This is a genomic window from Mesorhizobium sp. B2-7-2, assembly GCF_006440775.1.
Lineage (GTDB): Bacteria > Pseudomonadota > Alphaproteobacteria > Rhizobiales > Rhizobiaceae > Mesorhizobium.
Map to the genome: position 1 here is coordinate 53,982 of NZ_VFTZ01000016.1, position 57,671 is coordinate 111,652.

Consider the following 57,671-nt stretch of genomic DNA (forward strand, 5'->3'; position numbering starts at 1 on the left):
GCTCGGCATTCTGGCGATCGTCCTGGTCGCCGTTTGGGTCTGGGCTGACCAAAACGGCCGGCGCCCGAGCGGTGGCGCCCAGCAGCCCTCGCCGCACGCTATCGACCAGAATGGCTGAGAGGACAGCCAGCCTCAGCGCGTCGCCGTGTTGCCGGGCTCATGCCGCCTCGCCTTGTCAGGCACCAGCCGGCCCGAGTTGGCGCGCAGGCCTCTGAAGAACTCCTCCACATAGGGCAGCAGCTCGAACAGCACGATCACGATCATCACGGCGGCAATGTATATCACCGGCAGTTGCTGTTCTTTCCAGGTTAAATCGAAGCGAGCCCTTTCCGTTCCGGCGCCGAACAGCGCCAGGAATTGGCCCCAATGCAGCGCCACCACGATGACCAGCCCCATCAGCGGAATCATTTCCAGAAAGCTGTGCACGTGCTGCTCGACGGGGCTCACCGTGCGAGCCGTGGTCGCATAGCGCACGTCCCATATCGCCGTCGCTTCGTGAACGAAGAAGGTGACGATCATCACGGCGATGACCAGGGCGTTCACCTCCAGGAACATTGCCGCAAGCAGCGGGATTCCAACCTCGGCGAACATCAGCAAGTGAATGAGCGATTCCTTCGCACCGGTCGTCGATTCGATATGGGTGGCGCGATGGCAGAGCCAGTCGGCAAAGCCCGCAACCAGCCAGACCGGCAGGATGAAGTACATCAGGATGAGGACCATGGGATCGGCCAGCACGCCGCAACTCCCTATCTGCCGCCGTTCGCGTCGCGCCTGAACTTTGCAGCCTCGCGATCGAGCACGCTCGGCTCGTTGGCGTATTTCAGGATCAGCGCCAGCGCCGACCCGCTTGGAATTCTCGTTCTTTCCGCAAGGTCGCGGACACAGTCGGCATTCTGGCGCTCACTGTCTTCCCTGGAAGCTTCGCCGTGCGGCGTCATGGGTCGTGGTACCCGGCCGACTCCCGCTGGTGTCGAACCGCCGGCCGGCGGAATGGTTCCATACCTGTCGGATCCGGCGCAGCGAACCGCCGGAACGGTTCACCCGTCGCCGCGTTCTACCAGTTGGCTTCCCTGCGACCTCATGAATACACGCGCCGGTATCGACGCGGCATGCCCCGTGACTGAGGTCTCACCAACGTCAGAATATGAATTAAGGAGCTTCGTGTGCGAAACCTCAGGGGACTTCACCTCTTGATCGCGGAGGACGAGTGGCTGCTGGCCAGCGATCTGGCGACCTTCTTCGCTGGGATGGGCGCTATCATCCTCGGGCCGGCGGCGACAGTGGAGCAGGCCGGGCGACATGCAAAGGCGGCGGACGCAGCGATTCTGGATGTGAACCTGCATGGCCGCCTCGTCTTCCCGGTCGCGGACGAATTGATGCGGCGCAACGTGCCCTTCGTCTTTTTCAGCGGTTATGACGAGATCGCCATCCCCGAGCGTTTGCGTTTCGCGAGCAGCCTGAGCAAGTCCTCGAACGGCGCGGTCGTGGTCGATGCGCTGTTCCCGCCGGAACCCTTTGCGGAGCCAGTGACCGTCGCGCAGCCGGCGCCCGCGGTGGAGGACGTCGTTGCGCTGCTCCCCAAGCTCCGGCTCACCGCGCGTCTGCTGCTGGACGATGCCGGCGCTTCCGACCGCCTTGTCGAGCACACTTTGGAGCAGGCGCTTGAAGATATCGACAAAAGGCCCGAGGGGTCATCGATCGCCGAATGGCTGAACGCCATCATGCGCAAGATAGCGCGGCTGCGCGGAGCTTGCCTGCTGCACTAATCGCAGGCAGCCGAGCCGCCGGCGACCTGCGCTCGCCTGGCGACCAGCATTCTCAATGCGTCAGGCGACTTCTGAGCCAGGCAATGATCCGGTTGCCTTTTACGATCCGACGGACCCGCGCGGCAGCCCAGCTGGCCTGCATCGTCGCGCCGGCATGGCAGCTGCACACGACATCATGCAATTGCCAATCGGACAATTCGAAAAAGCGCTTCGCCTCGCCGTAGGTGTCGGACTGCAAACCGGCCGCGCGCAGCAACGGATCATCGAAAGCAACCGCGAGCGGCGATCCGTCCGCCCGCACCTGTTCGCGAACCTCGGGATCGACATATTCAGTGCCCGTCAGCGCGGAGAGACACCGAAGCGGATTGCGGTCCAGCAGTTCCGCCCACCGCTCGATCCGCTGCGTTCTCGTGGCAAGGGGGATCAATCCAAGCCGGTCGACGACTGCCACCGATTGAAGTTCATATGAGGTCTGATGCTTCATTGCTGTCTCCTGTGGTTTTGGCGGCGACATCTGTACAGCGGCGCGGCAGACCTGCCGGGCCTGAAGCCCGCGCTTGCGAGGGACAGGCGCAGACCGATCAGCTGTTGCCCACCGATCTTCGACAAACGCCTGGCGTGGCGTCTGAAGCGAACCCGAACTGCCAGTCATCCCCTATGTTCCCGCCATCCTTCGCGACGAGCCTGGCCGGCAGCAAACGGAACTTCGTGCAGGTTGCAGGGTTAAACATCTGACCTGTCGCTGAACCGCGATGATGCCGTCACCCAACGGAACACTTCTTACAGCCCATTACAGCCCAGTTTGGAGGCTCGTAGCGGAATGGCCCGTTCCAAAGGTCTATCCAACCGCCATAACATCATCGTCATCGGCGCGTCGGCCGGCGGAATCGAGCCGTTGAAGCAGATCGTCGCCAACCTTCCGGCCGATCTGCCGGCGACCATCTTCGTCGTGTTGCATATCGGCCAGGTCAGCTGCCTGCCGGAGATCCTGGACCGCGCGGGCACGCTCGAAACGCAGTCGGCAACGAACGGCGAAGAGTTCAGGACCGGCTGCATCTATGTCGCGCCGCCCGGCTTCCATCTTCTCCTTCACGATGATCACATGATGCTGCGACGCGGCCCGCGCGAGAATCTTGCCCGGCCGGCCATCGACCCCTTGTTCCGCTCGGCGGCGCTGAGCTACGGCGCGAGTGTCATCGGGGTTCTGCTGTCGGGCGCGCTTTCCGACGGCACCGCCGGGTTGAGGGCCGTCAAGTCCGTCGGCGGGCTGGCAGTCGTCCAGCACCCCAAGGACGCGCTGGTGCCGGCGATGATTGAAAGCGCGCTGCGCTATGTCGAGGTCGACCACTGCCTGCCCGCTGCCGAGCTCGGCCCTTTGCTGGCAAAACTTGCGGTCGAGCCGGCCGGAGAATCCTTTCCTCCCCCGCCGGCAGTTAGATTGGAAGCGGCTATTGCCGCGCAGGAGCATTCGACGATGCAGGAAGCGGATCGACTTGGCGAATTGTCGGTGTTTACATGCCCGGAATGTCACGGGCCGTTGTGGGAGATCGAAGACGGTGACATGCTGCGCTATCGGTGCCATACCGGGCATGCCTTCACCGCCGACGCGGTGATGGAGGTGCAGGCGCAGGAGGCCGACGAGATCCTGTGGAGCCTGCTTCGCTCGCATCAGCAGCGGGCAGCGTTTGCCAAGCGGATGGCAGAGCGGGAGCGGGTGAAGCTCCGCTCCGGACTCGCCGCCGAAATGGGCAGGCGGGCGAAGGAATATGAGGCGGATGCCGCTGTGATCGAACGCATCCTCGAAAGCAGGCGGGTTCAGGCAAGGGATAATGGCGAAGTCAGCGCGGAAGGCAAGTACTCACAAGGCAAGGGTTAGTTCGCGCGACGACGAAAAACAGCCGGCGTCCTTCCCCATTGTCGGCATCGGCGCATCGGCGGGTGGCATCGCGGCATTGCGGAGCTTTTTTCCCGAGGTGCCCGCCGACAGCGGCTTCGCCTATGTCGTCATCCAGCATCTCGACGCCGAGCATGAAAGCGCGCTTGCCAGCATCATCCAGCGCTCAACCGCGATCGAAACGCAAACAGTCGCCGAGAGCGTCGAGGTCAAACCCGACAACATCTATGTGATCCCGCCAGGTGTTTCGGTGAGGATTGAAAAGCGGCACTTTCACTTGGTCAAAATCGCGGCCGCGCGCGACAGACGGGCGCCGATCGACGATTTCTTCATCTCGCTTGCGCAGGAGCAGGCCGAGAACGCCGCCGGGATCATTCTTTCCGGAACCGGCAGCGACGGCACTGTCGGCTTGAGGGCCATCAAGGAGCGCGGCGGACTGACGCTTGCGCAAGAGAGCGCCGAATATGACGGCATGATGCGCAGCGCCGTCCAGAGCGGCCTGGTCGACATGGTGCTGCCCGCGGATGAGATGGCCGGCAAGCTGGTCAGCTATTTCACCCACGCGAGCCGCACCGAGACCGAGCGGGACCGGCGCAAGCGCGAAGTGACCGAACAGCTTTCCCGCATCGCCGCCCTGCTTCGCTCGCGCACAGGCCATGATTTCAGCGGCTATAAGGACAACACCATTTTGCGGCGCATCCAGCGCCGCATGCTGGTGCTGCAGATCGACGATCCCACCGTCTTCTACGAGCGACTACGCGAGGACCCGCAGCAGGTCGATCTTTTGTTCCAGGACCTGCTGATCGGCGTCACCAGCTTCTTCCGCGACCCGCAGGCTTTCGACGCTCTCGAGCGTGTGGTCATTCCCCGGCTGTTCGAGAACCGCAAGCCCAGCGAGACGATCAGGGTATGGGTGCCGGGCTGCGCCACCGGCGAGGAAGCCTATTCGATCGCCATGCTCTTGAAGGAGAACGCGCCGCGCGGCGCCGCCTCGCCCAACTTGCAGATCTTCGCCACCGACATCGACGAGCGCGCGCTGGAAGTAGCGCGCGCCGGCCGCTACTCGGCGACGATCGCGCCGGACATAACGCCGAAGCGGCTGAAGGAGTTCTTCTCGCGCGAGGACGGCACGTACCGCATTTCCGCCGACCTGCGGGAGACCTGCCTGTTTTCGGCGCACAATCTCTTGCGCGATCCGCCCTTTTCCAAGCTCGACCTGATCGCGTGCCGCAACCTTTTGATCTATATGGGCCCGGAACTGCAGGAAAAGATCGTCCCGATCTTTCACTACGCATTGCGCAACAACGGCTATCTCCTTCTCGGTTCCTCGGAGAACGTCACGCGCCATCCGCAGCTGTTCTCGACGGTTGACAAGACAAGCCGCATCTTCCAGAGGCGCAACGGGGCCACCGCACATCGGTTGCCGGAATTCCCGCTCGTTACCGCGGCGAGATCGACGGATCCAAGTGCGCGCCGGCGGGCAACGGCCGGAACCCTGCAGGAAATCGCAGAGCGTTTGCTCGTCGAGCGCTATTCGCCGGCCTATGTGATCGTGAATGCCGCCGGCGAGATGATGCACAGCTCAGGCGGCACGGGCAAATATCTGGAGCTCGCTGCCGGCGCCCCCACCCACAACGTCTTTTCCATGGCGCGTCGCGGGTTGCGCATGGATCTAAGGGCCGCTCTCCACAAGGCCGTAAGCACCGGACAGGTGGCGGTCCAGAACAATATCAGCATCGGTACCAATGGCGGGCGTCAGACGATCAGCCTGGCTGTGCAGCCGCTGCCGGGCGATGGTTCTTCCGACCCGCTCTTTATGCTGGTCTTCCGGGATGTCGGCGGGATCAAGCCGGAAGCCGAGGACGAGGCCGTCCACACAACCGACGATGTCGAAAGCGCCAATGTCAGTCAGCTCGAAAGGGAGCTGAGGGAAACCAAGGAGCGCCTGCAGATTACGACGGAGGAGCTCGAATCCTCCAATGAAGAGCTGAAATCCTCGAACGAGGAGCTTTCCTCGATCAACGAGGAGCTGCAGTCGTCCAACGAGGAACTGGAAACCTCGAAAGAGGAACTCCAGTCGATCAACGAGGAGTTGCACACCGTCAATGCCGAGCTCAGTCTGCGCGTCGACGAGCTCACCCGCGCCAACAACGACATGGCGAACCTGCTCGAAAGCACGCAGATCGCCACCATCTTCCTCGACCGCGACCTCTGCATCAAGAACTTCACACCGACCGCGCGCGACCTGTTCCGGCTGGTGGAAAGCGATGTCGGACGACCGCTGGCGCATGTCCGTCCGCGCTTCACGGCCGACGGCTTGCAGGCCGACATGGAACACGTGCTGCAAAGGCTTGGCACGATCGAGCGGCAGGTCGAGGGCATGGACAACGGCCAGAGCTATATCATGAGGGTGCTGCCCTACCGGACAGTCGACAATATCATAGCGGGCATTGTCGTCACCTTCGTCGACGTCACCCAGATCACGCAGGCCGAGAAAAGGATCGGCGCACTCTCGCATGACCTGCGCAACCGCGTCGAAAGCCTGGGAGCCCTGCTCGACCTCGTGCCGATCGGCATCTTCATCGCAGAGGATGGCGCCGGCGTCGAGATCCGCGCCAACCGGCGCGCGGCGGAGCTATTGGGTCGGCCCGCTACCGGCACCAAGCCGATATCCGTGCCCGCAATCCTGCCGCTGACGCTCAATGGAACCAAGGTGGGCACCGATGACCAGCCACTGCTCAAGACAATGCGCACCGGCAGGGCAATTCCCGGCTATGAAGCGAGTATCCAGCATGAAGACGGTACCGCTATCGACGTCATGATGTCGGCCAACCCGCTGTTCGACGAAAAGGGCAAGGTCCGCGGCGCCATCGCGGCGCTGGTCGACATATCCAGCCACAAGGAGGCCGAGCGCAGCCAGGAAAGGCTGCTGCACGAATTGCAGCACCGCGTGAAGAATATCCTGGCCACGGTCACCGCGCTGACGTCCCGCATGGTTCGTACATCCAGTTCGATGAGCGATTTTTCCACGTCCTTCCAGCAGCGGCTGCAGGCAATGGGTCGAACGCACGACGTGCTGTCTTCCTACAACTGGACAGATGCCGATCTCGAGCAGTTGCTGCGGGCAGTCTTGTCGCCTTACAGCAGCAAGGAGCGCCAGAATATCATCATCCTCGGAAGGCCTTTGCAGCTAGGCGCGAGCGCGGCCGCGACACTCGGCATGGTGTTCTTCGAGCTTGCCAGCAATGCCGCGAAATACGGAGCCCTATCGACAGAGGACGGTCGCGTCGAAGTAGCCTGGAACACCGACAAACCGGGCATTCTGTCAATCCGCTGGAGGGAAATCGACGGACCTGTCGTCGAAGAACCGCCAAGGCGGAATTTCGGAACGAGCTTCATCCAGCAAAGTTTGGAGTACGAGCTGGGAGGGAAGGTCGATCTGAGGTTCGAACGCTCCGGACTTGAATGCGACATAGAAATTCCGCTGGCGTCGGGCACAGGTCGCTGACATTTGCCGCTGAGCGATGAGGAGTGGACACAACATGCTCTTGTCCGGCCTGAATGTCCTCGTGGTCGAGGACGTATTTATGCTTGCGGAGGACCTCACCGACCAGTTGACCCAAGCAGGATGCACAGTGATCGGCCCGGCACCGACGGTCAGACAGGCGCTTGCACAAATCGAGGGCGTTGCTCTAGACGGAGCCGTGCTGGATGTGAACCTTCGAGGCGAGCAAAGCTTTCCCCTGGCCGAACATCTCACGCTCGGCGGTGTCCCTTTCATTTTCCTCACCGGCTACGACAGCGTGACCGTCTTTCCCGACCGGTTTCGCGATAAGCCCAAGCTGTCGAAGCCGGTCGATTACAACCTGTTGATCGAAGCGGTGTCGCGGTTCCGCAAGAGCGATGCGCCGGACTGAGAAAGCCTCATCTACGACATGGTGCGATCGCCTACCAACCGGCTCGCAAGTTCGACCAGATGCCGGATCGGCGCAGGCTTCGGCAGAAAAGGCGCGCCATGGAAGACAGGCGACTGGAAGGCCGGATCGTAGCCCGAATGGACGACGAAAGGCACACCCGCTTCCTTGAGGCGAGCGGCGGCGGCCCCCCGTTGGCCGTCGAGCAATTGGATGTCGATGATGGCCAGATCGGGCTGGTTGTCGTCCAGCCAGGTCGCGGCTGCCCGTTCCGAGGCCACGCAGGCCACCTCGAAGCCGAGCGCTTTTAAGCCATCCGCCACATCGCAAGCGATCAGATATTCGTCTTCAATGATCAGTGCCAGGGGCGCTTGCATGACGATCTCCTCTGGCACGCTTACGTCCTCCTGGCAAACGGCTTGTTGTACTCCGCCGGCCAGGGAAGCGCACGACATTTCGCCCGCAAACGGCTGCGCGACTGCCGATTGGATTCGGGCCGGCTTGGTCCAAGCCTGCGTCCTCGCCCCGGCTGAGTTGGATCACGTCGAGGTTTGACAAGGCCGCGCGGGCCTCGAACAGGCGAAGAAATTCCGGCCTCAGCCCATCGCCCCGTGCGGCGGCAATCGCGTGCAGGGGCATAAAGGTCTTTATCGTCCGATCCTTCACAGACTTGCCTCCATCACAATGCGGCGACGGACTTTTCCTGCCTTGCCTCATCGAAAGCGACCGACAAGATTACGTCGCCGTCGCCGTCGCCGCCGCGAACCCGAACCGCCCAGCGCTCCCGCCGAGCTTCGTCTCCGTATCGAGGATACAAAGCTCCCCTGCTCCCGAAAGTTCCGCCCGAGTTCAACAATCGACTTGGATAGCCGCGCCTGGCATCCCGCAACGCTCGCGATGAACTCGAAGGCAGCGCCCTGATCGATATCCGTCTTAGTGGCGCGGTTGGAACAGCGGGGCCGGAAGCAGGTTTGGAAACAAAAGAGGCGCCGAATGTCACCCAACCAACGCACGCCCGCCGAAGCCCGCGGCGAAATCCAGGCCGGCAGGACGCAGGACAAGACCCCTGGGTTCGACCCTGCGGCGGCACCGCAGGAAACGGATGCCAAGGCCGGCAATGTCCCGACTTCCGCCAAGCCGGTCGAGCCGCACAAACCGAGCTTCACCAACCAGGCAAGCTTTGCCAACGCGATGCGGCCGCCAGAGAACGCGCCCGGCCTGCAGCCGCGCAGGAACGGCCCGGTGTTGGTGATCGTGGCGCTGGTCATCCTGGCCGCGGTTGTGTTTCTGCTCGCCGCGATCTTCCGCCAGGTATGAAAGGAACATCGTCCCCCGTCCCAGGTTTGATAGCGCAAGGAGGTAATTGCGATGCCGCGCTTGAGAAGTTTGTTTCGTCATCTATGGCGCTGGAAAGCACAGCCGACCACGGACCCGTCTCCGGTGGACGCCATCGTGCGGCTGCTCCGCGACGCCGAAAAGCAAGGCAGATCCCGGCGTTCGGGATAATGGCTGAAAGCGTCCCTCGGCTAGCGTCTCCGGCAGTCGCCGGAGTCAGTCCTCGTCATAGATATGCTCGTGGATGATGCCGAGGATCTGCAGCTTCACCGTTTCGCGGGCCTCCGGCCGCACGAAGGGCATTAGAAGGTCGACCGTCTCCTCCACCCGCCGTGGCAGGTCGGCGCTCGGGTCGCTCAAATAACTGCCATGGGCGTACAGGTTTTCGGTCAGCTTCTTGTTCAGGTCGGAAAAGAGTCCCATAGCCATTGCTCCTTGCTGATCCAACAGCCGGAGCGCCTACGCGGTTCCCTCTGCCGACGCCATTCGCGAAAACCCTGCGCCGGGGATGGCTACAGCCTGACCCCTGCCGCGCGCCGCAGGGCCGCCTCCCCCACGGCGCCATGACGCCAGGTTTTCGGCCTCTCAACCTTTCTGGCTGCGCTCGACGAATTTGTTGAAGCGGCTCGTTCCACCGCTGCCGGCTTCATCCTGATGCAGGAAGGCGAGATCGTTCTCGTCGAAGATGCGGAAGAATTCGTCCCATTCGATCGGCTCGAGCGTGTCTTCGGGCTCGCCGAAATCGATGCGCAGAATGCCGCCCTTGCCTTTCGTGCGAACGACAGCCGGCTGGCCATTCCGTTCTTCTACCCACTTGCGGATTTCGTCGTGGTTGGTGGTCGTCTTGGCCTCGGACATGGACTTTTCCTTTCTGCAGCGGGGGCCGATGAGCGGTCCTAACGGCAGCCAACAGGCAATGTTCCAGATGGTGGAACGGCTCCCTGTCGAAGCTGCGGCACCGCCTGCGACGGGAACTTTGTTGAAGCAGGGAACAAACCTTTTGCCGCGCAGTTCGGGGCGCCGAAGCAAAGTCCGCAAGGGAGTCATCGTGAAACGTGTATTGGTTACGGGAGGTTGCGGCTTCATTGGCCGCCACGTCGCTCAGGAACTCACCGACCATGGCTATCAGGTGCGCCTGCTCGATGCGCTTGTCGATCAGGTGCACGGCGCCGAAGCCATCAACCTCCCTGCGGGGGCCGAACTGATCAAGGGCGACGTGCGCGACCCCGACGCTGTCGCCGAAGCCGTTTCCGACGTCGGTGCCGTCATCCATCTGGCGGCCGAGGTAGGCGTCGGCCAGTCCATGTACGAGATCGCCCGCTATGTCGGCGCGAACGATCTCGGCACCGCGGTGCTGCTAGAGGCGTTGATCAAGCGTCCGGTCGAGCGGATCGTCGTGGCGTCCTCCATGAGCATCTATGGCGAAGGCCTCTATCAGACTCCGGACGGCGAGCGGATCGACAATGCGCGCCGAAAGCCTGCCGATATAAGGGAGGGCCGCTGGGATTTGGTATCGGCGACCGGCCAAACACTGTCGCCTCTTCCGACAGACGAGGAGAAGCGGCCCGATCTCGCCTCGATCTACGCGCTGACCAAATATGCGCAGGAACGCGCGGTGCTGATCTTCGGCCAGGCCTACGGCGTCGATGCCGTTGCACTGCGCCTGTTCAACGTGTTCGGCGTCGGGCAGGCGCTTTCCAATCCCTATACCGGGGTCCTCGCCAATTTCGCTTCACGCCTCGCCAATGGCAAACAGCCGACAATCTTCGAGGACGGCGAGCAGAAGCGCGATTTCGTCCATGTGCGCGATGTCGCCACCGCGTTCCGCCTGGCGCTGGAGCAACGCCAGGCAGCCGGCCACGCCATCAACATCGGCAGCGGCCGCGCCTATTCGATCAGCGAGGTGGCCCGGCTGCTTGCCAAGGCCATGGGCGTTCCGAAGCGCCCCGCCGAAATTCTCGGCAAGGCGCGCTCCGGCGATATACGCAACTGCTTCGCCGACATTGCCAAGGCGCGCGAATTGCTCGGCTTTGAGCCGAAGCATCGACTGGAAGATTCGCTCGGCGAATTCGCGGCATGGGTCCGCAACAGCGTCGTTATCGACCGCGGCGCCGACATGCGGCGCGAGCTGGAAGAGCGGGGATTGGTCTCATGACCCAGGGCCACCGCCATTCGCGCAAGGCACCGATAGCCGTCATTGGCGGCAGCGGCTTCATCGGCTCCAACCTGGCCGACAGCCTGCTATCCGATGGCGAGGCCGTGCTGGTCGTCGACAATCTCGGTCGCCCAGGCGTCGAGCAGAATCTCGACTGGCTGGCGCAAAAGCATGGCGACCGGCTGAGCGCCAAAATCGTCGACATACGCGATGCCGGCGCACTGGCAGCGGCGCTGGCGCCGGCAAAGGCGATCTTTCACCTCGCCGCCCAGACCGCCGTGACGACCAGCCTGACCGATCCCGCGCAGGATTTCGACATCAACCTCAAAGGCACGTTCAACGTGCTGGAGACCGCTCGCAGCACCGGCGCCCCGGTAGTCTTCGCCAGCACCAACAAGGTCTATGGCAGCCTGCCCCAGATCGCGGTGCGGCAAGCCGACGATCGCTACGAGCCGCTCGACGAGAAGGTGCGCGCGAGCGGGGTCGATGAGAAGGTAGGCCTTGATTTCTGCACGCCCTATGGCTGCTCGAAGGGCGCGGCCGATCAGTATGTGCTCGACTACTCCAAATCCTACGGACTGCCGACAGCGGTGCTGCGCATGAGCTGCATCTACGGGCCGCGCCAGTTCGGTACCGAAGACCAGGGCTGGGTCGCGCATTTTCTTCTCAGCGTCTTGTCCGGCCGGCCGATTACCGTTTACGGCGACGGCAGGCAGGTGCGCGACATCCTGCATGTGTCCGACGCCGTAGCCGCCTATCGCGGCGTGTTGGCCAAGATTGACGACCTCAAGGGCCAGGCGTTCAACCTGGGCGGCGGCCCGAGCAATGCGGTCAGCCTGCGCGTGCTGCTGGCGGAGATCGCCGACATGACGGGCAGCGACGTCGCGCTTCGCCACGACCGCGAGCGCGTTGGCGACCAACCCTTCTTCGTCGCCGACACGCGCAAGCTGCAAGCAGCGATCGGCTGGCAGGCGCGTGTCCCATGGCGCGAAGGCGTCTGCGATCTCGCCAGCTGGCTGCTGCGGCACCGGCTCCAACCGCACCCCGAAGCCACGAGGTACGTCGCATGAAGGTAGCCCTGGTCAATCCTCATTGGACATACGAGCACAGCATCTATTTCGGCTGCCGCCAGCCGCATCTGCCGCTGGAGCTCGGCTACTCGAAGGCGATGCTGGAAGCCGAAGGGCACGACGTGCTGATGCTGGACGGCTTGCTGCAAGGGCTGGACAACGCCGCCCTTGCGGAAAGCGTTGCGGCTTTCGCACCGGACATGACCGTCGTGACAACCGCGCCGACCTATCTGTTCTGGCGCTGCGCGCCGCCCGAGCTGCGCGTGCCGGCGGAATTCCTCAATCATCTCGCCGGGCGCGGCGGACGCACGGTGGCGGTCGGACCGCATGGCTCGGCGACGCCGGCGCCGAGCCTGCGCAAGCTCGGCGTCGATGTCGTCGTGCGCGGTGAATGCGAGGAGGTCGTGACGGAGCTTGCACGGCAAAGCGACTGGAGCAAGGTTGCGCATACGGCCCGGCTCCAGGACGACTTTCCAGTGTGCAATGGCGGGGTGCATGCCAGTCCGTTCGTCGATCATCCTGCGCTCGCCTGGCCGTCCGACTGGATCGCCGCGCATGGCCACCACCACCACAGGTTCGATGCCCACCAGAAGGGCGCCGGCGCCGAGGTGGAAGCGTCGCGCGGCTGCCCCTACAATTGCAGCTTCTGCGCCAAGATCGATTTCCGCGATGCGTACCGGCGCAGGAAGCACGATGCCGTCATGGCCGAGATCGACGGTTTGATCGCCCAAGGGGTCGGCTACATCTATTTCATCGATGAAATCTTCCTGCCGCAGAAGGCGTTGCTGGAAGCGCTGGTCGACCGCGATATCCAGTTCGGTGTCCAGACCCGCATCGACCTGTGGAAGCCGGACCTGCTCAAGCTGCTCGGCGAGGCCGGCTGCGTCTCGATCGAAGCCGGCCTTGAAAGCCTGACCGTCGAGGGCCGTGCGATGCTCGCCAAGCGATGCCGGCTCGGCACGGAGGACCTGGCCGCGCTTTTGGTCGATGCCCGTCGCCATGTGCCTTTCGTTCAGGCCAATCTGATCGGCGTGGTCGAGGACGACCCGGCGCTGGTGGACCATTGGCGCAAGCACCTCATCGATCACGGCGTCTGGGCGAACGAGCCCGTGCCGCTCTATCCCTATCCGAGCTCGCCCAGCTACCGCGAACTCTGGGGCGAACCCGACGATATTGCCTGGGAGCGAGCGCATGAGCACTACCTCGCCTCCTTCCGATCCTTCAGCGACATCCAGGACCAGCGTCCGCATGCGCTGGGTGAGTTGGAGTCCTCATGCTGCAATCACTGACCCATCGTCCGCGGCGCATTCTGATGACGACCGACGCCGTCGGCGGAGTCTGGCGCTATTCGCTCGATCTGGCGCGAGAGCTGGCGGCCAGCGGCGACAGCATCGTGCTTGCCGGGCTGGGACCCGAACCTTCCCCCGAACAGGCCCGGGAGGCGCGCTCCTTCGCCACGCTGGTTTGGCTGAAATGCCCGCCGGACTGGATGACGCGCGACACGAAAGATCTCGACCGGTTGCCCAGCGAATTGCAGGAGCTTGCGTCGGACTATGCAATCAATCTCATACACCTCAATGCGCCGGCGCAGGCAGCCGGTCTCGAGCTGATTTGTCCAATCGTCGCGGTATCGCATTCCTGCGTGGTCACATGGCTGCATGCAGTGCGGGCGCAAGCGCCCGAGGGCGATTGGGCTTGGCAACGAGAGCGCAACCGGGCGGGATTCGACCGCGCCGAAGCCATTGTCGCGCCGAGCCGAAGCCATGCCGCCATGCTCGGAGCCTGCTACGGCCCGATCGCGGGCTTGAGCGTCGTCCACAATGGCGCGCTCCCCGGCCCGGCAGGCGCGCATCGCGAGTCCTTCGTTCTCGCTGCCGCCCGCTGGTGGGATGAGGGTAAAAACGGGTTGGCGCTCGATGCCGCGGCGGCCTTGTGTGGCCCTCCCGTTTTCGCCGCAGGCGAAACGGAAGGCCCGGACGGACAGCGCCTGTTCTTCGACAATTGCATCTCGCTCGGCTCGATCAGCCATTCAGAGGTTCGGCAATTGATGGCGCGGGCCAGCATGTTTGTCTCGCCGTCCATCTACGAGCCTTTCGGGCTGGCCGCTCTGGAGGCAGCCTCTGCGGGCACTCCCCTGGTGCTGGCGGACATCGCGACCTACCGCGAGATCTGGGACGGAGCAGCGACGTTCTTCGACGCGCGCGATCCCCACGCGCTTGCCGGCTGCATCGCCAGGCTCTCGCGTGACGAAAGCTTGCGGCGCCATTTCGGTCAGCGCGCCGCCCGAAGGGCGCGCAAATTCTCGCTCAGCGCCCAGACGGCGCGGATGCGAGAGGTCTACGATCGGGCGGCGACGGCCATGGCAGGGCTTTGACCATGCGCTTCCTGTTCTACACCCACTCCGCCGTTTCCGACTGGAATCACGGCAACGCGCATTTCCAGCGCGGCATCATGCGCGAGCTCGTCGCGCGCGGACATGAGGCGGTCGCGCTGGAACCCGCCGACGGCTGGAGCCGATCGAATCTGCTTGCCGAGCAAGGCCCTTTCGCTGTCGAGCGCTTCCGCAAGGATTTCCCGGAGCTGATGGCGCTGACCTATGGCCCCGGCTTCGCGCACGAAGCCTGGCTCGCCGGCGCGGATGTCGTGATCGTGCACGAATGGACGGACAAGGACCTTGTCGCGCGCATCGGACAGGCGCGAGCCTATGGCAATTTCACGCTCCTGTTCCACGACACCCATCATCGCGCCGTATCGGCGACGCAGGCGATAGCGGCACTTCAGCTGGAGCACTATGACGGGGTGCTGGTCTTCGGCGAGGTGCTGCGCGAGAGCTATCTTCGCGCCGGCTGGGGCAAACGGGTCTTCACCTGGCATGAGGCGGCGGACGACCGGCTGTTCAAGCCGTGCCCGGATGTCGACCCCGTCTCCGACCTCGTCTGGATCGGCAATTGGGGCGACGACGAACGCAGCGCCGAGATCGCCGAGTTCCTGATCGAGCCGGCGAGCGCTCTCGCGCTGTCGGGAACCGTGCACGGCGTGCGCTATCCGACCGACGCCCGAGCCGCGCTGGCCGAGGCTGGGCTGCGCTGTGATGGCTGGATTGCCAACGCCGACGTGCCGAAGAGCTTCGCCCGGCATCGCGTCACCATGCACATCCCCCGCCGGCCTTATCGGGAGAGCCTGCCCGGCATTCCGACCATACGCATGTTCGAGGCGATGGCCTGCGGCATTCCGCTGGTCTCGGCGCCATGGTCGGATGTCGAAGGACTTTTCCGTGCCGGCACGGATTTCCTGTTCGCCCGGAACGGCGCCGAGATGCGGGGTCACCTTCGCGACGTGCTGAACGACAGCCAGCGTGCGGAGGCGCTGGCCGCGTCCGGCCGGGAAACCATCCTTGCGCGCCACACATGCCGGCACCGCGTCGACGAGTTGTTCGACATCCTCGCCGCATGCGGCAATCGCGAGGTCGCTGAAATCAAACCTGCAAGGGAGGCCGTCGCATGAAGATCGCCTTTTACGGATCGAGCCTTCTGTCGTCCTACTGGAACGGCGCGGCCACCTATTATCGGGGCTTGCTTAAGGCGTTGTCGAAGCGCGGCTATGACATCGTCTTCTATGAGCCCGATGTCTACGATCGCCAGAAGCATCGCGATATCGAGGCGCCGGACTGGTGCAGCGTCGTCGTCTACGAGCCGACAGCGCATGCGCTGATGCAGGTCGCCTCGCGCGCCGCGCAGGCAGACGTCGTGGTCAAGGCAGGCGGCGTCGGCTTCGAGGACGAGGCGCTGCTGCATGCGGTTCTCGACAACGCTCGCCCAGATGCGCTGACCGTGTTCTGGGACGTCGACGCGCCGGCGACCCTAAGCGAGCTGCGCAATCATGCCGAACATCCGCTGCATGAGGCGTTGAAGAGGATCGGCCTTGTGCTGACCTATGGCGGCGGCGATCCTGTGGTTTGGGACTATCGCGCGCTCGGCGCCGCGGAATGCGTGCCGATCTACAACGCGCTCGATCCTGAGACACATCATCCGGTCGCCGCAAATCCGCGCTTTGCCTGCGACCTGGCTTTCCTCGGCAATCGGCTGCCCGACCGCGAGGCGCGCGTCGACGCCTTCTTCCTCGATCCGGCCCGTGTGCTTGGCAGCCAACGCTTCCTGCTCGGTGGATCCGGCTGGGGCGACAAGCCCTTGCCGGCGAACGTTTCGTGGCTCGGCCATGTCGGTACGCGCGATCACAGCGCCTTCAACGTGACGCCGAAGGCGGTGCTCAACATCAGCCGCGACAGCATGGCGGCCAACGGGTTCTCGCCCGCGACACGCGTCTTCGAAGCGGCGGGCGCGGGCGCATGCCTGATCACAGATGCCTGGCTCGGCGTCGAGTTGTTCCTGACCCCAGGCGAAGAGATCCTGGTCGCGCGCGACGGTGCCGACGTCGCCGAGATCGTGCGCACGCTGACGCCGAAACGAGCGAACGCGATCGGCGCCGCAGCGCTGCGGCGCGTTCTGGCCGAGCATACCTACACGCTGAGAGCCCGGCTGGTGGACGACATCTTCAAGGCGCATTTCGAGCGCCGGGCAGTGGAGGCCGCGGAATGACGAAACCGCTCGACATCGTTTTCCTCGGACTTTCGTTATCCTCATCCTGGGGCAACGGCCACGCGACGACTTTCCGGGGGCTGCTGCGCGCGCTCAACGAGCTCGGCCATCGCGTCACCTTCCTCGAACGCGACGTGCCCTGGTACGCGCATCACCGGGACCTGCGCGACCCCGATTTCTGCGACTTGCGCTACTACCAGACAGTCTCCGAGCTGCCCCGCAATCACCGGCAGGAGTTGCAGCGGGCCGACGCGGTGGTGATAGGCTCCTTCGTGCCGGAAGGCAGGGCCATCATCGACGACCTCGCTTCGCTGTGCACTGGACAGTTCTGCTTTTACGACATCGACACGCCAGTGACGCTGGCGCGGGTTGCCCAGGACGATTGCGATTACCTTGCCCGCAGGCAGATACCCTATTTCGACGTCTACTTCTCCTTCACCGGCGGGCCGACGTTGCAGCGCCTCAAATCGGAGTTCGGCGCCCGCCGAACAGAGCCGCTCTACTGCTCGGTCGATCCAAAGCGACACCATCGCACCAGAGACGCGATCGAATGGGATCTCGGCTATCTTGGAACATACAGCGCCGACCGGCAGCTCGCCCTCGAAACGCTGCTGCTGGAGCCGGCGCGGCGCCTGCCGGAGCGCCGCTTCGTCGTCGCCGGCTCGCAATATCCGTCCGATATCGCCTGGCCGGACAATGTCGAGCGGATCGAGCACCTGCCGCCCACCGAACATGCCGCCTTCTACAGCCGCCAGCGTTACACGCTGAACCTCACGCGCGCGTCGATGATCGCGGCAGGATGGTCGCCCAGCGTGCGGCTCTTCGAGGCCGCTGCCTGCGGCACACCGATCATCAGCGACCGCTGGCCCGGTCTCGATGGCTTCTTCCCGGAATCGACGATCGAGACCGCGGCCAGTGCCGGCGACGTGCAGGAAATCCTCACAGCCAAATCGGAGCGAGCCAGACTCGATATGGCCCGTTCGGCACGCGAGGCGGTGCTTGCAAGCCACACCGGCGGCGCTCGGGCGCGTGAATTCGTTCTGGCTTTGACCCAGTCTGTCCATGCCCGCGCGGCGATCGATCTGAACGTGGAAAGTGCAGCATGAATAGCAGACAGGAGACTTTGCAGATGCGGCGATCAAGAAGGGTTCAGCAGACACAGACGGCGCTTGTCGCCGGCGGTGCCGGTTTCCTCGGTTCGCATTTATGCGAGGCCCTGCTTCACGACGGGTATCGCGTCATATGCGTCGACAACTTTCTTACCGGCCGAATGGAGAATGTCAGTTCGCTGATCGGCCAAGCCCGGTTCCGGCTGATCGAGCAGGACGTTTGCGTCCCGCTGGAACTCGGCGAGACTGTCGACCGCGTTTTCAACCTGGCCTGCGCGGCATCGCCGCCCCGCTACCAGGCCGATCCGGTCCACACAACCCGCACCTGTGTGATCGGAACGCTCAATCTGCTCGAGCTTGCCGCAAGCAACGGCGCCCGCTTCCTGCAGGCGTCGACCAGCGAAGTCTATGGCGATCCGGAACAGCACCCACAGCGCGAGGACTATGTCGGTCACGTCAACTGCACAGGACCGCGCGCCTGTTATGATGAAGGCAAGCGCACCGCGGAGACGCTCTGCTTCGATTATCTGCGGGCCGAGATGGCCGATATTCGCATCGCCCGCATCTTCAACACCTATGGTCCCAGAATGGACCCGGCCGACGGCCGCATCGTGTCCAACCTGGTCATGCAAGCGATCGAGAAACGGCCGCTGACGATATTCGGCGACGGCCGGCAAACCCGGTCATTCTGCTATGTCAGCGACATGATCGGAGGATTGCGACGCCTTATGGATGTCAATCCCAATCCGCGACAGCCGGTCAATCTGGGCAATCCCGGCGAGTTTTCGATCCTCGAACTGGCAAGGCTGGTTCGGGAACTGACCGGCACCAAATCGCCCGTGAAATTCCTGCCCTTGCCGCAGGACGACCCGCGCCGCCGGCGGCCCGACATAGGCCGCGCAAGGGCGCTTCTCGGCTGGTCGCCCAAGGTGCCTCTGAGGCAAGGGCTGCTGCAAACCATCGCCTTTTTCTCGAGCCTCGACGACCTCACGATGGAGCCGATCGCTCCAGTCAACAGGACTGAGGCCGGAAAAGTTCGGAACCTTCAGCTCTGAGGCGGTGGCTTCCTTCACCGCAGCGGAACAACCGACCGGGATTGCGGTTGGACATGACAACCGTCATGGAGAAGACCTGTGCAGCCGAAGCGACCAATCAAGGACATCGACCAGATGGCGGCCGCCGAAACCGCCGCGTTCCTGCGGCGAGCCTCCATCACCTATCTCGAATGTTGCGTCAGCCTCATGATGACACATCTGCAGCGCGAGGAAGTGGCCACAATTCTGGAGCAGGAAGCGGACATGCTGCGCAGGCTGGACTGATCAGGTCCTCGCGCGCTCGATAAAATGCGAAAGCCCGGTTTCGTAGCGGTCGGCGGCGCGCATTGCCCTTACCCGCTCATCGCCGTGTGTCGACTGTCCGGCCATCGTCCATAGCCCAAGCTGGAAGGCGAGATAGCAGGGCTCCATGTAGTCCACCAAGGAATGATCGACAGCACGCGACATTTTTGCCTCGATGCCTTGGATGAGCCGCGAAAGCTCGGCGTCGGAAAGCTGATATTCCGCCGTCGCGCCTGCAATGTCCCACGCTATGTCCTGACAGCCGACCATGTCATGCGAGCGGCAATGGTCGACGGCGTCCGTCTTGAGCAGGGTTCCGTCCGGCCGAACCAGAACTTCCCACGGGTGCAGGCGTCCGTCGATCTCGATCCTGCGCAGGAAGGGATGTGAGGAGTGGCGGGCGAACCAACCCTTTAATGTTTCGGCCGGCCCTTCCCCCAAGGCTTCCCTGCAGTTTTGCACGGCCATGTCCGCAAGCCCATCCAGCGACGCGCCGGCCTCTTCGGTCGACAACTCGGCGGCGCGCCAGCCGAGATAGCGTCCAAGCCATTCGACCAGCAGGTCCCTGGCCAGCCCTGTCCGATCCAGCCTGTCCGCCTCTGTCCAACGCTCGATCAGGAAGCCGTGGCAGAGCCCGGCGGGCTGCGTTCCAAAACCGGCCCTGTGCACCGACCTCGCCGTGTGCAGCTTGTGCTGCCCGGTCCCGCCGAGACCGGCGAACTTGACCAACCAACGCTCGGTGCCCGCCAGCGCCATGAATTTTCGCCGCTCAAATCCTGCAAACACCGGAGGCCAATGCTCCGGCGGCGTGGAATTATGCTTGCGCCATTCGCCGCCGGAAATCTCGCTGAGCTCGACATCGGCCTTGCCGAGCAGGTCCGCCACCCATTGGCGAAGGTTCGGCGCGACGCTCCCATCGAAGGCCGCTTCGAAATCCGCGACATGGCGCGAGCAGTGGCCCCAAATAGCCTGCATGTCTGCCGAAGCTTGCACTCCCGGCCCGCCGCGGTGGCTTGGGAACAGATGAATGCGCTTCTGGTCGATGCCCTGCCGGCGCAGCCAGGCAACGACAGCATGAAAGGAACTGCCGGAGAGCCCCGGACCTTCATCAACGACGGCAAATTTGGCATTAGGTCTGTCGCGCCAGCCGCCGAGGAGTTCGGGCGCGGCGCATATGTGGCGGCTAAACGGGTGCCCGATCGGCCTCACACTGACGGGCGGCGGCGCATGCAGCGCGGTGGCGACCATCGCCGCGAGGCCGAGACCGATGCCGCGGATCCCGATGACGCAGGTGTTTGCGTCGAGGCCCGACCGCAGCGCCGCAAGCAGATAGGTTTCCGGATATAGAGCATAAAGCGCGTAGCCTTCGGCCGGGCCGGTAACTATTTCGCCGCTACAATCGATGGTGGCAAGCTTCGCAAACAGCAACGGGTCGAGCGCTCCGCTCCGGACAAATCCTCGTTGCCAGGATCGCAGCACTTCCTCCGACAACTCGACGAGAATTTCCGACCCCAGCTTCTGGGTCGACGAATTGCAATCGGCACCCCTGGTCTCGAATTCCGCATCGGCAAGGCCTTGCATAAGTTCGGAGGCGCCGACGAAAAGATCGACCACGGCGGCGTGACGTTCGATACCGGCGGGCAGATCGCCGATTGCTGCCGCTGCGACCAAGGCAGCTTCCCTGAGCTGTTGTGCGCTGCGCGTTCGCTTGTGGTCGCCGAAGACGATCATGCGGCTCCTATCCCCCTGTCTGGCCGCCAACGCGAAGCGGCGCCTCTTTGATCCGAGATCCGGCTCAGCAATTTTTCGCGGCGCGAAGGAACATTCGACGTCGCTCCCGGTTCGGCGCGAGGAACTTACCTCCAGCAAAGAGGCAGCGGTTTCGTGACATCGAAGAAAGTTCGTATCGGCATCGTTGGCGTGGGCAATTGCGCGTCATCTCTTGTGCAAGGTCTCTCCTACTACCGCCACGCCAACGGCAACGAGCCGATCCCCGGGCTGATGCATGCCGACCTCGGCGGCTATCATGTCGACGACATTGAGGTCGTCTGCGCCTTCGATGTCGCGAAAAACAAGGTTGGGCGCGATGTGGCGGAAGCGATCTACACCGCGCCCAACAACACCTTCCGTTTTGCTGATGTCGCGCCGACCGGCGTTCGTGTGGAGCGCGGCCCAACACTCGACGGCATCGGCAAATATCTGCGAGACGAGATCGAAGAGTCGGATGAACCAGTCGCAGACGTAACCGCCCGGCTCCGGCGAAGCGGGGTCGAGGTGCTGATATCCTATCTTCCGGTCGGCTCCGAACAGGCGACGCACTTCTATGCCGAATGCGCGCTTGAGGCCGGCTGCGCCTTCGTCAATTGTATTCCTGTCTTCATCGCCTCGCGGCCGGAATGGCGCCAGCGCTTCAAGGAGCGCGGTCTTCCCCTCGTCGGCGACGATATCAAGAGCCAGGTCGGCGCAACCATTGTGCACCGGCTGCTCGCCAATCTCTTCCGGGAGCGCGGCGTGCGCATCGATCGCACCTATCAGCTCAACTTCGGCGGCAACACCGACTTCCTCAACATGCTTGAGCGCGAGCGGTTGGTATCGAAAAAGATTTCCAAGACGCAATCCGTCACCAGCCAGATCGACGTCCCGCTCGAGGCCGGCAACATCCATGTCGGCCCCAGTGATCATGTCCCGTGGCTGACTGACCGCAAATGGGCCTATATACGGGTCGAAGGTACCACTTTCGGCGGCGTTCCGCTCAATGCCGAGCTCAAGCTGGAGGTCTGGGATTCGCCCAATTCCGCGGGCGTGGTCATAGACGCCGTCCGCTGCGCAAAGCTGGCCCTCGACCGTGGCATTGCCGGCGCGCTCACGGGCCCCAGCAGCTACTTCATGAAGTCGCCGCCCCAGCAGTTCACCGACGCCGAGGCGCGCCTGCGCACATTGGCCTTCATCGCCGGCGGGGACGAGCCGTTGCTCGATGCCGCCGAATGACCACGACTTTCTTTCTCATCCGCCACGCGGCACATGATCATGTCGGCTGCTATTTGGCCGGGCGGCTCGAAGGCGTTCGCCTCGACGAAGCCGGCCAGGCCCAGGCGCTGCAGCTCGCGCGCCGCATGGCACGTGAGCCGCTCGCGGCAATTTTCAGCAGCCCGCGCGAGCGCGCGCTGGAGACCGCAAAGCCGATTGCGATCGCCTGCGAGGTCGAGAAGATCGCGATCTGCAAGGAACTCGACGAGATCGACTTCGGCGAATGGTCCGGCAAGACCTTCGAGGAATTGAACGGCGACGCAAGCTGGCGCCTTTGGAATGACCAGCGCCAGAGCGCCCGCACGCCGAGCGGCGAGACGATGCTGGATGTCCAACACAGGATCGTCGGCCTGATGGACGCGTTGCGCGAGAATGGGCAGGGTCAGTGCATCGCCCTTATCAGCCATGCCGACGTCATCAAGGCAGCCGTCTGCGCGATCCTCGGCCTGCAGCTCGGCGACTGCTTCCGCTTCGATATCGCGCCGGCCTCGGTCACCACAGTCGTTCATGGCGACTGGGGGTCCAAGCTCATCCGCCTCAACGAACTCCCCTGACGGAGCGGCTGGCTATGCGCATGGTCATATTCGGTCTCACCGTCACGTCTTCATGGGGCAACGGCCATGCCACGCTCTGGCGTGGGCTGATAGGCGCTCTGGCCCCAATTGGCTGGTCGATCAGCTTCTTCGAGCGCGACACGCCCTATTACGCCGGTGCCAGGGACCTCGACCGGCTCGATGCTTGCAACATCATTCTCTACCCGGACTGGGAGAGTATCGGCCATGAGGCCGAGGCCGCGATACGGCAGGCCGACGTGGTCATAGTCACCTCTTATTGTCCGGACGCCGTGAGGGCCTCGCGGCTCGCCAACGAGAGCTGCCGCGGGCTGAAGGTGTTCTACGATCTCGATACACCGGTAACGCTGGCGAGAATCGAGCAAGGTGACTACCCGGCCTATTTCGAGCCGGATGGCCTGCGCGATTTCGACTTGATCCTGAGCTATACCGGAGGACCGGCGATCGATGCGCTGAAGTGTATTCTCGGCGTGCGCCATGTCCTGCCGCTCTACGGCCATGTCGACCCCAACCGGCACCAGCCGGCCCGGCCACGGTCCGAGTTCGCCGGCGATCTCTCCTATCTCGGAACCTATGCCGAGGACCGGCAGGCGGCCGTGGAAAGACTGCTCGTGGCTCCAGCGGCCAAACTGCCGAACCGCCGCTTCATCATCGGCGGCGCACAGTATCCAGCGGACTTTCCATGGAGCGGCAATATCTTCTTCGTCAGGCACCTGCCGCCCGCGGATCACCCCGCCTTCTTTTCCTCCTCGCGCCTGACGCTGAACGTCACCCGCGAGGCGATGGCGCGCAAGGGCTGGTGCCCGTCAGGCCGGCTGTTCGAGGCAGCCGCCTGCGGCGCCGCGATCATCTCCGACAATTGGGCAGGCCTCGACAGCTTCTTCACGCCCGGCAGCGAGATTCTGTTGGCACACACCACCGGCGACGTCGTCGCCGCGCTTGGCCTGTCGGACAACGAAATCGAGGCGCTTGGCCGCCGCGCCCGTGAACGCGTCCTCGACGAGCACACGTCCGCGCACCGCGCCGCCGAACTCGATCGCATCTTGAACGCCGCCGCGTCCATGGCAAATGGAGCAATGGAGGAAGCCATCTGATGTTGGGGATCGTGCCTGCCGCGGGCCGCGGCAGCCGCATTCAGCCGCTGGGTTTTTCCAAGGAGCTGCTGCCGGTCGGCAGCCGGCTGGACGGGCAGACCGAGCGCCCCTGCGCGGTGAGCGAATATCTGGTGCGGCGGATGGTCCGAAACGGCGTCGACCGCATCTGCTTCATCATCGGTTCCGGCAAGTCGGACATTCTCGAATATTATGCCGCGGGCTATGACACCGCCGCAGCAATCTTCGTCGCGCAGCCCTCCCCGATCGGACTGTGCGATGCGATCTTCCGTGCCGAGCCGCTGGTCACGCCGGAAGAAACGGTCCTGATCGGCCTGCCGGACACGATCTGGTTCCCCGAGGACGGCTTCTGCCGCCTGGCCGACGACCGGCTGTCCTTTCTGATGTTTCCGGTCGATCGCCCGGAACTCTTCGATGCCGTCGTCCTGGATCAGAGCGGACGTGTCGAGCAAATCCAGGTCAAGCAAGCTGATGCCGCAACAAACTGGGTCTGGGGCGCCTTCAAGATGCCTGGCCGTATCTTCCACCAGCTCGCGGCACTGTGGCGCCAGCGCGACGGCTTCGACGAGTATTTCGGCACGCTGGTCAACGCCTATCTCGCAGCCGGAGGCGAGGCTTACGGCGTCAAGGCCGGAACGGCCTATGTCGATGTCGGCACTTTCGATGGATATCGCACGGCGCTCAGGCTGCTCGAAAGCAACGATGTCGTTGAAGATGAGACCCCGCCGATGTTCGCATCGCAAGATCTCTCAACGGTGCCAACCCTTCCAGGCGAAGGAGCTTAGCCATGCTGCATTCCAGCACGGAAATACGCCGCCGCATCGACGCACTGGGACCGTGGTTCCACAATATGGAGCTTGCGGGCGTGGAAACCGCGCCGGATCATTTCCTCGGCAATTATCCGCTGATCAAATGGCGCAAATTCGCGGATGCCATTCCGACTGACCTTTCGGGAATGTCCGTGCTCGATATCGGCTGCAACGCCGGCTTCTATTCGATCGAGATGAAGAAGCGCGGCGCCGATCGCGTGCTCGGCATCGATTTCGACCAGGCCTACCTCGCCCAGGCGCGCTTCGCCGCCGAGATCGCCGACTGCGATATCGAATTCCGGGAAATGTCCGTCTACGACGTCGGGGCGCTTGGCGAGCGCTTCGACATCGTGCTGTTCATGGGTGTGCTCTACCACCTGCGCCATCCGCTGCTGGCGCTCGACCTGATCCGCGCGCATGTCGCAGGCGACCTGATGATCTTCCAGTCGATGCAGAGGGGCAGCGGGGAAGTCCTGCCGCTCGAACAGAACTACCATTTCTGGACACGCGACCTCTTCGATCAACCTGAATTTCCGAAACTGCACTTCATCGAGCATCGCTATGCGGACGACCCGACCAACTGGTGGATTCCAAACCGCGCCTGCACCGAAGCGATGCTGCGCAGCGCCGGCTTCGAAATCGTGCTGCACCCCGAGGACGAGGTCTATTTCTGCCGTGCGGCGGGCAATCCGTCCGACGGCGCCGCCGTCTATCCCGCGAAAGGAGAGGCCGATGATTGAAGCCGCGATGATCTGGAACGAGCCCAACAACAAATCGCATTGGGATCCCGAGCTCGACCCGGACTGGAGCCGTTTTGCCTCCATGGCAATCCTGGCGGCCGATGCAATCGAGCGGGAAAACCCGGCCGTCACAAAGGTGCTGGGCGGTATTTCGCCGATCGATGCCGGCTTCGTGACGCGCATGAAGGATTTCGGCGTGCTCGACCATGTCGACGCCGTCGCGGTGCATGGCTTCCCGCTCGACTGGAACCTCTGGCAAATCAACGAATGGCCGCAGAAGCTCGGCGAGATCGCCGCCATCACCGATCTGCCGATCTGGGTCAGCGAAGTCGGCGTCTCGACCTTCGGCGCCGAGGAGATCCAGCTCTGGGGCCTGCGCCGCACGGCCGAGCTGCTGCTCGGCATCGCGCCGCGGGTGCAGTGGTACAGCCTCTATGACCTGCCGCGTTCGTGGGAGGCGACGACGCGCCATCGCGAGGCGGAAGGCTCGTCCTATTACAGGCACTTCTACATGGGCCTGCTGCGCGAGGACGGCACGCCCAAGCCGGCGCTCGAGGAGTTCGTGCGCCACACCCCGCAAATGGGTCTGGTACAGTGGTTCCATTTCGAGGACCATCGGCTGGATGATGCCGTTGCCTGGATGCACCGACTGGGCGTGACGCACCTGCGCACTGGCCTGTCCTGGGCGGACAGCTTCCGGCCGAATGCGCTGGACTGGTTCGATCGCCAGATGGAAGCGCTCGCCGACTTCAACGTCACGGTGACCTTCTGCTTCACGCCCGAGCATCGCGGTCTCCAGCCCCACCACACAAGTCCGCCGCAGGTGCCCGAGGAATTCGCCGAATTCTGCGCGGCGATGATCCGCCGCTACGCTCCTGCGATCAGCGACGACATGACACGAACGCGGCGCGTGTCGGCGGCATGGTGAATTCCGGCTCGATCGGCGATGACACTGACTGTCCTCAACGTCGCCTACCCCCTCGCGCCTGTCGGACCGGATGCGGTCGGCGGCGCCGAGCAGGTGCTGTCGGCGCTGGACCGGGCGCTGGTTGAGAAGGGCCACCGGTCGGTTGTCGTTGCCTGCCATGGGTCAAAGACGGCCGGCGTCCTGGTGGAAACACCGGCCGAAGCAGGCGTGCTCGACAAGGCGGCGAAGGACCGGGCCCAGCAGGCGCATCGCGACGCGATCGCGGCCGCCCGAGCGCGCTGGCCTATCGACGTCGTTCACCTCCACGGCATCGACTTCGACGCCTATCTGCCCACCGACGGCCCAACCCTGGTGACGTTGCACCTGCCGCTGGGCTGGTATCCCTCCGAAGTGCTTGCGCCGTCGCGCGAGGACCTGTGGCTGCACGCGGTCTCAGAGGCGCAGCACAGGACGGCGGCGGCAGGGTCGAGACTTGCGAAGCCTATTCCGAACGGCGTCGATATCGATGCGCTGAACGAGCCCCGGTTGCGACGCAATTTCGCTTTGGTGCTCAGCCGCATCTGTCCCGAAAAGGGCATCCATCTCGCAATCCAGGCAGCCAGGCGCGCCGGCGTTCCCCTGGCGATCGCCGGCCAAGTCTATCCCTACGAGACCCATTTGCGCTATTTCGCCGACGAGGTCCGTCCCCGTCTCGATCGGCAGCGACGTTTTCTCGGGCCGCTGGGGTTTCGCGCCAAACGGCGGCTGCTCAACGCCGCCCGCTGCCTGGTCGTCCCCAGCCTTGCCGCCGAAACAAGCTCGCTTGTCGCGATGGAGGCGCTTGCCTGCGGCACGCCGGTCGTTGCTTTCCCGAATGGCGCCCTTCCCGATGTCGTCCAGCATGGCAGAACCGGATTTCTGGTCAATGACGTCGAGGAGATGGCTAAGGCCATCGTCCATTCTGGAGCGCTGGACCATGAGACCTGCCGGGCCGAGGCGCGCCGCCGCTTCTCGCTTGAGCGCATGGTCACATCCTACATGGATGCTTACGAAGCGCTGGCGAAGCTTGGCACCCGCCGCGCCTTGCTGGGTACCGCCTGATGCGCGGCCTGCGCACCGAGATCATTCGCGATCCGGGGACGTTCGAGGACCTCGAGCCGTGCTGGTGGCAGCTCTGGGGACGGAGCATCTCGGCCACGCCGTTCCAGTCTCCTGCCTGGCTGATCCCCTGGTGGCGTACATTCGCGCCGGGCGATCTCACGGCAATTGCCGTGTGGAGCGGAGACGAACTCGCCGGACTGGCACCGCTCTATATCGAAAGGCATAATGGCGGTCAGCGCCTGCTCCCCATCGGGATTTCGCTGAGCGACTATCTCGACATTTTGTCCGCGCCGGAACTGGAGGCGGAGACTGAGGCCGCCATAGCCGAAGCGGCGTTGTCGCTGGAATGGTCGCAGTGGATCCTGCCCGATCTCTCGGCCGATGCCATATCGCTGAGCCTTGAGCTGCCGAATGCCGAAGAGCGCCGATCGATGGCGCACGCGGCCTGTCCCGTGCTGTTGCTCGACGGCGATCGGACTCTGGCCCGCTCGGTTCCGGCGAGACGGAGGCGTCAGTTGCGCCGCGCCGAGAGAGCTGCCCGGCGAAGAGGAGCCGTCATTGTCAGCCGCGGCGAATCCGATCCGCAGACATTTCTCGACAGGCTCATCCGACTGCATGGCGCGCGCTGGACCGGCCATGGCGGTGGCGTCCTGTCCGACACGGCTGTGGAATTTCATCGCAGGGCCCTGCCGCGGCTTGCCGATAACGGCCTGGCGCGATGCTTGACGATCCAGATCGACGATGCCGTCGTCGGCGCCTATTACGGTTTTCATCACCGCGACCGGGCCTATGCCTATCTTGGCGGTTTCGATCCGGCCTATGCCGGCGAAAGCCCCGGCGCGATTCTGATCGGGCATGCCATCACCGGAGCCGCCAGCGAGGGCGCGCTGGAGTTCGATTTCCTGCGCGGCAGGGAAGGTTACAAATATGGCTGGGGCGCGAAGGACCGCTGGACGGCGCAGAAGGTGTGGACCAGGAGCGCGTCGCCGTGAACGTCGCGAGCCAACCCGGCGCGATTGCCAGGCGCCTGCTCGAGGATTGCATGACGGACGGCCTTTCCGTCGACAACGCGCTGGCCAGATTGGCCGTTTATACCGACAAGACGACCAGCGCGGCGCAACTGGCGGATATCGCGCTGGACATGCGTCCAAGCCATGCTCCCCGGCGATGCTGGCTGGAGGAGATAGCCACGATGCTTCGTGGCAAGGCGGACGCCTTCGACAAGGTCCGCAGAGCGGCTGCCTGCGTGTCGCATGACCGGCCGGATAGCGAACCGACCGCCATGACCGTCAAACGGCTGGCCGGCAGCTTCGATCGGGCGGCCGCCATATCTCCCGCGGCCAGCGTCCAGTTGTCCTCGCTTGGCGACGAGCACAGGCTGTCGACCACGACCGCCGAAATTGTCTCATGGCTGGAACAGCAGGATTTCCTTGGTGCCCATAAGCACATACTGGACATCGGCTGCGGCATCGGGCGTCTCGGACATGCGCTCGGCACCCACGCAGGACATGTCATCGGCATCGATATCTCGTCGCGGATGATCGAGATCGCGCGCTGGCGATGCGCCGGCCTTGCCAATGTCGAATTTCGCCTGACCTCAGGCCTTGATCTCGGCGATTTCGCCGATGCAAGCTTTGACGGCGTGCTGGCCCTGGACAGTTTTCCTTACCTGGTGCTCGCCGGGGTTGCCGAGCGGCATTTCAGCGAGATCGCGCGCGTGCTGCGGCGGGGAGGAATGGCAGCGATCCTCAACTATTCCTATCGGACATCGCCGGGCATCGATTCCGGCGACATCAGCCGTCTTTCTCAAGCATGCGGCATGGACCTCGTGGTCGACGGCGAAATGCCGTTCGGCAGTTGGGACGGAATGGTCTTCCTTGTCCGTCGTGACGGCGGAACATAACGCACCGGCGGCAGTTCGGTCACCGAACAGTTCCACGCCAGCAGAACATGGAGAAGCAGATGGCATCCGGCGGTAAGAAGCAGATGGGCCGCGGCAGCCAAGGCAAGGGTTCCGGAACCGGAGCCAAGACGACGCTTGCAAAGGACGTGGTCGGCGAGAACGACGTGCTGTCCAACCGGGACAAGAAGCAGCACACCGAGCAACGCGGTCTGGACGGCAACCGGATCAAATCCGATCAGTATCAGGATCACGCTGCGAACCGCCTTCCCAAGGATTGAGCTGATGTTTCCAGATCACCTCTTGCCGCAAAATCCGGGGACAACGGACCGGAAACCCTACAGCCTGCGGCAAGCGCCTTGCATAGGCCGGTCGGCTATGCCTCTGTGAGATTTGAAGGGGCCTCTGTTTGTTAAGAGAATGCCATGTCTCACAGGAGTCAGCGCGACCTTTGCGCCCAGGTTATCCAGAGCTTGGACCAGGAGATCGCATCGCTGCTGAACGCTATCGAGCGGGAGGAGGTCCCTGACCGGCTGACAAGGCTTGCACTCGAACTGCAGAACGCTTTGATCGAAAAGCGCAGAGGCGACATGACCGGTGAGCGCGGCTGAAGATGTCACCAGCAAGGATACGGCATTCCTTGGAGACGGGAAGGCATCGATATCGCCCGCTGTCGCGTGATCGGCGGAACCTTAACATAAGTTAATCGTTGTAGCCGATTGGGGATCATCCCGATGGCTGGCAGAACTCCGGAAGTGGACGAACTCATTCGGCGGCTGGTCGCACAGACGGGCATCACCGAAGCGCAAGCGCTCGAACTTGTTTCTCTGCTCGGCCTGAATTGGGCCTCGTTGATGAGAGAGGCCAAAGTCATGACAGCTGCCCAGCGCCGGTAGGAATTTGGCCGGGCTTAGCGTCTTGCGCCCTCTGTATCCCAATGATTGTCCGAAAGTTGACGTCGTGGCTCGATCAGCGCTTGCGGCGAGCTTTCTCCGAGGAATTCCAGAACGCCGGCACGGGCGCGGTTGAGGCGGCTTTTGACGGTGCCGACAGCGCAACCGCATATTTGCGCGGTTTCTTCGTAGCTTACGCCCAGTACGCCGATCAGCATCAAAACCTCGCGCTGATGGGACGGCAGCTTCTGGATGGCTTGATGCACTTCCCTGCTTTGCACGGACCAATCCTGGGACGGTTCCGAAATCGGCCGGCTGGAGGCGCAGTCGAGCAGCCCGGGCGCCTCCCTGGCCGCCGCTTTGACACGCGTGTAGTGCGTGTTTCGCATGATGGTGAAGAGCCAGGACTTCAGGCGCGTGCCGGGCTCGAATTTGTCCAGGTTGGCGAGCCCCTTGGACAATGTTTCCTGCACAAGATCGTCGGCATCGTCAGGCACGCGACAGAAGGTTCGCGCAAAGGCCCGCAACGCAGGAATGAGATCGACGATGGAGATCTCCTCGGCGCTGGGGTTCGGCAAATTATGCTCTCTGGATGACAATGTTCCGGCCCCAGCAAGTAGAAATTACGCGGTGCAGACTAGGGAGAATGTTTGAGAAATAGGAACGTTCCTGTTTTCCATCGCTCGGCCAAACTTTTGGCGAGGTGGCGTGATCGAACGGAGCGGCAACATTCAACGGGCCGCCTCGATCTTCGGTTCCTCGATATACCAAGGCATGGAAATGATCACGATGTCCGATCCGCCGAACTCGAGCAGTTTGGCGTGCAGTCGGCGAGCGCGCTGCGTATGCAGCATATATTGCCACCAATTGGGCGGCACGACCTCTGGGAGCAGCACTGCAATGGTGCGGCCATCGAACTCGCCGCGCAGCGCCTTGATCTCCTTCAATAACGGCTCGTACATCAGCCGGTAGTCGGCATTGAGGAGAAGCAGGCGTGGCGGGCGCAGGCCGGCCGCCCTCGCCGGCGCTTCCACATCTTGCGACCACCTTCCTCGAATTGCGCGCTCTTCGTCGCTCTCTTCACCCGACAGCCGCGCCACATGGACGGCGATGACATCTCCGGACAGGTGAAAGGCAAAGCTGAGCGCCTTGTCCGCCATCCTGTTCCATTGCTGGGTCACGACAAGAACGACAGGGGGCTCGGTGCTGCTCAAATCGACTTTCCCGGGCTCGCGCAGACTTGCCTCGAGCTGGTCGTAATAGCGCCTCACCAACCGCAGCAGGAGGATCACAACCGGGATGACGATCACCGTGATCCAGGCGCCTTCCCTGAATTTGGCGACGACAATCACGATGAGCGCCAGCGCGGTGACTATCCCGCCGAACGCGTTGATCGCCAGATGCATCCGGTTGCCCGTCCGGTTCGTGTCCTTGGTTGTGCGAAGCGCCCTTACCCAGTGCATCACCATCCCGGTTTGCGACAGCGTGAACGTCAGAAAGGCGCCGATGGCGAAAAGCGGAATCAGATGGTCGGTGATGCCGCCGAACACGGCCAGCAGCAGTCCCGCCGACGAGGCGAGGTAAAGGATGCCGATCGAGAAAACGAGCCGGCGGCCAACCATGGCGAAAGGCTTGGGAAGATACCCGTCTTCCGCCACCATGCGGCAAAGACGGGGGAAATCGACGAAACTTGTATTGGCCGAAAGCGCCAGCACGCAAAGCAGGCTACCGATGGCGACATAGTAGAAGACCCCGTCGCCAACCACGGCATGCGCAAGTTGCGACAGCACGCTCTGATAGCCGTCCTTCTCCTGATCCATCGCACCGATACCGTAGCGTGCCGACAGGAAGGCGATGCCGCCGAGCAGCAGTCCAAGGATCAGACAGATCGCCGCCAGCGTGCGCCGGCCGTGCCTGACGGGTGGATCCTTGAATGCGGTCATGCCGTTGCTGACCGCCTCTACGCCGGTCATCGCCGTGCAGCCGCTGGCAAAGGCGTGCATCAAGAGGAGCAGGCTTACCGTTTCGGACGGCTGCTGCAGGGGCGGCGGTGGAATTGCCGGCACCGGCTGACCGCCGGAGGTAAGCGTCTTCGAGACGCCGATCGCCAGGATCGCCAGGAAGCTCGCAACGAACAGATAGGTTGGCAAGGCAAACAACCGCCCGGCATCGAGCGTGCCGCGCAGGTTGACGACGGTCACCAAAAGCAGGATCCCGAGGCAGATCCAAAGCGTGTAGGCATGCAGCGAAGGCAGCGCCGACACCAGCGCGCCGACGCCGGCAGAGATGCCTACGGCGACATTGAGCACGTAGTCGACCATCAGCGCGGCGGCGGCGAGCAGGCTGGCGTTGCGGCCAAGATTTTCGCGCGAGACGATATAAGCGCCCCCATTGCTGGGGTAAGCGGCGATGGTCTGGCGGTAAGAAAGATAAAGGACCGCGAGCAAACCGACTATGGCGCCCATGATCGGACCGATATGGCCGAGACCCGCCGCGCCGAGCGGGATCAGGATCGTGAGCGCCGCTTCCGGCCCATAGGCCGACGAACCCAGCCCATCGAGGCCCATTGCCGGCACGCCCTCGAACACGCCGATCTTGCGTTGCGACTGTTCCTGATTTGCCAGGCGGCGGCCGAGAATCCAGCCCAGTATCGACATGTCGTTGTCCCGGGAAACTTCTCCCGAATAGCGCGGGAAGAAGAATGTTCCTCGACTGCGACTTCGGACCCGGAGTGCAGGCGGGAATGCGCCGGTCGCTAGGAGTCACCGGTTCCCGTTGCTGGAGAGCGACCGAGCGCAGCGATGGAACTCTATCGAGTGGCCTCTGGGATCGCCCAATCTCTTTTCGTGCTATCCACGCAAACTCTAAGAACGATTTCTTGACTAACGGCTTCCGCTAGTAAAGAGTGAGTTCCTAGTGGGCTGGTAGGGAACGTGAGCGTTCCTTGCATGCGGACGTTGAAACGACGTCATCCCTGGGGCGAGCTCCCAAGACATGCCGAAGCGCACAACAGGCCGATACGCAAACGTGACCGCAGGCGGCGAAAAGATCGATGCCTTCGTTCCCTTCGATCTGCCGCCTGCGCGGCCGGCGCTCGCCATCGACGCAAAGCTTGAACATCGCCTTGGGCAGGCCGAGCAGGCGCTTGTCCGGCTCGATCTGGCGGGCGAGATGGTGCCTTCGCTCGACTGGTTCATATACGCCTTCGTACGCAAGGAGGCGGTGATCTCGTCGCAGATCGAGGGCACGCAAGCATCGCTCGTCGACCTTCTCGCCTTTGAAGCCGAGGATCAGCCCCAACCCAACGCCGATGTCGAGGAGGTTACAAACTACCTCGATGCGCTTGCCTACGCGCGTGGTCAGCTCGCGTCGAAACGTGGTCTGCCGCTCTCGCTACGGCTTTTGAATGAAGCCCATAAGCGATTGATGCGTGGCGTGCGCGGCGGTAGCAAGCAACCTGGAGAAATACGCCGCAGCCAGAACTGGATTGGCGGAAGCCGGCCCGGGAACGCGGTCTATATTCCCCCGCCCTCCGAGAAACTCTCGCAACTTCTCAGTTCCTTCGAGAAGTACATCCATGCCGACGACCGGCTGCCAAAACTCGTGCGCGCGGGCCTCCTGCATGCGCAGTTCGAAACCATTCACCCCTATCTCGATGGCAATGGACGAATCGGACGGCTGATGATCGCCCTCCTACTGGAGCACTGGGGATTATTGAAGGCGCCGCTCCTCTATATCAGCCTCTTCTTCAAGCGTCACCGCGAAGAGTACTACCGGCGCCTCAATGTCGTGCGGCTGGAAGGCGACTGGGAGGGCTGGATCGACTTCTTTCTCGATGGCGTGGCAACGATCGCCGATGAAGCCGTCGTCTCGGCCCGCGAATTGTTCAACCTCGTCAGTACGGATCGCACGCGGCTGCTCGGTGTGGAATCAGCATCCGTTTCCGCTCTCCGATTATTCGAGCGACTTCCGCGTCATCCGATCGTGACCGTCGCATCGGCGATGAAACTCCTCGAGACAAGCAAACCGACCGCGACTCGCGCAATCGAAGTGCTAGCCGGGATTGATATCCTCGTGGAAACGACAGGGAAGAAGCGCGACCGCAGCTTCGCATATCGAGCCTATATGGAATGTCTGCGAACCGGAACGGAACTGGATCTCAGTCGCTGAGCAGCGACTGTTCTGGATCAACTACGCTGGGACTGACTCCTAGATTGCGCGCCGGAGAACTCGAGGACTTGTGTCATCGGAGCCCGGTCATGATTTGCAGGCATCGGGTGATGAGTGGAGCGGCAAAGGAAGGGTCCTATGCCAGAGAAAATTGTAATCTCCGCGCCACACAAACAGCGTTTTGGCTGCGCGAAGAACCCAAATGACGATGATCGAATTTTCCCGTTCAATCATCGGTCAGTCGGCACCGCCTTTCGCCGAGGATGCGCTGACCTTGGCATCCAGGACCTTCATTTTCATGACTTGCGGCATTAAGGAACGAGCCGCCTGTTTGAAGCTGGGTTCACAATTCAACAGGTCGCGCTGGTCACAGGCCACAAAGATTGGAAGGTGCTACGACGATACACGCATCTAAAGCCGGAGATGCTTCATACTATCCAGGTGAAGAAGGCTGCGTAGTTTGAGGTGCGAGGGCCGACAACGCTAGTTCTAGGAGATGGCCGACGACTTCAGCTCGCCCACACTTGTTGTCCTTACGACTTCTGCGTAGCGCTATTTCTCCGGCAACCCGGCCGCCACCATCAGGCTCACGATCCGTTCGGAAGCCTTGAGATACACCGGGCTGGTGTTTTTGGTCGGCGCCGGCACATTGAGCGCGGTCGAGCCGGGCCTTAGCTCAAGGGCCTTGGTCATCGTCGCCCGGGCTTCGGCGACGCGGCCCAATTGCTGATAGGCGGCGGCCAACAGCAGATGCGTGCGCCCGCTGGCCGACGTGATCGCGATCGACCGTTGCAGCCAGGGCAAGGCGTCTTCGGCGCGACTCATGAGCAGATAGGTGAAACCTGCCCCGATCGCCCAGGTCCAGCGCGCGACCGAGGGCGTATCGAAGCTGTCCGCCTGCTTGAACGTGGCGAGCGCGTCGTCGAAGCGGCCGAGGAAAACCTGGGACAGCCCGATGAGGTACAGCGCGATCCCATCCCATGGATCGCGAGCGAGCACCTTGCCGCATGCCACCAGACTTTCGACGAACCGGTTTGTCGTCGACAGATACCGGCAATGCGCTTCCAGCACCGGGATGTAGTCGGGCTGCGCGCGCAACGCGCGCGCCATGATCGCCCCGATGCTGGTCTCGACCGTCTCTCGCTCGTCGGCGGGAAACCAGGCCATCTGAATGCCGCGGAGCTGAAACGCCGCCAGCGCGACCTGCAAATCGATATTGTCGGCGTCGTCGGCAAGGGCTTTTTCCAGCATCGCCTGCGCGGCTCGAAAGCGTTCCGGCGTCGTCTGGTTGATCGAGGCCGTCGCCTGCTCGATGGCGACCTTGGCGGCGCCGGACGGCACGCCTTCGGTCAGGCGTTCATCAGTATTCTGAAGCGCATTGATGCGTACCGCCAGCGCGTGGCCCATGCCGGCGGTCAGGCGGGTCTGCTGACGTTGCGCATCGGCGTCGGCCAGATCAACGGAGAGCGATGTTGTCCATTTGACCGCGCCGGTTGCCGGTTCGGTCATGCGCGCGCGCAAATTCCACGCGGTTGCTGCCTTCTCCAGCTCGCTGCTGACGACGTAATCGACGCCCTTCGCGGCGTCGGAAGGAACCACCACGCGGATCGCGTCGATTTTCGCGAGTCCGTCGGTCAGATCGCGGGTGACGTCCGCCGCCATCCGGGCGGTCTGCGGGTCGTCGCCCGCCGCCATGGGCATCACGGCGACGGTCACGGGCGAGCCCGCGAGGAATCGGGGGAGCCATGTCGCTGCCGCCAAAGCCGACGCGCCGAGCCCCGCCATAGCCACAAGGACGGCGCGGCGCCGCATGCTGAAACCGTGCCGATTCGGGCTCGGCTCGCTTTGTGTTTCGGGCTCGATCGCCGGGCTGGCTTGTTCCGGCGCGTCCGTATCCGTCGTGTCCGTCACCTCGGCCGCGAACAGGTAGCCACGGCCAGATATCAGCTTGATCCTCTGTCGCTGATCGTCGCCCAGCGCGGTGCGAATCTCGCGGATTGACTGGAATAGGCTGTCCTCGCCGATATGGACGCCTGGCCAGACCGCCTCCATCAACTCCCGCTTGCTGAGGACCCTCCCCGCATTGAAGGCGAAAAACGTCAACATTTCGAGGCTTCTCGGCCGAATTTTGATGACGTCTCCGTCTGGCCCTCGCAGTTCGGCCAGTTGCCGGTCCAGTTCAAAATCTAAAAATCGCAACACGCGGCACTTTACCCCCTCCGAAACGGCAAACCGCCGCAAAACTATGTCTAGGTACTATAAAGCGTGGCGGAAGGCGCCATATTCAGAAAATAACGGAAAGATTCAGAACCTAGCAGCGGTCGATTCAGGACGTTTCCGACGTGCGGTGCCAGAAAGGGACGGGAATGACGTAGGGCGGGGATGAATCGAAATCCGGCGGCCGCGCGTCTCTTTCTGGGCCGGGGAACCATGGATTCAAGAACAGTTTCGACTTCCGCGCGCGCCGTTGCTTCATCGCGCAACGTCACTTGGCACCGCACAGCGTCATTACGCGACCTGTTACGCGCCGCATTGCTGGCTTCGACGGCGCTGACGGTCGCCGCCTATTTGGCTCCGGCGCAGGCGCAGGACGCGACCTGGCTCGCCAGCCCGGCCGACGGCAATTACAATAACGACGCCAACTGGAGTTCCGGCACCGCGCCGGACGGCACGGCCACGTTCGACGCTTCGTCCGTTACCAGCCTGACGATTTCCGTCAATACCACCCTGGGCGGCTGGACGTTCGATCCGGGCGGCCCGGATTATGATTTCAGCAACGGCAGCGTCCTCGCTTTCAACGGCGCCGGCATCGTTGCCAACGGCGGCAGCGTCGCCATTGCCAACCACGGCGGCCTATATTTCTACGGCAACAGCAGCGCCGGCAGCGCCGCCATCACTAACAGCGGCTACCTAGCTTTCTACGACAACAGCACGGCCGGCGGCGCCACCATCACCAACACCTCCATTCTGGATTTCAACAACGCCAGCACGGCGGGCAACGCCGTCATCACCAACAACAGCAACCTGTATTTCTACGACAACAGCGCGGCGGGCAGCGCCGCCATCACCAACAACGGCAACCTGTTCTTCTACGGCACCAGTACGGCGGGCAACGCCGCCGTCACCAACGACAATTACCTGTCTTTCAACAACGCCAGCACGGCGGGCAACGCCGCCATCACCAACGCCAGCTATAGCCGTCTGTATTTCTACGACACCAGCACGGCCGGCAATGCCGCCATCATCAACAACTACGACCTGACTTTCTGGGACGCCAGCACGGCGGGCAACGCCGCCATCACCAACGCCAGCAATGGCTATCTGTATTTCTACAACACCAGTACGGCGGGCAACGCCGCCGTCACCAACAATTCGGGCGGCAACGTCGATTTTTCGTACAGCACCGGCCCGAACGGCGACCACAAGCTAAGCGCCGGGTCGATCGCGGGGCCCGGCAGCTATATCCTCGGCGCGAACGAACTGACGGTCGGCTCGAACGATCTCTCGACCGAGGTGAGCGGCGAAATTTCAGGCGCGGGCGGTTCGCTGGTCAAGGTGGGAACCGGCACGCTGACCCTGTCGGGAAGCAATACCTACACCGGCGGCACCGCGATCAACGGCGGCACCTTGCAGCTCGGCAACGCCGGCAGCGTCGGCACGATCATGGGCGCGATCACGCTGGGATCCGGCGGCAGGTTCGATGTCGTCAACGCCGACACCAGCGGCATCGCCAGCCTGACCAACGCGGGCGGCATCGTCAATATCGGCGATGACAACATGCTCGCCGGGACGATTTCCAACACCGGCGCGGGCCAAATCAATCTGGGCGCGCGCGCCACCCTCTACGACACTGGCAGCGTGCTGAACAACGACGCCACCATCAATGTCGGCACCGACGGCATCGTCATGAGCAATGGCGACATCAACAACAACGCCGGCGGTGTCATCAACTTCAACGGCGCCGGCGGCACGGCGCAACTGTCGCCCGTGAGCAGCGTCTACAACAGCGGCCAGATCAATGTCATCGGCGGCGACGTCCGGCTGGGGTTGAGCTATTTCAACAATCAGAGCGGCGGCAGCGTCTCGCTCATCGGCGGTGACATGTCGTGGGTGAACGATTTCACCAATTCCGCCGGGGCGACACTGACCGTCGGCGCGGGCCGCACGCTCGATGTGCAGTATTTCGACTTCTATGGCGGCACCGCCACCGGTGCGGGCACGATCAAGTCCTCGAGCGGCATCTACATCTGGGGCCCCGGCACGATCGGCACGACGCTGGCCGGCACGGCGTCCTTGGCCAAGGGCGGTCCCGGCACGACGGTTCTCACGGGCGCGCACACCTACACCGGCGGCACCACGATCAACGCCGGCACGTTACAACTCGGCGATTCGAACACGGCCGGCGCGATCCTGGGCGCGGTGAACGTGGCGGGCTATAGCGGCACGTTCGATGTCGTCAACGCCGACACCAACGGCATCACCAGCATCACAAACAGCGGCACGACGAATTTCCGCAACGGCACCAGCGCAGGCAGCGCCGTCATCACCAACAACGGCAACCTGTATTTCTACGACAACAGCACGGCAGGCAGCGCCACCGTTGCCAACACCGGCGACCTGTCTTTCAGCGACGACAGCACGGCCGGCAGCGCCACCATCGCCAACAACGGCAACCTGTATTTCTGGGACACCAGCACGGGTGGCAGCGCCACCATCGCCAACAACGGCAACCTGTCTTTCCACGGAAGCAGCACGGCGGGCAACGCGACCATCACCAACAGCAGCTCCATGATTTTCGTCGACAGCAGCACAGCCGGCAACGCCACCATCATCAACAACGACGGCCTGTCTTTCGGCGGCAGCAGCACGGCGGGCGGCGCCGTCATTACCACCAACGCCGTCCTGTCTTTCTTCGACAACGGCACGGCGGGCGACGCCGCCATCACCAACAACGCCGGCGTGTATTTCTACAACAGCAGCACGGCCGGCAATGCCACCATCGCCAACAACTACGGCCTGTATTTCTTGGACGCCAGCACGGCGGGAAACGCCGCCATCACCAACGGCAATTCGAGCAGCGAGGTCGATTTCTCGACCAGCACCGGCCCGAACGGCGACGGCAAGCTGAGCGCGGGGTCGATCGCGGGGCCCGGCAGCTATATCCTCGGCGCCAACGAGCTGACGGTCGGCTCGAACGATCGCTCGACCGAGGTAAACGGCGTCATTTCGGGCACCGGCGGTTCGCTGGTCAAGACCGGAACGGGCACGCTGACCCTGTCGGGAGCCAACACCTATAATGGCGGCACCACGATCAACGGCGGCATCCTGCAACTCGGCAATGGCGGCGGCACTGGCTCGATCCTCGGCGATGTCGTCAACAACGGCGTGCTCGCCTTCAACCGCTCCGATGTGGCAATCTTCTCCGGCGTCATCTCGGGCAGTGGCGCTGTCCGGCAGATCGGTGGGGGCACGACGATCCTCACCGGCGACAACACCTATACCGGCGGCACCACGATCGCGGGCGGCACGCTCCAGATCGGCAACGGCGGCGGCACCGGCTCGATCCTCGGCAACGTCGTCAACGACGGCGTGCTCACCTTCAACCGTACCGGGACGCTGACGCTTGCCGGCGACATCTCGGGCAGCGGCGCGGTGCGGCAGATCGGCTTGGGCACCACGGTCCTGACGGGCACCAACAGCTATTCCGGCGACACCCTGGTCACCGATGGCCGGTTGCAGTTCGGCGGCAGCGGCAACACGCTCGGCGGCAACCTCATCGTGGCCGGCGGCACGCTGGCGATCCAGACGCCGGCGACCGTAAGCGTCGCGCAGGCTGTGATCTTCGGCGACAACACCGCGCTGTCGATCGTCGCCGGCGCGAACGGTCCGGCGCTGTCGGCCAACAGTGTCACGATCGGCAACGACGTCGCGTTGAACATCAGCGGCATCGACGACGCGAGCCAGCTCGACAAGGTGCTGATTAACACGACGTCCGGCATCAGCGGCGACTTCGATACCGTCACCGTCGGCGGCTTCAGCGGCACGGTGGATTATCTCACGGTCTCCACCCGCAAGTCGGCCAACAATCTGCAATATCTCGCCAGCTACGGCCTGAGCTGGACGGCGAACAACAGTCTGGCTCACGGCACGTTCACGCTGACCAACCCGTCCGACAGCTTCACGGTCGGGGCGGTGCTCGCCGATCAGACCGCCAACCCCGTCACCGGCTGGAACGGCGCCGCGCTGACCAAGGCCGGTCTCGGCACGCTGGTCCTGACCGCGGCCAACACCTACACCGGCGGCACCACGATCGCGGACGGCACGCTGCAACTCGGCGATTCGACCACAGCCGGCTCGATTCTGGGCGCCGTCACCGTGGGCTCAAGCGGCACGTTCGATGTGGTCAACGCCGACACCGGCGGCATCACCGGCATCACGAATGCCGGCACGACGAATTTCCGCAACGGCACCAGCGCCGGCAGCGCCGCCATCGTCAACAGCGGCCTCCTGACTTTCAACGACGACAGCACGGCGGGCAATGCCACCGTCACCAACTACGGCAGCCTGTATTTTTACAACACCAGCACGGGAGGCAATGCCGGCATCACCAATGCCAGCAATGGCCACCTGGCATTCTTCGACACCAGCACGGCGGGCAACGCCACCATCGCCAACAGCGGCGCTCTGTATTTCCAGGGCAACAGCACGGCTGGCAGCGCCGCCATCACCAACAACGGCGCCATGGCCCTCTACGACAGCAGCACAGCGGGCAGCGCCGACATCACCAACTACGGCTACCTGACTTTCTACGACACCAGCACGGCGGGCAATGCCGGCATCACCAACGCCAGCAATGGTTACCTGGCATTCTACGACACCGGCACGGCGGGCAGCGCCGCCATCACCAACAACGGCGGCCTGTATTTCTACGGCACCAGCACGGCAGGCAGCGCCGCCATCACCAACACCAGTAATGGATCTCTAGCTTTCAACGGCAGCAGCACGGCGGGCAGCGCCGCGATCACCAACAACGGCGGCCTGTATTTCTACGGCACCAGCACGGCGGGCAGCGCCACCATCACCAACAACAGCGCTCTGTATTTCCGGGACGCCAGCACGGCGGGCAACGCCGTCATCACCAACAATGGCTACCTGGCTTTCAACGACAGCGGCACGGCGGGCAACGCCGCCATCACCAACGATCAGGGCGGCACGGTCGATTTCTCAGGCACCACCGGCCCGAACGGCGACTACAAGCTGAGCGCGGGGTCGATCGCGGGGGCCGGTGACTATATTCTCGGCAGCAATGAGCTGACCGTCGGCTCGAACGGGTTTTCGACCGAGGTGAGCGGCGTCATCGCGGGCGCCGGCGGCGCGCTGGTCAAGATCGGCACGGGCACGCTGACCCTCTCCGGCGCGAACAACTCGGTGGGCGCGGTCACGGTCAGCAATGGCACGCTGGCGCTCAGTCAGACCGGCACGTTCAGCGCCACGACCTACACGACGCAGGGCGGCGCGGTCACCGCCATCGGCGGAGCCGCGCAACTCGCCGTGACCGGAGCCTTCACGCAGGATGCCGGCTCGACCCTGAACGTCACCCTTGGTGCGAACCAGCCGATCATCACGGCGGACTCCGCGTCGCTGGGCGGAACCCTGAACATCGCCGGCCTCGCGGCGAGCACATCGACGGCCAGCGCACTGGCAGGCACGCAGTTCACGGTCATCGCGACGACGAACGGCATTTCCGGCGACTTCGCAAACGTCATCATCGGCGGCGCGTCGAACCCGGTCGATTATCTGACGGCGATGGGCCGCAAGAGCGCCGACAATCTCGCCTACAATGTGGGCCTCGGCCTTACCTGGACCGCCGGCGCGGCGCGGGGCAACGGCGCGTTCACGCTGGCGAACGGCACGGACGCCTTCAATGTCGATATGGCGCTGACGAACCAAGCCGGTCCCTTCGCCAGCGGCTGGGACGGCACGAGCCTGACCAAGAACGGCGACGGCACGCTGACGCTCTCGGCAATGAACGCCTATACCGGCTCGACGACGATCAATGGCGGCACGCTGGCGATCACGGCGGCCGGCGGCATCACCTCGGACGTCACCAACAACGCCACGTTCCGGAACGCCGGCACGGTCACGGGCGGCGTGACCAACAATGCCGGCGCGACCTTCACCCAGACGGCGGGCCACGTCTCGAATGGCGTGATCAACTCCGGCACGGTGAACGCCAATGGCGCGCTCAATGGAGCGATCGCCAACAACGCCGGCGGCATCTTCACTATCGGCGGCACGCTGACCGGCGACAGCACGTTCTCCAATGCCAACGGCGCGACCCTTGCGGTGGCTGCAACCGGCGACTACACGCTGGCGGGGCTGCTGACCAACAGCGGCGGCGTCACGATCGCCGCCGGCGGCTCGCTGACGGCGCCCGCCGGCATCCTCAACAAGGCCGGCGGCGCCATCACGAACAACGGCACCGTGGCGGACGCTCTCGACAATGCCGGGCTCGTCACCAATAACGGCGTCTACAACGCCAATGTCGCTTCCAATACCGGCACGATCAGCAATACGGCCGGCGGAATATGGAACGGGAATTTCAACACGGCGGGCGTCGTCAACAATGACGGGACGATCAACGGCAGCCTGACTCAGACCGCGGGAACCACGGCCAACAACGGCACCATCACCGGCGCCGTCGCGGTCTCGGGCGGCCTGTTCACGGGTAGTGGTTCGGTTGGCGGCCTGACGATCGCCAGCGGCGCGACCGTCGCCCCGGGCGTGGCAGGCGGCATCGGCACGATGAGCGTGGCCGGCAACGTCACCTTCGATGCAGGCTCGATCTATCAGGTCACCGTCAACACCGCCGGTCAGGCTAGTCACATCAACGCCACGGGATCGATCGCGATCAATGGCGGCTCGGTCAATGTGCTGGCGGGCTCGGGCAATTACGCGCCCAGCACCACCTACATCATCCTCAGCACGACGACCAATGGCGGCAGGACCGGGACGTTCGACAGCGTCAGCTCCAATCTGGCCTTCCTCACGTCGACGCTCGGCTACGGCGCCAGCGACGTCACTCTGACGATGACCCGCAACAATGTCGACTTCGCCGCCATCGGCATCACGGCGGACCAGATCACCACCGGCGGCGGCATCGAAAGCCTCGGCTTCGGCAATCCGCTCTACAATGCGGTGTTGAACCTCTCGGCTCCGCAGGCGCAATATGCCTTCGACCAGCTCTCGGGCGAGATCCACGCGTCCGCCAAGACCGCGCTGATCGAGGACAGCCGCTTCGTCCGCAGCGCCGTCAACGACCGCATCCGCGCCGCCTTCGACGCAGTCGGTGCCTCGGGCACTGTCACGACCTATGTCGACGGCAAACCGGTGACGGTGAAGGCCAACACCGATCGTTTGGCGGTCTGGGGCCAGGGTTTTGGCTCCTGGGGCCATACCCACGGCGACGGCAACGCCGCGACGCTCAACCGCAAGACCGGCGGCTTCTTCGTAGGCGCCGATGCGCCGGTGTTCGACACCTGGCGCTTCGGCGCGGTCGCCGGTTACAGCCGCACCGATTTCAACGTGAAGGATGGTCATTCCTCGGGCACGAGCGACACCTACCATCTCGGCCTCTATGGCGGCACGGCCTGGGGCGACCTCGCCTTCCGCACCGGCGCTGCTTACACTTGGCATGACGTCTCGACCAATCGCAGCGTCATCTTCCCTGGCTTTGGAGACAGCCTGAAGGGCAAGTACAATGCTGCCACGGCGCAGGTCTTCGGCGAACTCGCCTATGGCTTCAACGCGGGCGGCGCCCGGTTCGAACCTTTCGCCAATCTCGCCTATATGAACCTGCACACGGATGGCTTCACCGAGCGGGGCGGCGCGGCGGCACTGACCAGCGCGGCAGCCAACACCGACGCGACCTTCACGACGCTCGGCCTGCGCGCCTCGACCACGTTCGATCTCGGGGGAACCACGCTGACAGCGAACGGAATGCTCGGCTGGCGTCATGCATTCGGTGACGTGACACCGCTCTCCACCATGCGCTTCGCCAGCGGCGGCGATGCGTTCAGCATCGGCGGGGTTCCGATCACGCGAGATGCCGCCGTGATCGAGGCCGGCATCTCCTACGCCATCACCCCGAACGCCACGTTCGGCATCTCCTATGGCGGCCAGTTCGGTTCGCGAATGTCTGACCAATCGGCCCGCGCAAACTTCAACGTCAGGTTCTGAGGGGAAGCGGTGTGAACGATTAAAGCCTTTCCTCATCCCACGGGCTGAGCACTCACGGCGCATTGCGCCAGTCTGGAACCTGAGTTGACCATGACCGAAAACACACAAGCAAATGCGGTAACACCGCACCTCCCGCTTTTCTACAAGAACCCCGTGCTTCTTCGTTTCAAGGACCATCGCGATGCCGGGCTGGCGCCACTGGCGGGCTTCGGGTTCGCGCGTGAGGCCGTGGCCATTCCGCTCTGCGTCGGCGAATTCGCCATCGCGTTGCGGCACTATCCGATCGTCTTCGCCATCGACGACAATGCCTCGCCAATCGCGCTCGTCGCTATCAAGCGAGATCATAATCTGTTCATCGAGCGCGACGGCTCATGGCGCGCGGGCAGCTACATTCCGGCTTATGTCCGCCGCTATCCCTTCATCGGGACCGAGACGCCGGACAAGGCGGGGCAACTGCTCAGCATCGATCGCGCATCGGGTCGTTTCGTCGGGTCGAGCGCGGACCAGCACAACGCCGAGCGGCTGTTTGACGAGGCGGGTGGACCGACCGCGACCGCGCAATCGGCGATGACATTCTGCCAGGCATACTATGACGATTCCACGAACACTGTCGCCTTCGGGCAGGCGCTCGTCGCCGCGAAGGCACTGACGCCATACCATGTGGACTTCCGGCTGCCCGACGGCTCGCGGCATCAGGTGAACGGGTTCCTGGCCGTGGACGAGAAGGCGTTTCGCGCGCTGCCGGCCGAGACCGTCACGGACTGGAATGCGAGGGGCTGGCTCGATCTCGTGACCCTGCACCTCGCCTCGCTTCAGAGCTTCAAGGGACTTCTCGACCTCAACGCGCAGCGCGCAAACGAACGAAAGGCGCTCGCATGATGAGCAGGAAGATTCGCGTTTACGGCATTTCCGCAGGCACAGTTCTAGCAGTTGCCGCTAGCCTGGCGGTCTACATGGCGCCCGGGGTCGCCATCTCGACACCGAGCCATGCCGCAGCGATCGCCGATAGTCACGACGATCCCGCGCCACAACGCTTTCAGATCGCACAGGCGCAGGCCGGCGGCCAGTCGACCGGCGGGGCTGCCGCATCAGGCCTTCCAGGCGGGGCGTCGTCGCTGAACGAGACCTACAAGGACTGGGTCGTGGCCTGTCAGGTCGCAAACAGCGCCAAGCGTTGCGTCATGTCACAGCAGCAGAAGCAGCAGAACGGCCAGCGTGTCCTTGCTATCGAATTGGCAGCGCCAACCGGCAACACCGTTTCTGGCACGCTGATCCTGCCGTTCGGGCTCGCGCTCGATTCCGGCGTCACCTTCCAGGTCGACGACAAACCGGCGATGCCGCCGCTGCGCTTCCATACCTGCGTGCCCGCCGGGTGCCTCGTCCCCGTCACCTTCGATGCGCCGACGCTGGTGGGGCTGCGCGCCGGCACGGCACTTAAGGTCAAGGCGACGGCTGATGGCGGCGCGGCGGCGCCGTTCTCAATCTCGCTGCAAGGCTTCAGCACCGCCCTCGATCGTGTGGAGGCGCTATCACGTTGAGGTTGATCGAAACCTGAGCAGAGAAGCATGTTTGACGCCATCCGGCATGGTCGACAAGGGCGATTCGGTGACGAAGGAGCGTATGGCGGGCCTAAAGGCGATTCGCCATCAGGCGAAGACCGATGCCGAACGGATGCAGGCGACGCTTGATCGCACCGGCAATCAGAGGATCACCATCGGCATGCTCGATTCGCTTTCCAGCGTGGCGCGTGACCGACTTCGGCTTGAAGGGGCGGCTGCAAGACCTGCGCCGCTTTGGCCGAAAGGGAATTTTCGGAACCGAATATTTCCTGCGCGCGCAGGTCGCGGAATTGTCGGGGACGATCACGGCTCGATACGACATAGACCGAACGTTTCCTTGCGGCCGTACATCGGTCTCTGGCTTCGGACAGACCGATGCCGTCCGGACCGTAGCGCCCGATGGTCAGCGTCTCGCGGCGATCGTTGAGACGGTAGTCGTAGCCGAAGGTAATCAGCCCCGAGGGCGCAACGACGACGTACATACCGTCACGATCCGACAGCTTGTACAATTTCTCTTTTGGTTTCAGCCTCTTAAGCGCAAGATCGGTCAGCATCGGAAAGGCCTTTTCGACGTCCAATCACCTCGTCAAGGCCCTATTTTTACCGTCACGCGAAATACCGTCAATCTTTTCCTGTATTCCTTTTATATCAGTATTTTACGCATCGAATCGCTGCACTGCTTGGCCTTGTGGTGCTGACGATATTTGAAAAGCGACTCGTTGACAAAAATCCAAATACCGTCAGCCGTACCGTCAAATGGTCGCGCTTTGGGGCGATGGGGAGCGGTAGATAGCAGAGATTTTTTATTTCATTTTCAACGAGATAGGACGTCTTTTCGATAGACCGCGAAACACCGCGAAGGACGCCGGGTCATTCCCACTCGATGATCAACCGGACCTTCAACACACTGGTTTTGCAGTCCAATTGCTGCCATAAATTTCCTAATACCGTTCCAAATACCGTCGGATTCTTACGCTGTTGAAAAGGCTACAACAATGTAGTCGCTGTCGCGGCATGCATCCTTTTGACTGCATCATTTCCGTAGCGATTTCGCAGCGCCAAACAGAATGGCGCGTGGGCGCCATTTCCGCCAGCGGATGCGGTAAGCAAACCGACACAGGACAGCGGCTGCTTGGTTTCGCATCCGTTTGGCCCACCGAGCACCGGCGAATTTGCACAATTCGACTGTAGACGACTTTGGACTATTCGCAGCCAGTTGGCGAATGGCCGCAGTCGGGCGCCGAAAGCGGATTGTTAATCAGATTGCCTAAGCGAGATAGCGAACGGATACATCCATGAGCGCCACCGCTGTGCCTCCGCCTGGCGCCCAACGGCTGTTCACTTGTTATTCAAGGCGAGGCCGAAGATGTAAGCTGATCGAAACCTATCCCGGCGAGAGCCATCAAGTCGCTTGGCAGAGCGACGTCGCCCGCCGTTTTCCCATTTTCGCTTGAGATGAATGCGATCAGTGCGCTCACTTCTGCGTTGCTCAAAGTTCCAGGCGCGTTCCTTGGCATATTAGTTTTGATGAAACTGAACAGGGCACTGACGCTGCCAGGGAACCACTTTTGTGTAAAGACAGAGCCTCTAAGGGGGGGGCCGAATCCCCCCGAGAGGTCGGCCTTATGACAAAGCACGCAGGTCGAAAGGAATTTGGTCCGACCGGCCCCAGCCTGATCGGCAGAAAAGGTAAGTGGACCTAATGTCGCCGCGTGGCCATCACCCTCGGGGCGATCGGTTGCTCCATTACTTGGCAATGCAATCACTAAAGCCGCGATTGCCAGGAGCATCGCGCCCAAACAGCGCCTGACACTCATCTCGTCAGCCCCCTTTCATTTTTGAAATGGACAGGAGGCGGGCGGCGGACCTGCAGTTTCTGGCTTTGCACGGAACGGTATTGACATCACGAAGTCGGTCTGGACGAAGTCGTCAAATACATTATTACGCGTAACCTGCAGATTGGCCGATGGGAAGCCTGGCCACGGAACGAGCGTACCGTCAACAGATTTGGCAAGTACAGCACCATCTGGCACGGGTTCTTGGTTAGGCAACCCGATCTGAAACAATCCGGTGTTCAGAGGGTTGAAAAATCGCGGTGATGCGGCTTTCTTGTCCCATCCACCGTATGAATGGCAGCTAATGCACGAGGAGTTTACAAAGCCATTCTCGATATGGGCATCTGAAAGCACAATTGGAGAGCCGGTCGTGTCCACGAAATTGACCTGCGTCCCTCCCAATTTATAGTTCTCCCAAACGGTTCCCGCGAGACTGGCTGGCATTTGCGCTGTGTCGGGATACTCCCTTCCAGGTTGGCTGGGGAGCGGCTTTCCAGCGAATATCTTGTGATGAAAGGTCGCCCAGAACCAGTTTGGAACGTCTTTCGTGAGGATGTGAAGCGTCTGTAGCCCAAAGACGACTTTCGTTGCTCCTGTTGATTGTCCAGAGCTGAGCTGCCCATTCTTCACATAGAGTACTATTGAATAGAAATTGTTTGGAACGCCCGACCCAATCTCGGCATCGGTGAATTGCACCCAAGCAGCTTTGACTTCAATGCTCTCTGGAGGGAAAGTGATCGGTCCGACCGCCTTATCAAGTACCGCCTTAGCGTACCTCGCCAATCCATCTCGACTATACAGACAATTCGTACGAATGAAGTCGAACGTCGCTTTGTTCATATATGTCTCGCCGAGACCGCCTACGCTTCCGATATAGACACCCTCTCCTGATGTATTGAACCTTGCGCTTAATGCGGCTTGTTCATGAAAACCTGGCTGCTGCCCAGGCGCCTGACCAAAAAGATGTCTTTCGTCGTTCGCATCGGTCCAATCGGCCGGGTAACTTCCGTCGTCCTTGAATACCTCGCTATCTGCTAACTTCCACGTCTCCCAAACAGAAGTGGTACCTGGCGCTCCAGGACGGCGCGAACAGTCTGGTACTCCGCGAGATTTAGGGTCTGTCGCGACCGCAGGTTGGACCAACGTAGCGAACAAATCCCAAGCGTGCTTGCTGGGATTATCCATCGCATCGGTGCGTACGGGCGACGGAGGACAAAAATCGGCGGGTGTCGCAGGCGGCTGCCCTGCGGCCACCGCGGGAGCAAGCGCGCAGTCCCAACCAACAAACAATGACAAGCAAGTCGCAGCCTGCATCAATCGACGTCCAAGGACGCTGACCATAGCACTCTCCCGAAGTATTAAGTCTTGTCAGTAAAGCGCGCTGCCAAGAGCTTCCATGACCTGGAACATTAAATGGGCAACAATATATAATGCCGGACTAGACGCCAAAGCCAAAAGCGCCCCCCCTGCGGTATGACCATATCCCTCAGAGTCGATTGACGCAATACCGCTTGCACGCGACGACAAAAAGATTAATTGTCAGGGCAGAGACTATAATACAGGCACGTGCGTTCGCGACGGGCATACGTACACTTATTAACTGAGGAGAAGGGCAAGCACGTCACACCTGCGAGAGAGGCACATAACCTTGGGAGGGATTGGAATGCAGGTATTTGCTGGATTGGCTGCGATTGGCTTTTTTGTGATAGAGGTACTGTCAGTCACGCCTGCAGCGGCGGGAGGACTGGGGAATATCGAGCGCCTCCAGAACGAGGTGCAAGACATCGTGAAGCGGGCGAAACTGCCCGACGCCGATCAGAAGTTGATACTCAATTCGATTCGTGTGGACCCTCGCATCGTTGGCGGCGAGGCGGTGGATTTCAAGCAAAATGAGTGGCAGGTTGGGCTTGTAAGGGCGGTCGCCCCCGATCCACAACGGTTCCTGTTTTGCGGCGGGTCGCTTGTGGCGCCAGGCTGGGTCCTAACGGCGGCGCACTGCGTCGACAACTTCATCGTGAACAAGAACCCAGCCGCGCTAGACGTCGTCGATGGCACGAGTTTCCTGCCTGCTGGCGGCGAGCGTCTCAAGGTAACCAACATCATCATCCATCCGAAATGGGACTCGCAGCTTAACGAGTACGATTTCGCACTACTTCAGTTGGCGCGGGACGCGAGGATGGGCCGACCGATTGCGCTGATCCCAGAGGGTTCAAGTTACCACGGGACGGCCTACGTTACGGGTTGGGGAGCGATCTTCCAAGGCGGAAATACGACGACCGACCTGCTCGGTGCAACCGTGCCCATAGTGCCGAATGATGCGTGCAATGCGAAGGACAGTTACAACGGACGAATTACCTCGGCGATGATATGCGCTGGCAAGGAGGACGGCGGCGTCGATTCTTGTCAAGGCGATAGCGGAGGGCCACTAAGTGCCGTTGTAGACGGGAAGCGCCAGCTCGTCGGCGTTGTGAGCTGGGGCGAGGGTTGCGCCAAACGCCTGAAATATGGCGTCTACGCCAACGTCGCGGTTGCAACCGTGTGGATAGCCAACACGCTGGCGCGCTGAGCTATTAGTCCGGGCTTGAAGCGAGTGACTCCGTTGACGGGACTATTCGGTTGTCACCTTGCCCGTTGATTTTAGGGGCAAGGTCAGGTGTTGCGAACGTTGGTCCGCCTAGCGCAGGACCGAGTCCGGTCTACGGCTTTGCAGCTGGATCGAGAACAAGAACAAACGCGGTTAGGAGGATCATGCAAGCCGACCGCTATTGGAGCGGACGGCCTTTGTTGAACATTTGGTTAAGCTCCTGAAGCGGAGGCGCATTGAGGTTTGATCGGGTTAGCGCGTCGGTTTCCTGTGCTGCCTTCAACTTGTTTTGTAGCGCTCTTTTGAGCGCCGCCCATTGCGCGGCATCGAGCTTCCCAGCCGATTCCGCGCTTTGGGCATAGTTTCGCACCGCCGCTGCATAGACGAGCGACGGTGTGTTCGGATCGGTGGCGACGGTGAGTGCGTAGGACGTGAATGTCGGATCATATTGACCAAGCACTTGAGCCGCCGCGGCTCGAAGAGCGGGCTCCGCCTGGTCGTTGAGAAAAATCTTGTTGCGAATCAAAGGTCGGTCTCCTGGAATTGAGCCAAGAACCGCCACGGCAGCCAGTCGCGCTTCCGCGGGCCCCTTATCCAGAAAATCCAAAAGGCAGGCACGCGAACGCGCCTCAGGTGCTTGCGTGCAAAGTTCGGCCGCTTGCTTTGGTGTGACCGCTCCATTGGCTAGGGCCTCCGCCAGCAAGGGCGAGGCTTCCTCCGCGGAGGACCTCACCAGCGTCTTTAAGGCGAGCATACCTGCCTCGGATCGACTTTGGCGAGTTGCCAGCCTCAATGCGTCGAGCGCCACCTTGTGCTGGTTTTGAACGTAGCTTCCCCATATTGTGCCCGGGTGCATCGCGGGGTCGTGATTGCCGGCGTCGTGACCGGCCATGACGACCGAGTTAGCCAAGATTCCGACTGCGGATTTTCGCACGTCTTCGACGGGATCCGTTACCAACTCCGCAGCGACGGGCAGAGCCGCGTCTTCGGAAATCAACGCAAGACCTTCGAGCGCCTTGCTGCGTGTTCCTGGATCAAAATTCGTGTTTGCGGCGGTGACGCGCAGTCTTTCGATCTCGCCTGCGTTCTCCAGGAGATACGCCCTGACACGCGGATCGGGATTGGGGGGCTGGCCCAACTGGGCCAGGCACGGCGCAGCCAAAAGCCAAGCGCTAACCAAGGCGGAAACGAAGATGCGGCTGTTATTGTTGCCACCCATGTAGGTCATTTGAGAGGCCGTCCGAGATAGTCGATGTCGTCGTAGCAATATCCCAGCGCCGAGGAGGCCTGTTCGGATCCTAGGTAATCTAGCATTCTTGCTGGCGTGAGCGAAGCGGCCTCGGACTTTGAACTTATTCCGGGCATCTGATGCGACGTGGAAGGCCATCCCGATGCTTCTGCGGGATCTGGGTATCCCCAAGGCCACATCGGATCGTCGGCGTAGGTGCCCTTCCTGTATATGCCCGCATCTGGCCCGGTTCCTGGATATTTCCCCAGGGCTGAGTACGCGTCCTCATCATTCCCGCTGAACCGGGAATAGGTGGCCTGCCAGTGTGCCCAAACCCTATCCACGTTGGCATGCAGCAGGAAGAAGAGTGGGTCGGCGGGCGAGTCGGCCGTGGCAAGCCAGCCGCCCAGGTTTCGATGCACACCGCTATGGAAACTACTCTCGATTTGGCTATGGAATATCACGAACGCGCGGTGGAAGTTCGCCGGTACGGCTGGATCAAGGACGCCTTGGCTTGGCGCCACAGCTGGGTCTCGAATCAGCCGACCCATTTGTGGATCGATCCAGTCGCCTAGACCTGGCCCGCTGACGAACGGCACACCTGGCACAGTCGCTCCCATGAAATCATCGGAAAAAACATGGTCCGCAGGCTCATCGAAGCGCCAATATGGAATGGTCACACGCGGGTCGACCTGCTGGAGGCGACGTTCAAGATCAAGGAGTAGCGCTCGGTGCCATGGCAAAAAAAGTGGCGACCTGTGAATTTCAAGCTGATTGGCCGCTTCATGGATGCGAACGAACGGTTCGTAATCCGACGACGCGGCGCTGTTTTGGATATCGTGAAGCTTCTTCAAAGCGTCCAGAAAAATTTGGACTTCAAATCTCGTCAACGACTCCGCGTTTTTTCGCACCCGCACCATCACGTCCACCGATCCAAGCTCCAGGCCTAGGTCATCAAGCGCGATCACGCGCACGTCTTTGGCGCCAGTGGAGGCCTTCGTCCCCATGATCCAGAACGACGCCCATGCCCCATTCGAGGGAAGGGGCAGACTGAGAGTGGAGGAAGGAGAGTAAGACTTCTTGTCGAGGACTTCGGCTCCGTTTAGCTGGAAGGCCACATTGCCGCTGCTGTCGGTAGAGACAGCAGAGAGGGTTAGATGTTGTTGCGCTGTCGACGACTTGCTTAAGAGTCGAGCTCGCGAGAGAACAGGAGTCCAGCAAATATAAGGACTGCTATCGTGGGCGCCGTCGCCGATTTGTATTTCGACCGACTGAGCCGTTGATCGACCGACGGCGGCAATCGAGATGAGGACGCACCAGAATATTAGGCCGAGAAGAATTCGCATTGCACCCTTGCGATTGGATTGCCACCGTCGAAATCATTGCCCTGGCGCCGTCACTCGCACAACAGTCTCGGCCCCACCGTCGGCGGGCGCATTGAAAAATGTAAGGGTGGCGTCCGCAGTCGTGGGAGGCTTATCGGAAACGAACGAAAAGTTATAGGCCGAACCCCAGCGAACCGCGTTTGCGTTGGTGTCTTCGGAAGATTTGCGCGTTGACCAGATTATCTGGTTGCCTTGAATGCGGCTGTCCCAGGCGTCGTTCGACCATATCTCCCCATTCGAATGTGGAGCTTTGAATGAAGCGCTGCTCTGGTCAATCTGCTGCTCAGGCACTGCAAATGCCTGGACAGCGAGATCGCTGTTCATATTGTACACGGAATAATCGTACCGGAACTTCCCACCGGCGAGGGGCTGGGCCTTGGAGCCTACTAGGATATACGTCTTCACCCCGTTCTCATCAAGATCGACCTCGGAGAGCTGCGCCCCGTACTCTTTCCAGGCGAACAGAGCCGGCTGCATCCGCACCTCCGGGCTTTCGTTTCGCAACACCCACGCTCCAGATCTTAAGATCGGTTTGACTTCCCTATAGGTCACATTGTTACGTGCGTTACCGGCTGTCGCATCGTCGGCGGTGATGTACTGGGCCTCCACGAAATACCGCGCGCCTGGCGTGAGCAGGTCAGCTTCGTCGACGAGCAAGATCCGTTCCGCTGGATCGCTTGGGGGATAGCCGGTCAGATCTTGTGCTTTGGATCCGTCAAATTCAACTTTTGCAGAATTGGTTATTCTGCTCCGAGGCCCAAGATTACGGGGATCTGAATTGAGATCCTCAGTATACAGGTCGGAGCAACCGGGACGCAACTGGCTTCCCCCGGCCCCAGCCTGGCAGGTGCGATGCATTTCCGGTATGCCACCGCAATCGTTCTGATTCGTCGCGTAGAATCCGTGCTTGACCCAAGATTTCGCCAATTGCTCCATCCTTCCATCTGCCAAGCGATAAAAGTTGAGGGTGATGGCTGGATGATGTGTGTCCGGAAGGCGCTGCCAATTGAGTGGCGAATCCCCAATATTGCAGGAATTGGTTGAAGCCGTGAGACCGATCTTCGATCCGAGCCGGCTGTCTTCCCGAGCGTCGTCGATGAATCCCACGATCACATCCGGCCCTGTCGCGGCCGCTTTGAGGTTGCTCGACAGCAGCGAAACGACGACAACCGCGATCCCATATGCTATACGCATGACTTACTCCCGTGGGCTATTTAATATCGACTTTTAGCAGATGGTCAGCGGCGCTGACGCGCTCCCCGCCCTGATCGAAACCAAATCGCTTGGCAGCGACACGAATGAGGTACCGCTTGTTCAGCGATGCCGGAAAATACAATCTGTATTGCCTTGGTGTCAGCGTAGGGGCGGGGTTGATCCAGCGCATATGCCCCTGGAAAGACATGTCGCGGAGTACGAATATTGTCCCATCCGTGAAGACACCCCCTCCCAGGTCGCTAAACCCTAACGCCTTGGTCTGCTCGATGCTTGGAAAGTCACCACTAGCCGGCTCCGCACCATCAGAGGGTATACCGACCTCGTGTATCGCTACGTTAAAGCGTACATCATCGCGCTCAGGGACTCCGCCGAATGAATTGATATACGTCCAGTCAAGCCGGATGCGCTTTGGCGACAATTCCGAGGAACCGTCGGGATTGTCTTCAATGCCCACTGCGAAATTTTGAGGACCTGATGGATCTCCGATCCTCGTCGCCTCATCCATCGTGGACTCGGGAGTTGGAGCATCGGTGTAGGTTTTGAGGGAGCGCGAATCTCCATCAGCGTTCTCGATAACCGCGCGAAGCTTATCCCAATCAGCATCCGAGATGGGAGCAGGTTGAGGGTCGGAAACGTCATTGCCTTGCGGTTCCGCGTACATCCACGGATGAATTTTACCTGCGCCGGTCCGAAGTGCCCAGTCGGTGCGGAAACTGTTTTCCAACCCGCTGTCTCCGGCAATAGAACCGAGGCGTCCTACTGCATCCGATGCAAAGCGTCCGGTGCCGTTGTTGGTGAGTCCATGGCATGAGGTACAATTTCGTGCTGGATCTACAATCGTGAGGTCGCCATCGAGCGTGCCCCTGTGAGCTGCGGTATAGTCCGTCCCAACCACTCGGTAGGGGGTCTTCGAGTTCCGGGTACGCTCGGGGAGCAGATCGCCAAGGCTGAACGCCGCGGCCTCATCTTTGTCGCGATAACCCACGCGCGCTTGCTTGATATAGGGGGTAATGATCCTGGGTTCTTTGTTATCGTGGCACGCGGCGCAGTCGACCCTGAAAGTCGCGTCGTATGTCTTGGATGCCAGAGTCCGACCAGCAGTGTCGTTGTATCCGCCTCCTCCTGGTGCCACAGTAGGCGTACTCCAATCGAACTTTATTCCTTCATAGCTTCCGTCGAAGAACGCCAATTCCCCGCTCACCTGGTTGAAGCCGATGTAACCAAGCAGCGCATAGGAGTTGTCGTTCTCACTCCAATATTTCTCTGGTCTTAGAATCTCCGGGCCGTGGGTTTTCCTCGCAAGTGCGATCCATTCGACGTTTCCTTTTTCGATCCTAGAGAGTCTCGAAGCGGTACCGCATGGTGTTACACCGCCTGCCAGAGACGGCTTGTCGCATTTGTCGATGGTCGCCGTCCAATTTACAAACACACCGTTCTTGTCGCGATGCTCGTATTCGAGCGGAGAGCCAGATTTGGAACTGTTCGGCTTTAGTTCCGCTCGATTGCCGTCCACCTCCACATACGTGGCCCGCGTTTCGATAACTGACCCGTCAGAGCGGACAAATCGGCCAAGCGTGGTAACGTCGAACGGCGGGATCGGTCCGAAGACAGCTCTGACTTCATCGGCGTAGCGGAGGTTAATGTCTGTTTCTTTCGAAGCAGGTGCCCAAAAGATATTGCCGTTCCACCGATTAACCTTGGATGAGAAGTAGTCTCCTCTGCCCAAAAAATCCGGCGCCGCGTTGAGAGGTCGACTTGACGACCCTACCGCTAAGCGAAATTGATCAGTTATTTGTCCAAGTTTTTGATGTTGTTCCAGGAAAATTGAAAGCTGGTTGACGTACTCTAAGGTGCGAGAATCTCCCTCTGGCAACTGCGACATCGGTCTAGCAAACGGATATCGGGGCGCCTTTAAAAGTTCCCCCTCATTGATGAGAGCTTGGCTATTGGTCCGTTCGAGCGCGGCGGCGTCGAGATGTCGGATCAGATCGGGCGCGGTTTGCCGGACAAAATCGGCGAACGACTTCGGCCGCATCAGTTTCGCGTCTTGGGCCAGGGCACAGGAACCCGCCGCTGCAAAGGCAATCAGACTGCAAAGCAAGAGGCGCATGAACTCGACCCCCCCGATCGCGTCATGTATAATTGCACGAGTATACCTGGTTTAGCAATCAGAGATATGCATCCTCCCGGTCAATGTCCTGTAGCAGTGCTGGACGAGATACTTACGCGCTGTTTTTAGTGCACAAGAGCGGCTGCGCCGGGAAGGTAAGTCCAAATGCTATCTGGGCCCGCGGGATCGGCTGCAGGCACGTGAAAAAAAGCCGGCAGGCAGGAAATGGCCTGAGCACTGCGCTGCGGTTCACCGTTCGGCAGGATTGGTTTTGCGCTGGTGGTCACCCGGAATCTCGGAGCTGCCCGACGTGCTGAGCGCGGAGGAAGCGGCGCGGGTGCTCGAGCCGGCGCCAGGCATCAAGTACATGGCTGCGCTCGGTGTCGCGTATGGCCCAGATCTACACGGTCGGAGGTCACGCGTCTGAATAGGTCAGCGGCATCAATTCGAAACGCATGTTGGTCCGTGTCGAACAGGAGCATGATCGGTTCGATAAGAGTGCGGTCTAAGAGGCTGGACTTTCAGTGGGAGTTCACCTCGGAAGAACATCGAGGCTTTGATCGCGGCAGCACGAATGCGGCCCGCACCTTGCTCGTTGAGCAGAAAGCCGATTGCAGGCGATCTCTCAGGTGGTCGACTGAACCTTGTCGACCTGATGAGGTTGGTCTGCCTCCTCGATGCTGGGGGAGGCGAATTCTCGACGCATGGCTCGCATGAGGCTGTGTAATTGAGGCCTCAGTTCCGCGTTTTCCCCGAGCCGGCCGAAGGGATTGAGGGCGTCTGCATGGTTTCGGAAGTCCCTTCCGCAGTCCGCACAGTCGGGACAATCGTGTCGTTGCCTCTTGCTGATGCATGAAAATGACCACGTACCGGTGGAGGAAACCATAAAGAGCTTGCTGCACCTAGGCGCGCGTCACCAGCGGATCACGACGACTTTTTCAGTTCCATTGGCGAGTTCGACAGCCTCGGTGCCATCTTGCTTGCGGCTCTGGATTTCGCGCTCTCAACGGCTTCAACCCCGGCGGCAACGGCCGCAATGCTTCATCGACCTCGGCGACACAGACCAATGTTTCTTCCGGGAGGTCCTTGATTTGGTTTCAGCAACTGGCG

47 protein-coding genes and 1 pseudogene are annotated in these 57,671 nt (G+C 62.0%); 32 read left to right on the forward strand and 16 right to left on the reverse strand.

Features of this window, described 5'->3' with window-relative positions:
- Positions 1-132 precede the first annotated feature (132 nt).
- Both FJ425_RS21085 and FJ425_RS21090 read right to left on the reverse strand, forming a co-directional pair.
- Positions 133-735 (reverse strand): diguanylate cyclase, encoded by a 603-nt coding sequence (locus tag FJ425_RS21085; protein ID WP_140542267.1) that lies wholly within the window; start codon positions 733-735, stop codon positions 133-135.
- A gap of 11 nt (positions 736-746) precedes the next feature.
- Entirely contained in the window at positions 747-938 is a 192-nt protein-coding gene (locus FJ425_RS21090; RefSeq protein ID WP_140542268.1) for a hypothetical protein, read from the reverse strand.
- 252 nt (positions 939-1,190) lie between these two features.
- On the opposite strand from FJ425_RS21090, the gene FJ425_RS21095 reads away from it, so the two are divergent.
- Complete coding sequence (locus FJ425_RS21095) at positions 1,191-1,766, forward strand: response regulator (protein ID WP_246673548.1); 576 nt, start codon at positions 1,191-1,193, stop codon at positions 1,764-1,766.
- 52 nt (positions 1,767-1,818) lie between these two features.
- Here FJ425_RS21095 and FJ425_RS21100 read toward each other — a convergent pair whose 3' ends face one another.
- The gene (locus FJ425_RS21100) at positions 1,819-2,250 is read right to left on the reverse strand and encodes a hypothetical protein (protein ID WP_140542270.1); all 432 of its coding nucleotides are present in this window, start codon (positions 2,248-2,250) and stop codon (positions 1,819-1,821) included.
- Positions 2,251-2,586: 336 nt separating this feature from the next.
- On the opposite strand from FJ425_RS21100, the gene FJ425_RS21105 reads away from it, so the two are divergent.
- Genes FJ425_RS21105 through FJ425_RS21115 form a run of 3 tightly spaced genes read left to right on the forward strand, consistent with a single transcriptional unit; the run spans position 2,587 to position 7,577 of the window.
- Complete coding sequence (locus tag FJ425_RS21105) at positions 2,587-3,642, forward strand: chemotaxis protein CheB (RefSeq protein ID WP_140542271.1); 1,056 nt, start codon at positions 2,587-2,589, stop codon at positions 3,640-3,642.
- A complete protein-coding gene (locus FJ425_RS21110; protein WP_140725856.1) occupies positions 3,596-7,168 on the forward strand; it encodes a CheR family methyltransferase in 3,573 nt (1,190 codons plus the stop codon). Before FJ425_RS21105 ends, FJ425_RS21110 begins: the two co-directional genes overlap by 47 nt.
- 34 nt (positions 7,169-7,202) lie before the next feature.
- Complete coding sequence (locus FJ425_RS21115; protein WP_140696581.1) at positions 7,203-7,577, forward strand: response regulator; 375 nt, start codon at positions 7,203-7,205, stop codon at positions 7,575-7,577.
- Positions 7,578-7,588: 11 nt separating this feature from the next.
- Here FJ425_RS21115 and FJ425_RS21120 read toward each other — a convergent pair whose 3' ends face one another.
- Complete coding sequence (locus tag FJ425_RS21120) at positions 7,589-7,951, reverse strand: response regulator (RefSeq protein ID WP_181175996.1); 363 nt, start codon at positions 7,949-7,951, stop codon at positions 7,589-7,591.
- 616 nt (positions 7,952-8,567) lie between these two features.
- Here FJ425_RS21120 and FJ425_RS21125 point away from each other — a divergent pair.
- Positions 8,568-8,891: a hypothetical protein gene (locus FJ425_RS21125; protein ID WP_140725862.1), complete on the forward strand. Its 324-nt coding sequence runs from the start codon at positions 8,568-8,570 to the stop codon at positions 8,889-8,891.
- Positions 8,892-9,125: 234 nt separating this feature from the next.
- Here the strand turns inward: FJ425_RS21125 and FJ425_RS21130 are convergent, their stop codons facing one another.
- Both FJ425_RS21130 and FJ425_RS21135 read right to left on the reverse strand, forming a co-directional pair.
- Positions 9,126-9,332 carry a hypothetical protein gene (locus FJ425_RS21130; protein ID WP_140542319.1) on the reverse strand — a complete coding sequence of 69 codons (207 nt, stop codon included), beginning with the start codon at positions 9,330-9,332 and terminating at the stop codon, positions 9,126-9,128.
- 162 nt (positions 9,333-9,494) lie between these two features.
- On the reverse strand, positions 9,495-9,767 hold the full coding sequence (locus FJ425_RS21135) for a hypothetical protein (protein ID WP_140696597.1): 273 nt from the start codon (positions 9,765-9,767) through the stop codon (positions 9,495-9,497).
- Positions 9,768-9,957: 190 nt separating this feature from the next.
- Here FJ425_RS21135 and FJ425_RS21140 point away from each other — a divergent pair, with 190 nt between their 5' ends.
- The 9 genes from FJ425_RS21140 to FJ425_RS21180 all read left to right on the forward strand — a co-directional run bounded on the left by FJ425_RS21140 (position 9,958) and on the right by FJ425_RS21180 (position 19,157).
- Complete coding sequence (locus tag FJ425_RS21140) at positions 9,958-11,064, forward strand: SDR family NAD(P)-dependent oxidoreductase (protein ID WP_140696601.1); 1,107 nt, start codon at positions 9,958-9,960, stop codon at positions 11,062-11,064.
- Positions 11,061-12,134, forward strand: coding sequence for an NAD-dependent epimerase/dehydratase family protein (locus tag FJ425_RS21145; RefSeq protein ID WP_140725865.1), 1,074 nt, complete (start codon positions 11,061-11,063; stop codon positions 12,132-12,134). The genes FJ425_RS21140 and FJ425_RS21145 overlap by 4 nt, the downstream gene beginning before the upstream one ends.
- Positions 12,131-13,423 carry a TIGR04295 family B12-binding domain-containing radical SAM protein gene (locus FJ425_RS21150; protein ID WP_140725868.1) on the forward strand — a complete coding sequence of 431 codons (1,293 nt, stop codon included), beginning with the start codon at positions 12,131-12,133 and terminating at the stop codon, positions 13,421-13,423. The genes FJ425_RS21145 and FJ425_RS21150 overlap by 4 nt, the downstream gene beginning before the upstream one ends.
- Entirely contained in the window at positions 13,408-14,508 is a 1,101-nt protein-coding gene (locus FJ425_RS21155; protein ID WP_140725871.1) for a glycosyltransferase family 4 protein, read from the forward strand. The genes FJ425_RS21150 and FJ425_RS21155 overlap by 16 nt, the downstream gene beginning before the upstream one ends.
- 2 nt (positions 14,509-14,510) lie before the next feature.
- Positions 14,511-15,638, forward strand: a complete 1,128-nt coding sequence (locus FJ425_RS21160) for a glycosyltransferase (protein WP_140635099.1) — start codon at positions 14,511-14,513, stop codon at positions 15,636-15,638.
- Complete coding sequence (locus tag FJ425_RS21165) at positions 15,635-16,729, forward strand: glycosyltransferase (protein ID WP_140635097.1); 1,095 nt, start codon at positions 15,635-15,637, stop codon at positions 16,727-16,729. The genes FJ425_RS21160 and FJ425_RS21165 overlap by 4 nt, the downstream gene beginning before the upstream one ends.
- Positions 16,726-17,835: a glycosyltransferase gene (locus FJ425_RS21170; RefSeq protein WP_140635095.1), complete on the forward strand. Its 1,110-nt coding sequence runs from the start codon at positions 16,726-16,728 to the stop codon at positions 17,833-17,835. Before FJ425_RS21165 ends, FJ425_RS21170 begins: the two co-directional genes overlap by 4 nt.
- A gap of 23 nt (positions 17,836-17,858) precedes the next feature.
- Positions 17,859-18,893: a UDP-glucuronic acid decarboxylase family protein gene (locus FJ425_RS21175; RefSeq protein WP_140635146.1), complete on the forward strand. Its 1,035-nt coding sequence runs from the start codon at positions 17,859-17,861 to the stop codon at positions 18,891-18,893.
- Between the two features lie 114 nt (positions 18,894-19,007).
- The gene (locus FJ425_RS21180; RefSeq protein WP_224544254.1) at positions 19,008-19,157 is read left to right on the forward strand and encodes a hypothetical protein; all 150 of its coding nucleotides are present in this window, start codon (positions 19,008-19,010) and stop codon (positions 19,155-19,157) included.
- Here the strand turns inward: FJ425_RS21180 and FJ425_RS21185 are convergent, their stop codons facing one another.
- Positions 19,158-20,906: a hypothetical protein gene (locus FJ425_RS21185; protein ID WP_140635093.1), complete on the reverse strand. Its 1,749-nt coding sequence runs from the start codon at positions 20,904-20,906 to the stop codon at positions 19,158-19,160.
- Between the two features lie 153 nt (positions 20,907-21,059).
- Here FJ425_RS21185 and FJ425_RS21190 point away from each other — a divergent pair, with 153 nt between their 5' ends.
- From FJ425_RS21190 to FJ425_RS31620, 12 genes are all read left to right on the forward strand, one after another.
- On the forward strand, positions 21,060-22,163 hold the full coding sequence (locus tag FJ425_RS21190) for an inositol-3-phosphate synthase (protein ID WP_140635091.1): 1,104 nt from the start codon (positions 21,060-21,062) through the stop codon (positions 22,161-22,163).
- A complete protein-coding gene (locus FJ425_RS21195; RefSeq protein WP_140635089.1) occupies positions 22,160-22,756 on the forward strand; it encodes a histidine phosphatase family protein in 597 nt (198 codons plus the stop codon). Before FJ425_RS21190 ends, FJ425_RS21195 begins: the two co-directional genes overlap by 4 nt.
- Before the next feature lie 14 nt (positions 22,757-22,770).
- Positions 22,771-23,868: a glycosyltransferase gene (locus tag FJ425_RS21200; RefSeq protein WP_140635087.1), complete on the forward strand. Its 1,098-nt coding sequence runs from the start codon at positions 22,771-22,773 to the stop codon at positions 23,866-23,868.
- Positions 23,868-24,671, forward strand: a complete 804-nt coding sequence (locus FJ425_RS21205; protein WP_140725874.1) for a nucleotidyltransferase family protein — start codon at positions 23,868-23,870, stop codon at positions 24,669-24,671. The genes FJ425_RS21200 and FJ425_RS21205 overlap by 1 nt, the downstream gene beginning before the upstream one ends.
- A 2-nt stretch (positions 24,672-24,673) precedes the next feature.
- Positions 24,674-25,435 carry a TIGR04290 family methyltransferase gene (locus FJ425_RS21210; protein WP_140725877.1) on the forward strand — a complete coding sequence of 254 codons (762 nt, stop codon included), beginning with the start codon at positions 24,674-24,676 and terminating at the stop codon, positions 25,433-25,435.
- Positions 25,428-26,363: a beta-xylosidase gene (locus FJ425_RS21215; RefSeq protein WP_140725880.1), complete on the forward strand. Its 936-nt coding sequence runs from the start codon at positions 25,428-25,430 to the stop codon at positions 26,361-26,363. The genes FJ425_RS21210 and FJ425_RS21215 overlap by 8 nt, the downstream gene beginning before the upstream one ends.
- 18 nt (positions 26,364-26,381) lie before the next feature.
- Positions 26,382-27,443: a glycosyltransferase family 4 protein gene (locus FJ425_RS21220; protein WP_140725882.1), complete on the forward strand. Its 1,062-nt coding sequence runs from the start codon at positions 26,382-26,384 to the stop codon at positions 27,441-27,443.
- Positions 27,443-28,435, forward strand: a complete 993-nt coding sequence (locus FJ425_RS21225; RefSeq protein WP_140725885.1) for a GNAT family N-acetyltransferase — start codon at positions 27,443-27,445, stop codon at positions 28,433-28,435. Before FJ425_RS21220 ends, FJ425_RS21225 begins: the two co-directional genes overlap by 1 nt.
- On the forward strand, positions 28,432-29,346 hold the full coding sequence (locus tag FJ425_RS21230) for a class I SAM-dependent methyltransferase (protein ID WP_246677972.1): 915 nt from the start codon (positions 28,432-28,434) through the stop codon (positions 29,344-29,346). Before FJ425_RS21225 ends, FJ425_RS21230 begins: the two co-directional genes overlap by 4 nt.
- A gap of 59 nt (positions 29,347-29,405) precedes the next feature.
- Positions 29,406-29,624 carry a hypothetical protein gene (locus FJ425_RS21235; protein WP_140725913.1) on the forward strand — a complete coding sequence of 73 codons (219 nt, stop codon included), beginning with the start codon at positions 29,406-29,408 and terminating at the stop codon, positions 29,622-29,624.
- Positions 29,625-29,768: 144 nt separating this feature from the next.
- Positions 29,769-29,954, forward strand: a complete 186-nt coding sequence (locus tag FJ425_RS21240; RefSeq protein ID WP_140725888.1) for a hypothetical protein — start codon at positions 29,769-29,771, stop codon at positions 29,952-29,954.
- A 123-nt stretch (positions 29,955-30,077) separates the two neighbouring features.
- Complete coding sequence (locus tag FJ425_RS31620; protein ID WP_181165011.1) at positions 30,078-30,239, forward strand: hypothetical protein; 162 nt, start codon at positions 30,078-30,080, stop codon at positions 30,237-30,239.
- 14 nt (positions 30,240-30,253) lie between these two features.
- Here the strand turns inward: FJ425_RS31620 and FJ425_RS21245 are convergent, their stop codons facing one another.
- Positions 30,254-30,814, reverse strand: a complete 561-nt coding sequence (locus tag FJ425_RS21245; protein ID WP_140542295.1) for a sigma-70 family RNA polymerase sigma factor — start codon at positions 30,812-30,814, stop codon at positions 30,254-30,256.
- A 153-nt stretch (positions 30,815-30,967) separates the two neighbouring features.
- Positions 30,968-32,893, reverse strand: a complete 1,926-nt coding sequence (locus FJ425_RS21250) for an APC family permease (protein ID WP_140725890.1) — start codon at positions 32,891-32,893, stop codon at positions 30,968-30,970.
- A gap of 337 nt (positions 32,894-33,230) precedes the next feature.
- On the opposite strand from FJ425_RS21250, the gene FJ425_RS21255 reads away from it, so the two are divergent.
- Both FJ425_RS21255 and FJ425_RS21260 read left to right on the forward strand, forming a co-directional pair.
- The gene (locus FJ425_RS21255) at positions 33,231-34,406 is read left to right on the forward strand and encodes a Fic family protein (RefSeq protein WP_140725893.1); all 1,176 of its coding nucleotides are present in this window, start codon (positions 33,231-33,233) and stop codon (positions 34,404-34,406) included.
- Positions 34,407-34,608: 202 nt separating this feature from the next.
- A complete protein-coding gene (locus FJ425_RS21260) occupies positions 34,609-34,821 on the forward strand; it encodes a hypothetical protein (RefSeq protein WP_181175998.1) in 213 nt (70 codons plus the stop codon).
- Between the two features lie 137 nt (positions 34,822-34,958).
- Here the strand turns inward: FJ425_RS21260 and FJ425_RS21265 are convergent, their stop codons facing one another.
- The gene (locus tag FJ425_RS21265) at positions 34,959-36,608 is read right to left on the reverse strand and encodes a winged helix-turn-helix domain-containing protein (protein WP_140725896.1); all 1,650 of its coding nucleotides are present in this window, start codon (positions 36,606-36,608) and stop codon (positions 34,959-34,961) included.
- 228 nt (positions 36,609-36,836) lie between these two features.
- Here FJ425_RS21265 and FJ425_RS21270 point away from each other — a divergent pair, with 228 nt between their 5' ends.
- The 3 genes from FJ425_RS21270 (at position 36,837) to FJ425_RS21280 (ending at position 46,183) form a co-directional block, all read left to right on the forward strand.
- The gene (locus FJ425_RS21270; RefSeq protein ID WP_181175999.1) at positions 36,837-44,645 is read left to right on the forward strand and encodes an autotransporter-associated beta strand repeat-containing protein; all 7,809 of its coding nucleotides are present in this window, start codon (positions 36,837-36,839) and stop codon (positions 44,643-44,645) included.
- 153 nt (positions 44,646-44,798) lie between these two features.
- Positions 44,799-45,524, forward strand: a complete 726-nt coding sequence (locus FJ425_RS21275; protein ID WP_181176001.1) for a SapC family protein — start codon at positions 44,799-44,801, stop codon at positions 45,522-45,524.
- Positions 45,521-46,183: an invasion associated locus B family protein gene (locus tag FJ425_RS21280; protein ID WP_246677974.1), complete on the forward strand. Its 663-nt coding sequence runs from the start codon at positions 45,521-45,523 to the stop codon at positions 46,181-46,183. The genes FJ425_RS21275 and FJ425_RS21280 overlap by 4 nt, the downstream gene beginning before the upstream one ends.
- Positions 46,184-46,536: 353 nt before the next feature.
- Here the strand turns inward: FJ425_RS21280 and FJ425_RS21285 are convergent.
- Positions 46,537-46,758 (reverse strand): annotated as a pseudogene (locus FJ425_RS21285) (Arm DNA-binding domain-containing protein); the annotation flags it as partial.
- 1,278 nt (positions 46,759-48,036) lie between these two features.
- The gene (locus FJ425_RS21295; RefSeq protein ID WP_140696752.1) at positions 48,037-49,380 is read right to left on the reverse strand and encodes a hypothetical protein; all 1,344 of its coding nucleotides are present in this window, start codon (positions 49,378-49,380) and stop codon (positions 48,037-48,039) included.
- 322 nt (positions 49,381-49,702) lie between these two features.
- On the opposite strand from FJ425_RS21295, the gene FJ425_RS21300 reads away from it, so the two are divergent.
- Positions 49,703-50,605 (forward strand): serine protease, encoded by a 903-nt coding sequence (locus tag FJ425_RS21300; RefSeq protein WP_084015715.1) that lies wholly within the window; start codon positions 49,703-49,705, stop codon positions 50,603-50,605.
- 196 nt (positions 50,606-50,801) lie between these two features.
- On the opposite strand, the gene FJ425_RS21305 is transcribed toward FJ425_RS21300, so the two are convergent.
- From FJ425_RS21305 to FJ425_RS21320, 4 genes are read right to left on the reverse strand one after another with little or no spacing between them, the layout of a single operon-like run.
- Entirely contained in the window at positions 50,802-51,851 is a 1,050-nt protein-coding gene (locus tag FJ425_RS21305) for a hypothetical protein (protein WP_064993455.1), read from the reverse strand.
- On the reverse strand, positions 51,848-53,197 hold the full coding sequence (locus tag FJ425_RS21310; protein ID WP_064993454.1) for a tyrosinase family protein: 1,350 nt from the start codon (positions 53,195-53,197) through the stop codon (positions 51,848-51,850). Before FJ425_RS21310 ends, FJ425_RS21305 begins: the two co-directional genes overlap by 4 nt.
- Positions 53,198-53,230: 33 nt before the next feature.
- Positions 53,231-54,430 (reverse strand): hypothetical protein, encoded by a 1,200-nt coding sequence (locus tag FJ425_RS21315; RefSeq protein ID WP_064993453.1) that lies wholly within the window; start codon positions 54,428-54,430, stop codon positions 53,231-53,233.
- A 16-nt stretch (positions 54,431-54,446) separates the two neighbouring features.
- On the reverse strand, positions 54,447-56,561 hold the full coding sequence (locus FJ425_RS21320; RefSeq protein WP_064993452.1) for a hypothetical protein: 2,115 nt from the start codon (positions 56,559-56,561) through the stop codon (positions 54,447-54,449).
- Positions 56,562-57,671: the final 1,110 nt, after the last annotated feature.

Coding starts and splice junctions, on each gene's coding strand:
- FJ425_RS21220 (WP_140725882.1), top strand. CDS start 26,382: ATGACACTGACTGTCCTCAACGTCGCCTACCCCCTCGCGCCTGTCGGA.
- FJ425_RS21315 (WP_064993453.1), bottom strand. CDS start 54,430: ATGCGTATAGCATATGGGATCGCGGTTGTCGTCGTTTCGCTGCTGTCG.
- FJ425_RS21300 (WP_084015715.1), top strand. CDS start 49,703: ATGCAGGTATTTGCTGGATTGGCTGCGATTGGCTTTTTTGTGATAGAG.
- FJ425_RS21280 (WP_246677974.1), top strand. CDS start 45,521: ATGATGAGCAGGAAGATTCGCGTTTACGGCATTTCCGCAGGCACAGTT.
- FJ425_RS21240 (WP_140725888.1), top strand. CDS start 29,769: ATGTCTCACAGGAGTCAGCGCGACCTTTGCGCCCAGGTTATCCAGAGC.
- FJ425_RS31620 (WP_181165011.1), top strand. CDS start 30,078: ATGGCTGGCAGAACTCCGGAAGTGGACGAACTCATTCGGCGGCTGGTC.
- FJ425_RS21310 (WP_064993454.1), bottom strand. CDS start 53,197: ATGCGAATTCTTCTCGGCCTAATATTCTGGTGCGTCCTCATCTCGATT.
- FJ425_RS21120 (WP_181175996.1), bottom strand. CDS start 7,951: ATGCAAGCGCCCCTGGCACTGATCATTGAAGACGAATATCTGATCGCT.
- FJ425_RS21185 (WP_140635093.1), bottom strand. CDS start 20,906: ATGATCGTCTTCGGCGACCACAAGCGAACGCGCAGCGCACAACAGCTC.
- FJ425_RS21135 (WP_140696597.1), bottom strand. CDS start 9,767: ATGTCCGAGGCCAAGACGACCACCAACCACGACGAAATCCGCAAGTGG.
- FJ425_RS21295 (WP_140696752.1), bottom strand. CDS start 49,380: ATGGTCAGCGTCCTTGGACGTCGATTGATGCAGGCTGCGACTTGCTTG.
- FJ425_RS21250 (WP_140725890.1), bottom strand. CDS start 32,893: ATGTCGATACTGGGCTGGATTCTCGGCCGCCGCCTGGCAAATCAGGAA.
- FJ425_RS21205 (WP_140725874.1), top strand. CDS start 23,868: ATGTTGGGGATCGTGCCTGCCGCGGGCCGCGGCAGCCGCATTCAGCCG.
- FJ425_RS21320 (WP_064993452.1), bottom strand. CDS start 56,561: ATGCGCCTCTTGCTTTGCAGTCTGATTGCCTTTGCAGCGGCGGGTTCC.
- FJ425_RS21225 (WP_140725885.1), top strand. CDS start 27,443: ATGCGCGGCCTGCGCACCGAGATCATTCGCGATCCGGGGACGTTCGAG.
- FJ425_RS21200 (WP_140635087.1), top strand. CDS start 22,771: ATGCGCATGGTCATATTCGGTCTCACCGTCACGTCTTCATGGGGCAAC.
- FJ425_RS21115 (WP_140696581.1), top strand. CDS start 7,203: ATGCTCTTGTCCGGCCTGAATGTCCTCGTGGTCGAGGACGTATTTATG.
- FJ425_RS21090 (WP_140542268.1), bottom strand. CDS start 938: ATGACGCCGCACGGCGAAGCTTCCAGGGAAGACAGTGAGCGCCAGAAT.
- FJ425_RS21175 (WP_140635146.1), top strand. CDS start 17,859: ATGCGGCGATCAAGAAGGGTTCAGCAGACACAGACGGCGCTTGTCGCC.
- FJ425_RS21100 (WP_140542270.1), bottom strand. CDS start 2,250: ATGAAGCATCAGACCTCATATGAACTTCAATCGGTGGCAGTCGTCGAC.
- FJ425_RS21210 (WP_140725877.1), top strand. CDS start 24,674: ATGCTGCATTCCAGCACGGAAATACGCCGCCGCATCGACGCACTGGGA.
- FJ425_RS21180 (WP_224544254.1), top strand. CDS start 19,008: ATGGCGGCCGCCGAAACCGCCGCGTTCCTGCGGCGAGCCTCCATCACC.
- FJ425_RS21270 (WP_181175999.1), top strand. CDS start 36,837: ATGGATTCAAGAACAGTTTCGACTTCCGCGCGCGCCGTTGCTTCATCG.
- FJ425_RS21260 (WP_181175998.1), top strand. CDS start 34,609: ATGACGATGATCGAATTTTCCCGTTCAATCATCGGTCAGTCGGCACCG.
- FJ425_RS21155 (WP_140725871.1), top strand. CDS start 13,408: ATGCTGCAATCACTGACCCATCGTCCGCGGCGCATTCTGATGACGACC.
- FJ425_RS21305 (WP_064993455.1), bottom strand. CDS start 51,851: ATGACCTACATGGGTGGCAACAATAACAGCCGCATCTTCGTTTCCGCC.
- FJ425_RS21125 (WP_140725862.1), top strand. CDS start 8,568: ATGTCACCCAACCAACGCACGCCCGCCGAAGCCCGCGGCGAAATCCAG.
- FJ425_RS21130 (WP_140542319.1), bottom strand. CDS start 9,332: ATGGGACTCTTTTCCGACCTGAACAAGAAGCTGACCGAAAACCTGTAC.
- FJ425_RS21145 (WP_140725865.1), top strand. CDS start 11,061: ATGACCCAGGGCCACCGCCATTCGCGCAAGGCACCGATAGCCGTCATT.
- FJ425_RS21110 (WP_140725856.1), top strand. CDS start 3,596: ATGGCGAAGTCAGCGCGGAAGGCAAGTACTCACAAGGCAAGGGTTAGT.
- FJ425_RS21255 (WP_140725893.1), top strand. CDS start 33,231: ATGCCGAAGCGCACAACAGGCCGATACGCAAACGTGACCGCAGGCGGC.
- FJ425_RS21160 (WP_140635099.1), top strand. CDS start 14,511: ATGCGCTTCCTGTTCTACACCCACTCCGCCGTTTCCGACTGGAATCAC.
- FJ425_RS21215 (WP_140725880.1), top strand. CDS start 25,428: ATGATTGAAGCCGCGATGATCTGGAACGAGCCCAACAACAAATCGCAT.
- FJ425_RS21150 (WP_140725868.1), top strand. CDS start 12,131: ATGAAGGTAGCCCTGGTCAATCCTCATTGGACATACGAGCACAGCATC.
- FJ425_RS21105 (WP_140542271.1), top strand. CDS start 2,587: ATGGCCCGTTCCAAAGGTCTATCCAACCGCCATAACATCATCGTCATC.
- FJ425_RS21195 (WP_140635089.1), top strand. CDS start 22,160: ATGACCACGACTTTCTTTCTCATCCGCCACGCGGCACATGATCATGTC.
- FJ425_RS21170 (WP_140635095.1), top strand. CDS start 16,726: ATGACGAAACCGCTCGACATCGTTTTCCTCGGACTTTCGTTATCCTCA.
- FJ425_RS21235 (WP_140725913.1), top strand. CDS start 29,406: ATGGCATCCGGCGGTAAGAAGCAGATGGGCCGCGGCAGCCAAGGCAAG.
- FJ425_RS21165 (WP_140635097.1), top strand. CDS start 15,635: ATGAAGATCGCCTTTTACGGATCGAGCCTTCTGTCGTCCTACTGGAAC.